Here is a 55266-nt window from a genome sequence, read left to right as displayed (position 1 = left end):
CCATCGCCGTCAAAAAGTTAGAGGAAGAGCTCGGTATTGCCCTCTTTGAGCGCAGTAAAAACGCAGTGCGGGTAACCCCGGTCGGGGAAAAAATCGTGCGCCAGGCGCAGATGGTGCTGGAACAGGCGGAGGCGATCCGTGAAATGGCTAAAGAGGGCAAGGATCAGCTCGCTTCTCCACTGCGCGTGGGTGCGATCTACACCATCGGTCCCTATCTTTTTCCGCAGTTGGTACCTCGCGTGCAGGAACTGGCACCTCAGATGCCGCTGTATATCGAAGAAAATTTCACCGAGGTGCTGCGGGGAAAAATCCGCACCGGTGAGCTGGATGCGATCATTATCGCGCTGCCATTCCATGAGCCGGATGTCCTGACCCGGGCGCTTTATGATGAGCCATTCATGATGGTAATGCCCAAGGAGCATCCGCTGGCTCGTGAGAAGGAGATCGACTCCAACAAGATCAGCGATGAAAGGATGCTACTGTTGGGTGAAGGGCACTGCTTCCGCGATCAGGTGCTGGAGGCCTGCCCGACGCTGAACCAGTCTTTTCACAACCAGCATACCATTACCGAGGGAAGCTCACTGGAAACCATCCGGATGATGGTGGCGTCGGGCCTGGGTACCAGTGTTCTTCCGATTTCCGCTATTGAGGGCCACCCCTCCCGGGGACTGGTGGCGACCCGGCCGTTCAAGGCCCCTCAGCCGACCCGCACCGTGGCGTTGGCCTGGCGGGCCAGTTTCCCCAGACCGCAGGCGATTGAGGCGCTGATGCAGGCGATTTTGCAGTGTCACCAGCAGCCACCGGTGGCTGAAACCGCTTGATGGATATAGAGGTTGCCGCTCCGTTGCCGGTTACCCGCCTGAAGGGGGTGGGCACGGCCATGGAGCTCAAGTTACAGCGGCTGGGGATCACATCGATACAGGATCTGTTGCTGCATCTGCCACTACGTTATCAGGATCGTACCCGCGTCTTACCCATCGGCTCGCTGCGTCCCGGTGATGAAGGCGTGGTGGAGGGCAATATTGCCGCCGGGGACATTGTTCAGGGGCGCAGGCGAATGCTGTTGTGCCGTCTACAGGATGGTACGGGTACATTAAGCCTGCGCTTCTTCCATTTCAGTGCGGCGCAGAAAAACGCGCTGCGAAACGGGGCCCGGGTGCGCTGTTTTGGCGAGGTCCGGCCGGGTCAGGCCGGGCTGGAGATGGTTCATCCTGAGTATCGGGTACTGAGCCCCGGCAACGAGCCGCCCGTTGATGATGCGCTGACGCCGGTTTATCCGCTGACCGAGGGACTGACTCAGGGGCGTTTGCGAGGCCTGGTGATGCAGGCGCTTGAGTGGCTGGATAAAGGGGCCATCGAAGAGATACTGCCCGATACATTGCTGAGGCAATGGAGTTTGTCCCCGCTGTGTGAATCGATTCGCTATCTGCACTGTCCACCCGTGGACTGCGATCAGGCCGCCCTGCTGGAGCACCGGCATCCTGCTCAGACGCGACTGGCGTTTGAGGAGCTTCTGGCCCACCACCTTTCACTGTTAAAGATTCGCCATAGCTTGCGTGAACAGGGGGCTCCCGTACTTAAACCCACAGGTGAATTCAGCCGTCCGTTTCTTGCGGGACTCCCTTTTGAACTGACCGGGGCGCAACTGCGAGTGGCCCGGGAAGTGGCTCGGGATATGAACATGGCAGTGCCCATGTTACGGCTGGTACAGGGCGATGTGGGTTCAGGCAAAACCGTGGTTGCTGCGTTGGCGGCAATACAGGCGGTGGAGAACGGAAGCCAGGCTGCGGTCATGGCGCCCACTGAAATTCTGGCTGAGCAGCACTTCAACAACTTTAAGGCGTGGCTGGAACCCCTGGGTATTACCGTAGACTGGCTGGTCGGCAAGGTTAAAGGTAAGGCGCGCAGTGAAACACTTGCGCGAACGGCATCGGGTCAGGCACAGGTCGTTGTGGGCACCCACGCGCTGTTTCAGGAGGATGTTCACTTTGCCGATCTTGCGCTGGTGGTGGTGGATGAACAGCACCGTTTCGGTGTTCATCAGCGTCTGACGCTGCGGGAGAAGGGGCGCGATGGTAACCGAACACCGCATCAGTTGATCATGACGGCGACGCCCATTCCACGGACGCTGACCATGAGCGCCTATGCGGACCTTGATTGTTCAATTATTGACGAGCTACCGCCCGGGCGGACGCCGGTCAACACGGTGGTGATCGCCGATGGACGACGTCAGGAAGTGATTGAGCGCGTGCGGCAGGCTTGTGCGGAAGGACGTCAGGCGTATTGGGTCTGCACCCTGATTGAAGAGTCGGAAGCGTTACAGTGTCAGGCGGCGGAGGTGACCGCCGAACAGCTGCGGGAGGCCCTGCCTGAACTGCGCATAGGGCTGGTGCATGGGCGTTTGAAAGCGACTGAGAAAGCCTCGGAAATGGCACGTTTCAAAGCTGCCGAGCTGGATTTGCTGGTCGCAACCACGGTCATTGAGGTGGGCGTGGATGTGCCCAACGCCAGCCTGATGATTATCGAAAATCCGGAACGGCTAGGGCTGGCGCAACTCCACCAGCTGCGTGGACGCGTAGGCCGTGGTTCGGTCGAGAGTTTCTGCGTGCTTATGTATCATGCGCCCCTCTCTCAACAGGGCCGAGAGCGTTTGGCCGTGATGCGCGAGAGCAGCGATGGTTTTCGTATCGCTGAGAAAGATCTCGAACTGCGTGGCCCCGGTGAAGTGCTGGGAACACGTCAGACAGGGATGATGGCCTTCAAAATAGCGGACCTGCAACGTGATAGCGCCTTGCTGCCCAAGATCAAGCAGGCCGCTGCGGTATTGGACGCGGACTCCGGATTATGCCAATCCCTGATCAAGCGCTGGTTAGGCGCGGGTGATGACTATGCGCATGTCTGAACAATGATTGAAGTGAACTCGATGCAGCCAACCGAACAACAATTGACACTTATTGAGACCCAGCTTGGGCGTAAGCCCCGCGGGATAGTCGGTATCGCCCGCAGTTCCGAGCAGGGCGTGCCACTGGTACTGCAGATGCGTTCGCTGGTGGATGATCAACCGTTTCCCACGCTGTATTGGCTCTGTTCGCGAGATCTGCATCACTGGATTGCAGAAATCGAAACCGCTGGCGCAGTCAAACGAATCGAGCAGCGGCTGGTTGAGGATGTGGAACTGCGTCAGAGATATCTGGAGCAGCAGCAGGCCTATGCCGATGAGCGCTGGCGGCGGATGGATCCGGCTGATCGTGCCCGAATAGAGGTGCTGGGTTTTACCGACCTGTTTAACCGCTATGGTATTGGCGGAATCGCCCAGTGGGACAAGGTGCGCTGCCTGCATATGCAGTATGCCCACCATCTGGTGGGAGAGAATCTGGTCGGGCAGTGGATGGACCGGGAGTTTGGCCTGGCGCAACGCCTGGCCGAAATACGGCTCTAGACCGGCCGTAAAAAGAAAAACGGCAGGTCTTTGCCTGCCGTTCTACATCGCCGGGCGGGTTAGCCCTGGATCAGCTTCTGGTACTTATTCATCAGCTGATCTTCGGTTTCCACGTGATCGGGATCCTTGGGAATGCAATCCACCGGGCAAACCTCAACGCACTGCGGTGTGTCGTAGTGGCCGACGCACTCAGTACATTTGTTCGGATCGATCTCGTAGATCTCTTCCCCGGGAGAGATCGCCTCGTTAGGGCATTCCGGTTCGCATACATCACAGTTGATGCATTCATCGGTAATCATCAATGCCATGCTGGCTACCTCAATGACAGACTGGGTTTAATTTAGGCCTTGTAGTGCTGCTTCAGTGCATCGGATACGGCGGGATGCACAAACTTGTCGATATCCCCGCCCAGCGAGGCAATCTCCCGAATCAGCGTAGAGGAGATAAACGACAGGCTTTCCGCCGGTGTCAGAAACAGGCTTTCCACATCGGGTGCCAGTTTCCGGTTCATGTTGGCGAGCTGGAACTCATACTCGAAATCCGATACGGCCCTCAGGCCACGCAGGATCACATTGGCACCGAGCTGGCGTACAAAGTCGGCCAGCAAACAGTCAAACCCGACGACTTCCACCCCGTCGAGATGAGCCAGTGCCTTGCGGGCCAGTTCCACGCGCAACTCCAGCGGCAGAGCGGGCCCTTTTTTCGGGCTATCGGCGACAGCCACGACTATGCGATCAAACAGGCGGGAGGCGCGCTCGACCAGATCTGTGTGACCATTCGTAATCGGATCGAATGTGCCGGGATAGACTACCGTATTCATTACAGGCGCTGTCCTTTACCTTTTCTGAGCTAGACCGCGGTGACGAACCTTGCCGGCCCGTGACGAAGCCTCCTGCAGAAAGTCGGTGAATGCACCGCACACGAGCGCGATACGATCTTTGACTTCCTTCAGGCGCGGATGTTAGCCGAATTGCCAGAAGCGTACAAATAGATTAATGGAATCTGCATTTATACAAAAGTTATAAAAAACAATATCCTTTATTTTATATGGATATATAAGAGGCTATTTTGTAGCCACCGATAGTGATTGCAACGGCTATGTGTGACATTACTGTGACACTATAGGTGCTGTGCTTGATTCGCACAGGGCCTGGGCGTAATTTCAGGCAGCGGTTCAGGCAATATGGATGTTTTCAGGGGAGGGTAGGTTGGTCAGGCGGAGCCGGGAAGAGGCAGAGGAAACACGACAGGCGTTACTGACGACGGCGCTTGAGCTGTTCGCAGAGCGGGGAGCGGATGCGGTCACCATGAAAGAGATTGCGACGCAAGCCGGGGTGACACATGGGGCGATGTATTGGCATTTTCGTAACAAGCAGCACCTGCTGACTCAGGTGCACCAGCAAACCCTGATCCCGTTTGAGCCGCACTATCTGGAGCAGCGTCAGGCGGTTCAGCAGGATGCCCTCGGTGCGCTGGAAGGGTTTATTCGGGGAAGTTTGCGAGCGCTGGCCGAGGACCCTCAGGCGCAGCAGGCCTACCGGCTGTTCCACTATGGGCGTCGCTCATCACCGGCGTTGCAACCGCTGAGTGAGCAGCTGGATGCTGAGGTGGAAAGCTGGCAGGCGTATCTGCACTACTTTCTCAAACAGGCCAAAAAACAGAAGCAGCTGCGCAAAAAGCTTGACCTTGACCAAATCAGTGCCAGCCTGCTGATCAGTCTGGTGGGGGCGCTGGATCTCTGGCTGACCATGCCACAGCGCTATGACCTGCGGCTATTGACCGATTATCTGATTGCGATCGATCTGGAAGGGTTACGCAGCCTCAAGAAATCGATGGTCTGAGCGTTAGGCCTGTGATGTCAGCTCATACAGACGGTAGCTAACCTGTCCGGCGTGCTTTTCGCGATATAGCTCCCACTTGGAGGGCATCGGTGGCAGCTCGAGCTCGCGTTCACACTCCACGTACACCATGGCGCGCTCAGCCAGCAGATTGCGCTGTTCCAACAGTTGGCACAGGGGAACCACCAGGTTTTGACGAAAGGGCGGGTCCATGAAGACCAGGTCGAAACGCTCGGCTTCATCCTCGGGGCGAGATTCCAGCCAGCTCAACGCGTCACTGTTGATCACTTCACTGTTCTGGGCCTTGAGCCGTGAAAGGTTGTCTTTCAGTGCCCGGGCGACCAATGCTGACGCTTCTACGAAGGTGACGCTGGCCGCGCCTCTGGACAGCGCCTCCAGCCCCAATGCGCCGCTGCCGGCGCAGAGGTCCAGGCAGCGTCCGCCCTCGGTGACGCCCTGCAGCCAGTTGAACAGTGTCTCGCGCACGCGGTCTGGAGTCGGACGCAGACCGTTGGTGGCTGGAAATTCGATACGCCGGCTACGCCAGTCACCGCCAATAATTCTGACCTCCGCCAACTCCGGGCGAACATGATTATTTTGCGATGGGTTACGGCGTCGGCTCATGGAGTCGTCCTGTCGGTGTAGTAGAGGTAGAAGCTGTCGTCGGGCGGTAGCAGCTCGGTGATCAGAGTACGGGCCTGCTCCAGATCAATTTGGTTTAGTGTATCGCGAAAGGCGCGGTGGCTGTCCAGCGGCAGGCGGTAGAGTGCAACCAGGTGCAGCCATTGTTCGGGCTGACTTTGCTCGATCCGCGTCAGGCTGGTCAGCAAGCGATCTTGGGCCTTTGCCAGAATACCGGCGTCGAGCTCAGCAGCCAGATACTGCCCCAGCATCGTCCGGTCCAGCTGGCGTCCTTTCCAGATCAGTGCCTGATAGCCCCCGCCCAGCAAAGGTTGCCAGAGCCACCGGTAGTCCTCCTGTTGCCGGAACAGGGTAGGAAGCAGTAGCGAGACCAACTCCGCCACGAGGCGTTGATGGGCAAGCTCGGTGCCGTTGGTCGGGGCATTCAGTGGCTGGCCCAATAGCCGCCATTGATCGCTGCTTCGGCCGCGCAGTTCAGCTGTCGAAAGCGCGAATTCTCCCGGGTTCCAGTCCCGGTTAGGTGGCGGAGCGGCTTGAGGGGGGCGATCGGTTATGCTCGCATCGCCCTGGGCGATCAAAAGGCGGCGCGGCTCGGTCCACCACAGGCGACTATAGAGGCTTTCGATGCTGCGATCGGGGCGTGGGAGTTTTTCACCAAAAGCGGAAAGTAAGTGCGATTGAGCGCTTTGAGACGCCAGGTAACGCTGTGCCTGAAGCCTGTCACGGGCGCTACGCCAATCGAAGTAGGGTTGTTCTCGCAGCAGGTTCAGCAAGCGGGTTGTCGCTTCCTGCTCGGGCGGTTCGGTAAAGGAGAGCTGCAGCAGCGTGAAGGCCGGCTGACTCGACACTGACAGCTGCCACTGCTGTTGGTCGAGCAGTGTCTGGACATCCGGTTCACTGATTCGGGCCTGAAGAGCCTGCTGAGCTACCGAGGTTTCGATCCAGTCGGTGTCATTGAGGGTTGCGGTTCTTGGCAGCAACAGCTCCAGTCGTGACGGGCTGTTTTCTGCTGGCATCAGATAGTGCTGACGGCGGCTATCCCAGGACAGGTTTTCAAGCGCTGAAGGTTGCGCGGCGTACTGGTGAAGCAGCAAAATCACCACCGGCAACACCCAGACCAGGATCAGCAGATAGCGGCGATTAAACAGTGGTTTGTACTTGGGCGACGGCACGGCCTTTTCCCATCCTCTGGTTGGGTAATAACCGCGCTATGGTAAGATAGCGCGCTTCGAATTCTTTGAACGATGTTTCGTACCGGTCTGGCCGGTTGAAGCACTCAGCTACCCGGATACTACAGAATATATGGATGCTCTTTATACCTGGATGCAAGAAAACGGTCTTGATCCGTCGCTTTTGCCCTATGCCGCTGGCGCACTGGTCCTGATCACCCTGCTTGTTCTTGCCCTGCGCTCCAAGCCGGAGCCTGTCGAGGATAAGAATGAGGCCCCCTCGGAACCACCGACCACTGAAAAAGCTGATCAAGACGCGGTCGAGAGTAAGGTAGCGGATGTTGAACCCCAGGCTGATGCTCCAGTTGCCGAAGCCGAAGCCGAAGCCGAAGCCGAAGTTGAGCGAGTCGTGCGAGAAAAAGCCGAGGCGGACGCGGCCGAGAAAGCGCGTGCTGACGAGCAGGCGCGTCAACAGACGGCTGCTGAGGAGCAGGCCCGGGCGGAACGCGCAGCTGAGGCTGAGGAGGCCGCCAGGCTCAAGGCGGAGCAGGACGCGCGGGAACAGCAGGCTCGTCAGGAGCAGGAGGCCGCAGAGAAAGCCGCGCTGGCCGCACGTCAGGCTGAAGAGGGAGCGGCACGGCAGGCTGAGCTGGAAGCCCAGGCGCAAGCAGAGGCTGAAGCCAAGGCCAAGGCTGAGCGAGAAGCCAAAGAGCAGGCGGAAGCGGCGGCAAAAGCCGAAGCTGAAGCTGCAACGCAACAGGCTGTTGCCGAGCAACCGGAAGTTCAGAAAAAGCGACTGTTCGATCGGATCAAGAGTGGATTGAGCCGCACCAAGGCGGGCTTGACCGAGCAGCTTGGCAACCTGTTTATGGGCGCCAAGGAGATCGATGATGATCTGCTTGAAGAGATAGAGACCCTGTTGCTGATGGCGGATGTGGGGGTTGAAGCCACCACAGAGATTGTTACCCGCCTGACCGATCGTGTTGAACGCAAGCAGCTCAAGGATCCGGAGGCGCTGCGCGAAGCGCTGAAAGAGGAGTTGGGTGATCTCCTGGGCGGCGTTGAGCATCCACTGCTACTGCCCGCCGACAAGACCCCAGCCGTGATCCTGATGGTCGGCGTTAATGGGGTCGGCAAAACCACTACCATCGGCAAATTGGCCAAGCGCTATCAGAGCGAGGGTAAGTCGGTCATGCTGGCGGCGGGTGATACCTTCCGTGCCGCCGCGGTGGAGCAGCTCCAGGTTTGGGGTGAGCGTAACAACGTTCCGGTTATTGCTCAGCATACCGGCGCGGATTCCGCATCGGTGCTGTTTGATGCGCTGCAGGCAGCCAAGTCCCGTGAGGTCGATGTATTGATCGCCGATACCGCCGGTCGCTTGCAGAATAAGGATAACCTGATGCAGGAGCTGCAGAAGGTTGTCCGCGTGATGCAGAAGCTGGACCCGAGTGCACCCCATGAGGTGATGCTTGTGCTTGATGCCGGTACCGGCCAAAACGCCATCAGCCAAGCCAAGCAGTTCAAGGAATCTGTAGGTGTTACCGGCATCACCCTGACCAAGCTTGATGGTACGGCCAAGGGCGGGATCATCTTCGCCATCGCCAAGCAGTTTGGTCTGCCGATCCGCTTTATCGGGGTTGGCGAGCAGGTGGATGATCTGCGACCCTTTGAGGCGGATGAGTTCGTTCAGGCCCTGTTTGACTGACCCTTGGACTGTTTCTAATGACCGCAATCCGCTTCAGTAACGTCGGCAAGCGTTACCCCAATGGCCATGATGCCCTCAAGGGGCTCAATTTTGACCTGGATTCGGGTGAGCTGGCGTTTCTGACCGGTCACTCGGGGGCGGGTAAAAGTACCCTGCTGAAGCTGATTATGCTGATGGAGCGGCCCAGCCGCGGTGAAGTCTGGGTCGGTGAGCAGGATCTGGCCCGCTTGCCACGCAAGCAGATTCCCTATCATCGACGCCATATCGGTGTGGTTTTTCAGAACCACCAATTACTGTTTGATCGCAGTGTTTTCGATAATGTGGCGCTGCCTCTGCAGATCTCGGGTTACGATCCGGTGGATGCCGCGCGACGGGTCAGAGCTGCGCTCGATAAAGTGGGGCTACTTTCCCGGGAGAAGCTCAACCCGGTGACGTTGTCCAGTGGGGAGCAGCAGCGGGTGGGGATTGCCCGTGCGATTGTTCACAAGCCCAAACTACTGCTCGCCGATGAGCCCACCGGTAACCTGGATCCGGCGCTGTCGGAGGATATCATGCACCTGTTCGAGCAATTTAACCGGATCGGAACCACGGTACTGATTGCCAGCCATGATCTATCGCTGATCAATCGTCTGCATCATCGGGTACTGGTTCTCAAGGATGGAAGGCTGGTGTCGGATGGCGGCTAAACGCGAGCAGAAACGGGGTGCGGTCCAGCATCGTGTGGGTCTTGGGGACCGTGTTCGCAGTTGGTCCCGCAACCATTATCGAGTGTCCAATCAAGCGTTGGCCCGGCTATTGGTTACGCCGCTGGCGTCGCTGATGACTTTGGCTGTTTTAGCGATCGCTCTGGCCCTGCCGGCGTTTATCTTCTCCGCGCTGAAAAACCTGGATCAGCTTACGGCCGGTTTGGAGACCGATCCGCATATCTCTCTCTATCTGGAGGTCGGTGTTGCGCCGGAGCGACTGGATCAGCTCAGTCGCACGTTGCTGCTGCGTGATGATCTGCGTTCGGTGGAGCTGATCAGTCCGGAAAAGGGGCTGGAGGATTTTCGCGCTTATACCCGTTTTGACGATCTGCTTGAGTTCTTCGACGAGAACCCGCTGCCGGCGGTGATTATTCTCATGCCCTCCACCCGTGAGCCTGACCAGCTGGAGGCGATCCAGCAGGAGATGGCCGCATTGCCGGAGGTGGAAGAGGCGCGCCTGGATATGGAGTGGGTGCGTCGACTGGCCGCCTTTATGGCACTGGCCGAGCGGGGTGCCTGGGTATTGGGCGGTCTGTTGTCGTTGACGGTGTTGCTGGTAGTGGGTAACACCGTACGCATGACCATCGAGAGCCGACGGGATGAAATTCTGGTCAGCAAACTGGTGGGTGCGACTGACGCCTGGGTGCGGCGGCCGTTTCTTTATAGTGGACTTTGGTATGGCCTGTTTGGTGCCGTGTTGGCGTGGTTACTGGCGCAGTTGGCGCTGGCACTGATCAGTGAACCGGTGCAGGCGCTGGCGGCGCTTTACCTCAATGGCTTTGTGGTACATGGGCTGGAACTGTCCGAGTCGAGCCTGCTGTTGGCTGTCGGGCTGTTGCTGGGGCTTGGCGGGGCCTGGCTTGCGGTGGGACGTCACTTACGCGATATAGAACCGGGCTGAACCCCTTGCGTTTCTTGTCTTCAAACGCTATTTTTTCCTGTCCGATAGCTGACTGAAGTGTTCAGGTACTGGGAACTTCGGTTCGTTAACGCGGTCGTAATACAGGTTTCAATCCTTCTGGATTTATAGTGAGGTCACTCCTTCAATGGGCACGAGCTTACAAGTTGTCGAACAACTCTCACCAGGCCGCAATGTCGAAGCCTATGTGCAGAGCGTGAGCACTATCCCGATCCTCACAGCAGAGGAGGAGCGGGAGCTGGCCGAAAGGCTGCATTATCAAAATGATCTGGAGGCTGCGCGTCAACTGGTTATGTCCCACCTGCGTTTCGTGGTGCATATTGCGCGTAGCTATACGGGGTATGGTCTGCCACTGGGCGACCTGATTCAGGAAGGCAACGTGGGCTTGATGAAGGCGGTCAAACGCTTTGATCCGACCATGGGCGTGCGGTTGGTTTCTTTCGCCGTACACTGGATCAAAGCCGAGATGCACGAATTTATCCTGCGTAACTGGCGGATTGTCAAAATCGCTACCACCAAGGCTCAGCGCAAGCTGTTCTTTAATCTGCGCTCGCAGAAAAAAGGACTGGGCTGGATGAGCAATGATGAAGTTGAGGCAGTGGCGGCAGACCTGGGCGTTGATGTTAAGGCTGTGCGTCAGATGGAAGGTCGGCTGGCCTCCACCGATACCGCCTTTGATGCGCCCACCGACAGCGATGACGACAACGCCTATCAGGCACCGGCTGGGTATCTGGAGGATCACAGTGGTGATCCGGCAGCTCAGCTGGAGGCGGCTGACTGGGAACAAAGCTCCCAGCGTCAGCTGATGGGAGCGCTGGAGTCGCTGGACGAGCGTAGCCGGGATATTCTGATGCAGCGCTGGCTCAGCGAAGAGAAAGCAACTCTGCATGATCTGGCTGACAGGTATGGTGTATCCGCCGAGCGGATCCGTCAGTTGGAGAAGAACGCCATGAAAAAGATCAAAGCCGCAATGACGCTGGCTGCCTGATCGTTTTCTGATCCCAGCAAGGCCGTCGGGCAATCAGCCCGGACGGCCTTGTTTTTTTCCCGCCCCGTCAACGCGTATACTATGCACCCATCCGAAAGCCGTGAACCGGAGTCGTGGATGTCCGCCCGTTTGATACTTGGCTGTGCTGCCCTGCTTGGCGCCCTTTCCGTAGCGCTCGGAGCCTTTGCCGCACATGGTTTACGCGACCAGCTCTCGGCCCGAATGCTGGATGTATTTCAAACCGGGGTGACCTATCAGTTTTACCATGTGCTGGCGTTGCTGGCGGTGGGATTGCTGATGCAACGGCGCAGGCATCCGCTGCTGGCGCTTAGTGGCGCGCTGTTTCTACTGGGGATTCTGCTGTTCAGCGGCAGTCTCTACCTCTTAGCGGGCACCGGTGTCCACTATCTGGGGATCGTGACGCCCATAGGCGGACTTTCTTTGATGGGCGGTTGGCTGGCTCTGGCCACCGCGCTGTTTACTGGGGGTAAAAAGCATGCAGATACAGGTCAACGGTGAAGCGTTCGATGCCAGTCAGTGTACGAGTCTCAGCGATCTGATTGATCAGCTGGGTTTGGCCGGCAAACGGATCGCCATCGAGCTGAACATGGAAATTGTCCCGCGCAGCGAACACCCGACCACCGCGCTCAAGGCGGGTGATCAGGTTGAGGTGGTGCATGCCATCGGAGGCGGTTGAGCGGGCCTCCGTGGGGTTTCCTTGAATTGACTCTCATGAACTGAATAGCAACGCAGGATTATCAAATGTCAGATCAGCCGCAGAAAGATGAACTGGTTATCGCCGGACAATCATATGGATCCCGTTTGCTGGTAGGTACCGGCAAATACAAGGATCTGCAGGAAACCGGAGAGGCGATCACCGCCAGTGGTGCGGAAATCGTCACCGTTGCTGTACGCCGCACCAATATCGGCCAGAACCCGGATGAGCCTAATCTGCTGGATGTGGTGAGCCCCGATAAGTACACTATTCTGCCCAACACGGCGGGCTGCTACAGCGCTGATGATGCGGTGCGTACCTGTCGGCTGGCGCGTGAACTGCTGGATGGTCATGATCTGGTTAAGCTGGAAGTGTTGGGCGATCAAAAAACCCTCTACCCCAATATTGTGGAAACTCTCTCCGCCGCTGAAACCCTGGTTAAGGACGGCTTCAAGGTGATGGTTTACACCAATGATGATCCGATTGTTGCCAAGCGTCTTGAAGAGATCGGATGCGTGGCGGTGATGCCGCTGGGCTCGCTGATCGGCTCAGGACTGGGGATCGTAAATCCCCACAATATTCGTCTGATCATGGAAGAGGCTCAGGTGCCGATCATCGTCGATGCGGGCGTGGGTACAGCGTCCGATGCGGCCGTCGCCATGGAGATGGGGTGCGCTGGTGTGCTGATGAATACCGCCATCGCGGCCGCGCAGAAACCGGTATTGATGGCCAGCGCCATGCGCAAAGCCGTGGAGGCCGGGCGTGAAGCCTACCTGGCAGGTCGCATGCCGCGCCGAGCCTATGCCAGTGCCTCTTCACCGACGAGTGGCCTGATTAATTGATGACCCGGGGCGGCATCAGCCGTCCCGCAGCTGTTTGAGAACCTGGATTGATGAGCGAAACAGAACAGCAGCCGCGTCCGATGCGGAACGTGCGTAGCTTTGTTGTCCGTGCCGGACGTATGACCGAAGGGCAGGAGCGGGCACTGAAAGAGAACTGGCCGCTCTACGGCCTTGAGCTTTCCGGCGGGCGTTTGGATCTGAATACCCTGTTTGGGGAGCCCAAACCGGTGGTTCTGGAGATCGGGTTTGGTATGGGGGATTCGCTGATCGAGATGGCGCGCAGGGCTCCTGAAAAGGGCTTTATCGGTATCGAAGTGCACCCGCCGGGTGTGGGACGTTTGCTGGCCCGCGTTCGGGAGGAGGGGCTCGATAATATACGCGTCTATTGTGATGATGCTGTCGAAGTACTGGCGCAGTGCATCCCTGATAATAGCCTGGCGGGGGTGCAGCTTTTCTTCCCGGACCCCTGGCCCAAGAAGCGTCACCACAAACGACGTATTGTCCAGCCTGAGTTCGCGCAGGCCATCCGTCGCAAGTTGAGTCTGGGCGGAACCTTCCATATGGCGACGGACTGGGAAAACTATGCCGAACATATGATGGAGGTTATGTCTGTCGCGGACGGTTTTCGCAACAGTGCGGGCGAGGGAGAGTACTCACCGCAGCCCGATTGGCGGCCGGTCACTAAATTCCAGAAGCGCGGTGAAAAGCTGGGTCACGGCGTCTGGGACCTGATCTTTGAGCGGATCGAGTAAATAAAATAAAAGTGGTCGTGTGATTCGTGTAAAACGCGCCGCAACAGCAAAACCCCGATCCTGACCGGTCGGGGTTTTTTGGGCGTGTGGTGTTGTTAGAATCGAACCCGATAGGCCGTTTTAACGGCAGTTGCGTCCGTCGCCATCGTGGTGCCTGCCCCACCCCTTGTCACCACCATGATAAGATTCGAAGCTCTTGCCATAATGTTCGCCGCGTTTGGCCATCATGGTCTGCAGCTTGTCGTACTGCGCGTCAGTAAGGATCTCGCTCATCTGCTCGCGCATCTGCGCGTGCTGGCGAATGCGCTCTTCCACCCGGGCCTGGGCCTGCTCAATCAACTTATCCACATCGGCCTGAAAACTGTCGGAACGCGGGTCCAGCGCCATCATCGCGCCGCGTGGTGATTGCGCCTGCTTTGCATCACGGGCTTCCATTTTTTGCTCCCACAGGCTTTGCATCTGTGTCTGCTGTTCCGGGCTCAGCTCCAGCATCCGGGCAAAACGCTCGCCGCGATCGCCCCGCTCGTGGGCGACGGCGATGCCTATGGTTGAGCCTGCCACCAGTGTGGCGGCCAGGCCGGCGATAACCCATTTACGTTTGTTTGTAGTCGACATTGTGAACGCTCCTGTTTGTGTCTCTTTTGATGGGTTCAGTATGCGCATATCGCCTGATAAGTTGGGTTAGCGGCGGGTAAAGTTTGGTAAAGGGAAACGCAATCGACCAGTAAACGCTTAATATAGGTCGTGAGGTGAAAGTTGGAGTAACAAAGATGAATGAACGTCTGCTGTTGGTGGATGACGACCAGGCCCTGTGTGATCTGCTCACGGATTACCTGCAGCATGAAGGGTACCGGGTAACAGCCTGCCACAGCGCTGAGGCGGCGCAGCAGCGGTTTGCCGGGGGTGAAAACTTTGATCTTATGGTGCTGGATATCCAGATGCCGGGGTTAAGCGGTTTGGAGTTGCTACAGCAGTTACGGCCCCGCATTCAGATACCGGTGGTCATGCTGACCGGGCGCGGCGATGAGATCGACCGGATTCTTGGGCTTGAGATGGGAGCCGATGACTACCTGCCTAAACCCTGTAACCCCCGGGAGTTGCTGGCCCGGGTGCGCGCCGTATTGAGAAGGGCCGGCGCAACGGCACCGGAGCGTGGCGAGCTGTTCCCCTCCGGGGTTATTGAGCTTGAAGGTGTGCGCCTGGATCCAGGCTTGCGCACGGTAACAGTGGCCGGAGAACCGGTGGAGCTGACCAGCGCTGAGTTCAATGTACTGGCTTATCTGATGGCCAGCGCGGGGCGTGTCATGAGTAAGGAGCAACTGACCGAGCTGGTGTTGCACCGTAAGCTGACCGCCTATGACCGGGCGCTGGATGTTCATGTCAGTCGGGTGAGGCAGAAGCTCTCGCCGTGGGTCGCTGATCCGGGTGCTCTGATTAAAACCATTCGCGGCCAGGGTTACCAGTTTGTGCGGGAGTCGTCATGACCGTTGGGCGTAGACTGTCCAGCCTGAAACGGAGGGCCCAGAGCGGGATCCGAGGGGGCTGGTATAAACGGCTGTTTTGGAAGATTTTCCTGATTATCTGGTTGGTGAGCGCTGCCGGAACCGGTGCTGTGCTGGTTGGTTTATTGACCGTCACCGACAAACGGCAAAGCCTGGAACTGCTCGAGACCAAAGCGCGGGCGCAGGCTGCGCTCATGCTGGAGCGTTATCAGCAGCCGGAGCGTGACGAGCATCATGAGCACCGGTTTCACCGGCGGCTTCCACTCTGGATTATTACTGAGGACAAGCAGGTTTTGATCGGGCCGGAGGGGCGGATACCCAAGGGTGCACGCGGTATTCGCTATCCGCTTGAGGAAACCTGGCAGGGTCAGGCTCTGACGGCCGTGGTGCCTGCGCCGCCGGAAGGGTTTTATATCAAGCGTTTACTGGGGTTTCTGTTCTCATTACAGGCCGTATTGGTGTTGTTGGTATCGGCGCTGGCTGCGCTGTTACTGAGCTGGATGATTGTGCGGCCGATTAACCAGCTGTGTCGTCATGCCAAGGAGCTGTATTACCACCAGAACCTGGCCAGCCGTGCCAGCGGCCGGTTGAGCGAGCGCAGTGACGAGATTGGCGAGTTGTCCCGGGAGTTCAACCAGATGGCCGCCTACGTAGAGCGTACACTGACTGCCCAGCAGCGCCTGCTGCAGGACGTGTCCCATGAACTGCGTGCCCCGCTGGCCAGGTTGCAGGTGGCTGCGGGGCTGGCCGAACAGCGTCTGGGCGAAGGCGATAGGGCCGTTGCGCGGATTAACCACGAGTGTGAACGTCTGGATGAGTTGATCGGAGAGATCCTGTCGCTGTCGCGGCTGGATCAGGCCTCCCCCCGGGGTGAGCCTTTTCGTGTAGTCGCGCTGTGTAATGAGCTGGCTGAGGATCTGGCCTATTTCCAGCCGGAGCGTGAACTGGTGCTGGATATCGTGCCCGCAGACCTTGAGCTGACTCTGAATCAGAGTCTGCTACAGCGCGCACTCGGCAATCTGTTGAGTAACGCGGCCAAGTATACGCCTGCCGGAGGATGCATCCTGTTGTCTGCCCGAGCGGAAGCCCCGGATCAGGTCCGTATTTTGCTGCGCGATCAAGGGCCTGGGGTGGACGAGTCGATACTGGATCGATTGACCGAGCCTTTCTTTCGTGGCCAAAGTGAGTCAATCGAGGGGTTTGGCCTGGGATTGAGTATCACACGTCGGGCGATCGAGCGCCTGAGCGGGACGCTGATGCTGCGTAACCATCCTGACGGAGGCCTGGAGTGTGAAATTCTCCTGCCGTTGAAGGTGGCCGGGCTCAAGGGTTAAGCGGTACGCAGGCGACCCGGTCACCTTCGGTGATCTCCAGCGCTCTGGCTTCGGTTGGTGACAGGCTCACCTGCTTCGCGCCGAGTTGCACTTGGGCGGAAATACAGCGAAATCCCAGCGTCCGGCCGTTGGCGACCAGATAGAGCGGCCCGGGTTCAGCCTGTCCCGCAGTGCTGATTTTGACTTCATAGGTATGGCAGTCGCGTATGGCTCGTATATCGCTTCGTCGAGCGGCCAGAGTAGGACCTGCATCGAAGATATCGATGTAGTCTTCAAATCGAAACCCCTCGCTCTCCAGCATACGGCAGGCCGGTTCTGTATTGGGGTGCACCCTGCCGATGATCGCCTGTGCCGACTCGGGCAACAGGTGGATATAGATCGAGTGGCGCGGCATCAGTTCAGCCACAAAAACCTTGTTACCTGACCCGGTCAGGTAATCGGCACGGTCGTAATCCATCGAAAAAAAACGGCGTCCGAGTCCTTCCCAGAAGGGGTTGCTGCCACTCTCATCAGTGAATCCTCTCATCTCAGCAATAACCCGGTCGTCGAACCGGCCGGGATGCTGGGCGATAAACAGAAAACGGGACTTGGAGAGCAGTCGGCCAAGGCCGCCCTGGCGCACATCCGGACGAAGGTAGAGCGTACACAGCTCGGAGCTGCCGGTGTAATCGTTGCACAGGTTCAGAACCTTGAACTCGTTATAGATCTCCAGTTCACGGGAGGAGTGCACCAGAGTGCCGACATGGTAGTGATAAAAGGGCATATCCAGGCCAACGGCCGCGGTAATCCCACAGGTACCCACCACTTCGCCGCTGTCTGTGGCCTCCAGCACGAACAGGTAAGTCTCGGGACCAGGCGCGGTATCGGGGCGGGCCAGCGTTTCAATGGAGTTCTCTATTTTACGCCTGAGCAGTGTCGGATCATCCGGCAGTGAGGTAAATCCGGCCCCGGACTCGACGGCGATGGCGTGGAGGGTATCGAAATCACGATGCTCGATGGGACGGACACGAAACATAAACCGGGCACTCCTTTGAGACCGCCTTTGGTTTTAGTTTAGCCGCTGTCCCGCGAGTATGGGTAATTTTTCAAGCTGTGGGTAAATCTGTTATCTAAACGCCGGTCTATACAGCTGATTCTAATTTTTTCTATTTAAAATCAAAAGGATAATTGGCATTTTTGATTGGGTGCTATATGTGTGTAAGTTGTGACTATTGGCTGCTGGCAGGAGGCGATGCGAGGTAGCGCTCAATCAGGGTTTCTACAGGGAGGGGTTTATCAAACAGGTAACCCTGGCCGATGGGGCAGCCCGAAGCAAGCAGGAACTGTCGTTGCTCTTCGGTTTCGATACCTTCCGCCAAGACCTGTAAACCGAGCTGCCGAGCCATCAGAATAATGGTCGATGTGATCGCCAGGTCATCCCGGTCCTCCGGAATATCCTGTACGAAGGAGCGATCTATTTTTAGAACATGGACCGGCATTTTTTTCAGGTAGCTCAGTGATGAGTAACCGGTACCAAAGTCATCGATAGCCAGCGTGACGCCGAGTTGTTTGAGCTGGCCGAGTACTTTCACCGAGGAGTCGAAGTTTTCCATCATCAGCCCTTCGGTGATCTCCAGCTCCAGGGCGTCCGCGGGCAACCCGGTTTCTCGCAGCACGGACTCCACGGTAGACAGGAGACCCAGGTCATCAAACTGGCGCACCGAGAGGTTGATCGCTACGCGGAAGTGGCTGTCCATCTGCTCACGTATCGCTTGAGCCTGACGGCAGGCTTGCAGCAAGACCCAGCGTCCGATGGGTATGATCAGGCCGGTTTCTTCGGCCATGGGGATAAACTCTGTGGGCGGAATCGGGCCCTCAATCGGGTGGTTCCAGCGCAGTAATGCTTCCATCCCAACCAAGCGTCCGCTTTGCAGATCGATTTGTGGCTGGTAGAGAAGAGACAGCTCCTGGCGATCCAGTGCCTGGCGCAGATCGTGTTCCAGGGTCAGGGCCCGGCGCGCCTCCGAGTTCATCTCGGGGCTGTAGAACTGGTAGGTGTTGCGGCCCACATGCTTGGCGCGGTACATGGCCAAGTCTGCATTGCGCAGCAGGCTGCTCACGTCCATGGCATCGATTCCGATCAGCGTGATACCGATGCTGACGGTAACCTGCATCTGGTGAGTGCCGATATCCAAGGGTTGGGCAAGCAGCTCGATAATATCGTCGGCATAATCACGAATACGATCAATTGAGTGCAGGTCGTCCAGCAGTACCGTGAACTCATCGCCACCCAGGCGATAGACGGTATGCGGAGCGTTGACACAGAAGCGAAGACGGTTAGCGACGGTACGCAGCAGCGTATCGCCCGCCTCGTGGCCCATGGTGTCGTTAATCTTCTTGAAGTGGTCAAGATCCAGCAGCAGTAAAGCGCTGACATTATCGCTACGGCTGCGCAGCCGCTCTTCCAGTTTGTCCCGAAAATGGCGGCGGTTACCCAGATCGGTCAGCGGGTCGAAGAACGCGAGGCGCTCCATCTGCTGTTGATGTTCCTTGAGCTGGGTAATGTCGTCACTGACCGAAACAATGTTGGTGAGCACACCGTTCTCATCGAGGATCGGCGAGATTGACTGCAGACTCCAGTAAAAGCTTCCATCCTTGCGGCGGTTATGCAGTGTGCCGCGCCATTTCTGATGCTTTCTGATCGTCGCCCAAAGCTCCGCATACACCTCTCTGGGTGTATTGCCTGATTTCAGAAACGAGGGCTGGCGGCCGATGACCTCGTTGAGGTGATAGCCGCTGATATCGGAAAACCGGGTGTTGACGTACTGGATGTTGCCCTCGGCATCGGTGATAACCACGGCGCTGCCGCTGTTCTCCACCGCATTGGAGAGCTGTTTCAGCTCCAGATCCCGCTGGCGCTGCTCACTGTGATCATGGATCAACGCCAGTGCCGACTCGGGTTGACCCTGCTCGTTACGAATCAGCGATATGTGCAGCTGTAAGTCCAGGGCCCCCGCCGCAGTGTTGATCCGGTAATGGTGCAGCGTGAAACTGCTGATTTCGCCCGCGAACAGGCTGCCCAGTTTATCCAGTAACTGGCGCCGCCCTTCACCGTGCAGTAGCGCTTCTGTATCGGCCTCGGTTTGGGCCGTCAGCGTGAGCAGGCTGCTATTGGGGTGGTGGCAGTAGCCGTCACGATCAAGTAGACAGACACCGACGGGCGATGTTTTAAGTCCTTCAATGATATGGAGTGCACACGACTGCTTCATGCGTGACTCTTAACCCTGTTGGCGCTGCCCGTCCGGCTCTGCCATCCCAAGGCTCGGCTCCGCGCGGGAACAGAGCGGATGGGGCGGGTGGTGAAGTCGAACGACATGATCTGCGACTGACTGGCTGAGGTGAACCGATGAATATCGATGCTCAGAGCGCGTCTGAGCCGCTCTCGCCGGTGCGGATGCGAATAACCTGCTCCAGCGGCGAAACAAAGATTTTTCCGTCACCGATCTTGCCTGTATTGGCGGTTTTGCTGATCGCTTCAATGACCTGATCGACCATGTTGTCATCAATAGCCACTTCAAGTTTCACTTTGGGTAGAAAATCCACCACATACTCGGCACCACGATACAGCTCGGTGTGCCCCTTCTGTCGACCGAAACCTTTAACTTCGGTGACGGTGACACCCTGTATCCCGATATCGGAGAGCGCTTCACGAACGTCATCCAGCTTGAACGGTTTGATCACCGCAGATACCAGTTTCATCTTCTACTCCTCGTTTATCGTTAGACGCAGGCACTGTGCCGTACTGCAATTCAAGTTGCTGCCGGATGCATCAGTATACCTACAATAGCGGCATCACGCATTGACGTCATTAACGAAAAGAGGGAGCCACCGGGGCTCCCTCTTTACAGGCCTCTTTAGAGTCCGAAATTACTTCTTGTTGGAAGCGAACTCCGGATAGGCTTCCATACCGCACTCGGAGAGGTCGACACCTTCGTACTCTTCCTCTTCGCTGACGCGGACGCCCATGATGGCCTTGATTACGAACCATACGATCAGGCTGACAACGAAGACCCAGATGAAGATGGTCAGGGCGCCAATGATCTGGCCGGAGAAGCTGGAACCATCGTTGGTCACCGGTACCAGCAGCAGACCCAGCAGACCGACAACACCGTGGACAGAGATTGCACCGACCGGATCGTCGATCTTCATTTTGTCGAGAGTGATGATGGAGAATACCACCAGCACGCCACCCAGGGCACCGAAGATGGTGGCCTGCAGAGCGGACGGTGTAGACGGCTCAGCGGTGATGGCAACCAGACCAGCCAGGGCACCGTTGAGGGCCATGGTCAGATCCGCTTTACCGAACAGGATGCGAGCAACGATCATGGCAGCGACAACACCACCGGCCGCAGCGGCGTTGGTGTTCATGAAGACAACGGCAACCGCGTTGGAGTTTTCAACATCGGAGGTTGCCAGTACGGAACCGCCGTTAAAGCCGAACCAGCCCAGCCACAGGATGAATGTACCCAGTGTCGCCATCGGCAGGTTGGCGCCCGGAATCGCATTGATCTCACCGTTCTTGCCGTATTTGCCTTTACGAGCGCCCAGTACCAGGACACCCGCCAGAGCAGCAGCAGCACCGGCCATGTGTACGATGCCGGAACCGGCGAAGTCAGAGAAGCCCAGGTCGCCCAGTGTGTACATGCCGAATACGGCGTTGCCACCCCAGGTCCAGGAGCCTTCCATCGGATAGATGAAACCGGTCATTACGACTGCGAACAGCAGGAAGGACCACAGTTTCATGCGCTCGGCGACAGCACCGGATACGATGGACATGGCGGTTGCAACGAACACAACCTGGAAGAAGAAGTCAGCGGACGGTGCATAGGTCCAATCATCAGCAACACCATCGCCGGTGATGCCGGTCAGGAAGTACTCGCCGCCGTACATGATGGCGTAGCCGGAAACGAAGTACATGATGCAAGCGATCGCGAACAGCGCGATGTTCTTGGTCAGAATCTCGGTGGTGTTCTTGGCACGGACCAGGCCCGCCTCAAGCATGGCAAAGCCGGCAGCCATCCACATGACCAATGCACCGCATACCAGGAAGTAGAAGGTATCCAATGCATATTTCAGCTGGGTCACATCCCCAGCCGTTGTATTCAGAAGTTCTTCCATCGGGTTAGCCCTCCATCAGGCTTACTACATCAAGTTGGTTTGACGAGGATTAGAGCGCGTCGTTACCGGTTTCACCGGTGCGGATACGAACCACCTCTTCCAGCGGCATGACGAAGACTTTACCGTCGCCAATTTTGCCGGTTTGAGCGGCTTTACTAATCGCTTCCAGAACCTGGTCGACGATGTCATCAGAAACCGCAGCATCGATGCGAACCTTGGGCAGGAAGTCGACGACGTATTCTGCGCCCCGGTAGAGTTCGGTATGACCTTTCTGACGACCGAAGCCTTTCACTTCAGTAACGGTGATGCCCTGAACGCCGATGTCAGACAGCGATTCCCGTACGTCATCCAGCTTGAACGGTTTGATTATGGCTGAAATCAGTTTCATCTCTATGTGTCCCCCTTGGATAAAGTCGAACGAGGTGTGCGCTGCTTAGGGGCGCGTCACGCCTCGGTTGTGTCTCGTTTAAGCCAAAACTGTGCCACTAAAAAAAAGTGCTTAAAAAACAATATGCTGTTTGCTTTGATTAAAAAGTGAACCGCGCCTTTACGGCCCAGGCAGTGAGAATTGATCACTTTTTGTGCACTATGTTGGTGCGTGCATTCTAATGGTGCGGGCATGGTTTGCCCTCTGATCGTGCCTGACAATGATGGGCCTAGACGGTATAGTTACAGTCATTGAAAAGGCCCGGATGGAGAGCGTTTATGCATCAGAAATTGATCGACAGTCTAACCACTCAGTTTGGCCAACTGTTTGAAAATGCGCGTGAACTGCCGGGTCAACATGAGCTGCAACAACAGGTCCGCACGCTGGTGCAGAGCACGTTTTCCCGCATGGATCTGGTCACCCGCGACGAGTTTGATGCCCAGATGGCTGTGCTTGCCAGAACCCGGGAGCTGGTAGAAAAACTCGAAAAACGTGTCGCGGAGCTCGAGCAGACTCGCTCCGGTACACAACCCCAAACTAACGACGGCTGATTGGTCATCTGAGATCAGCCCATGACCCAGGGACGGTGTCATGTCGCTATCTGTTATACAGACCCGGGCGCAGCTGGGCGTAGAGTCGCCTGCGGTCCAGGTTGAAGTTCACCTATCGGGCGGTTTGCCGTCTCTTTCCATCGTAGGGCTGCCGGAAACGGCGGTGAAAGAGAGCCGTGAGCGCGTACGCAGCGCACTGATCACCGCCGGTTTCGATTTTCCCCAACGTCGCATCACCATCAATCTGGCGCCGGCGGATCTGCCCAAAGAGGGTGGTCGCTATGACCTTGCGATTGCGCTGGGCATCCTGGCCGCATCCGGACAAATCAAGCGCGAAGGCTTCTCTGATCTGGAAGTAATTGGCGAACTGGCACTCTCGGGGGAGGTACGTTCGGTCCGGGGTGTGCTTCCGGCGGCGATTGCCTGTGGACAACGGCAGCGCACACTGATTGTCCCCGCAGCCAATGCTGACGAGGCTGCCATGAGCGAAGGGACGGTCGTGATTCCGGTGTCGCACCTGCTGGGCCTCTGTGCTCATCTGCAGGGCGAAACACGGATATCACCCCATCAGCGCCCGCCGCTGGATGACGGCGGTAAGCCGTTGGCCGATCTCGGGGATGTACGTGGGCAACTACAGGCCCGGCGTGCGCTTGAGGTTGCCGCGGCCGGGATGCATAACCTGCTTTTTCTGGGGCCTCCGGGCAGTGGAAAGAGCATGCTCGCGTCCAGGCTGCCCGGCCTGTTACCGCCCATGGCTGCGGATGAAAGCCTGGAGGTGGCGTCGATTCACTCGGTGGCAGGCCTGCCTGTTGCATCCGCCTGCCTGGGACGGCGACCTTTCCGTTCGCCGCACCATACCGCATCTGCCGTGGCACTGGTCGGTGGCGGAGGGCGCCCGCGCCCGGGTGAGATCTCGTTGTCCCATCAAGGTGTGCTGTTTCTGGATGAGTTGCCGGAGTTTCCGCGCCGGGTACTGGAAGTATTACGTGAGCCGATGGAAACCGGTGAGATTCTGATCTCCAGAGCGGCGCACTCGACGCGCTATCCGGCCCGTTTCCTGCTGGCGGCGGCGATGAACCCCTGTCCGTGCGGCTATTTCGGCGATGGTACCGAGCGCTGTCATTGCTCCCCAGATCAGGTGCGACGCTATCAGCAACGGATATCGGGCCCGCTGCTGGATCGGATCGATCTGCAACTGGCCGTACCTGCATTGCCACCGGATGAGTTACTGGAGCCGGGTGTTCCGGGGGAAAGCAGCGATCAAGTCCGCCAACGCGTCTTGGTGGCACGGGAGCGTCAGTTGCAAAGGCAGGGTTGTGTGAACCGTGATCTGGATAATCGCCAGCTTATGATCCACTGTGCGCTGTCTGAAGCGGGACGGCGGCTTTTGAGCCGGGTGATGGAAAAGCACAGCCTTTCCGCCAGAGCCTGTCATCGTCTGTTGAGGGTCGCGCGAACTCTGGCTGATCTGCAGGGTATTGAGTCAATCGACGAAGCCTGTTTGCTGGAAGCGGTGATCTTTCGCGGACAGTCGAATCAGAGTTAGGGCGTCGCCTGTAGCTGGTTGTTATCCAGCATGCGCAGAAAGGTTTCCAGGTTAACCGGTGGGCTGAAAAAGTAGCCCTGTACCTGGTCGCAATCCTGGCCAATCAGAAACTCCAGTTGCGCCTTGGTTTCTACGCCTTCGGCAATCACATTCTTGTTCATGTTGTGCGCAAGGCTGATGATGCCGCGTACGATCTCTTCGTCATCGCTGTTTCCGGGGATCCCGGCCACGAACGATTTATCGATTTTCAGTGTGGTAACGGGCAGCTTCTGAAGCAGTGAGAACGAGGAGTAGCCGGTACCGAAATCATCCAGCGAGAAGGCGATCCCCAGGCTGCTCAAGGCCTTGATACACTCCCTTACGTGACGTTCGTCGCTGAACAGGGCGGTTTCCGTTAACTCAAATTCCAGCATCTCGGTGTTGATGTTGAACTGGTCGATCAGTCGCTCGATGGTGCGTGCCAGGTAGCTGTCCTGGAACTGGCGGAAGGATAGGTTGACGCCAATATGACCGTGTAAACCGGCCTCTCGGATCCGGTTCATATCACGACCGGCCCGTTGAATCACCCAATAGCCGATCGGCACAATTAGCCCGGACTTTTCGCACGCGGGAATAAATTCATCCGGTCGCACGATCCCCCGCTCAGGATGCTCCCACCGAATCAGCGCTTCTGCACCGATAATGGAGCCCGTGCGCAGGTCGATTCTGGGTTGATAATAGAGGACAAACTCCTCTTTTTGCAGCGCGCGCCAGAGTTCAGGCTCCAGCGTAATCTCGGACTGTACGGCCTGATCCTGATGTGGGTCGAAAATCGCATAGCTGGTGCCCGGCATCTCTTTGGCACGCAGACGGGCGAGACTTGCTTGCTTGATCAGTGTGTCGAACTCGTCACTGTGGTCGGGTGCCAGCGCTATCCCGATGCTGCAGGAGAGGGATTTGTCGATGTCGCCCAGGGTGTAACAGGGCAACAGCAAGCCGACCAGCTCGGCGACCACCTGTTTGGTGCGGTGTTCAAGCACGTCCGGCTCTTCGACAGCCAGAATCAGCGCGAACTCATCGGCGCCAATGCGGGACAGGTGCTGTATCTGAGGGCATTCCGCCAAGCGATGGCTGAGCTCCAGAACCAGTTCGTCGCCGCCATCGTGGCCCAGCTCGTTGTTGAGCCGGCTGAAACCGTCGATATCGATGTTAATCAGAGCCAGCTGGCGGTGCTCTTTCAAACTGTTGACCAGCGCTTTATAGAAAAACTGCCGGTTACCGGTGCCGGTGAGAGGATCAGTCATCTGTAGCCGGGCCAGGGCGTCGTGGTTACGCCAGGTGCATTGGGCGTAGCGCAGGGCGCGGATCAACATTTCCCGGTCGAGACGGTCCAGGCTGAGCCAGTCGATTAAAGGCTGGCTGAGCAGGTTACCTGGATCCAATTGAGTGGTTTGCTGACTAAACAGAATGATAGGCACACCCGGGAAGTGCAGGTGGACACGCTCTATCAGCGCCTGTGTATCTTCAAACGCATCAGCATTGCACAGCAGCAACGTTCCAGGTTCTATCTGCTCAAGCAGCATCTGAGAGTCGGTGCAGTGTGATAGCGTGAAACAGTCTTCCGGGCGCAGACAGGCAGAGATGGCCGGCTCCAGGCACCTCAGAGGGTCGAGCAGCAACAGCGGCTGGCTCCTGTTATCGACTGCCTGTTCTACTGCCAGCATCTGCCGGTCCTTCTGAGACTACGAGTGGGGCGGCCTGTATTGCTGTGGTGCGGGACGCTCTTAAAATTGATTCACTCATGCGATAATAGCATCCCCATACGTGAGCTGAACCAGAATATCACCAAAGCTTTCGGCTTAAAACAAGCGTTTAACTCGGTTATTTAAGGCGGCTTGGTCAATTTATGAGCTAAGGCCCTTAAAAGTCTCATCGGCCGCATCGGTCCAATGTTTAGGTTTCTGTGATGAATAAGTTGAACCCCCGCCAGCGTGAGGCGGTTCACTACATAGGCGGCCCCCTTTTGGTGCTGGCCGGTGCCGGCTCCGGCAAAACCAGCGTGATTACGCGCAAGATCGCCTATCTGGTGCAGGAGTGCGGTATCGAGGCACGCCATATAGCCGCAGTAACCTTTACCAACAAAGCGGCCCGCGAGATGAAGGAGCGCGTCGGAAATCTGATTGCAGGAAGCGCCAGCCGGGGGCTGACGGTCTCCACCTTTCATAACCTGGGCTTGAATATAATCCGCCGCGAGCATCGAGCCCTGGGATTCAAACCCGGTTTCTCCATCTTCGATGATCAGGATAGCAAAGCGCTTTTGCGGGACCTGTTGCTCCACCATGACGAGGACGTGGATCATGTACAGAGGGTCCAGCATCAGATATCGGCCTGGAAGAACGATATGGTGGAACCCAGACAGGCTTTGGAACTGGCTGTCGGCCCTCAGGAGATTCTGGCAGCGCGGGCTTATGAGGCCTATAACCGCAACCTGCGCGCCTATAATGCCGTGGATTTTGATGATCTGATTCTGGTTCCGGTGCGGTTATTCACAGAAAAGCCGGATGTTCTGGAGCGCTGGCAGGGCCGGATACGTTATCTGCTGGTGGATGAGTATCAGGATACCAACCTGTCCCAGTATCGCCTGGTTCGACAGCTGGTGGGACACCGCTCGGCGTTGACCGTGGTGGGCGATGACGATCAGTCGATCTATGCCTGGCGCGGTGCACGTCCCGAGAACCTGGCTCAGTTGCAGGAGGATTTTCCCGGCCTGAAAGTGGTCAAGCTGGAGCAGAACTACCGTTCCACCAGCCGTATTCTGAAAGCCGCCAATACACTGATTGCGAATAACCCCCATGTCTTTGACAAGACACTGTGGAGCGAGATGGGCTATGGTGATCCGATTCGTGTCCTTCATACACGCAATGAAGATGCCGAGTGCGACCGGATTGCCACCGAGATTCTCGACCGGCATCTGCGGGAAAGAATACCGTTCCGCGATTTTGCGATCCTCTACCGGGGCAATTTTCAGTCCCGCCTGCTGGAAGTGAAGCTCCAGAGCTACCAGGTGCCCTATAAGATCAGTGGCGGCACCTCCTTCTTCGCCCGCGCCGAGATCAAGGACTTGATGTGTTATCTGAAGGTGCTGGTGAATCGTGACGATGACAACGCCTTCCTGCGAATCATCAATCTGCCACGCCGTGAGATCGGGCCCAGCACACTGGAAAAGTTAGGGCAGTACGCGTCCGAACGGCACATCGGTCTGTTCGATGCCTGCGATGAAATCGGCCTGGAACAGGTGCTGCCCGAACGCGCAATTGAGCGCTTACGCCGCTTCTGCAGCATGATGCAAAGTCTTTATCAGCGCTGTGTGCAGTCCGACCCCATCGATGCGATACGCCAGCTGATTGTCGAGATTGAGTACGAGGACTGGATCCGGCAGAACTGCTCCAGTGATGCGGTGGCGGAGAAGCGGATACAGAATGTCTGGTTCCTGGTGGAGTCGCTGAAAAACACGCTGGAGCGCCTGCAGGAAGATGACCCCGATGCCGGCATTGAAGAGGCGATTGCCCGGCTGGTGTTGCTGGATCTGCTTAATCGCCAGGAGGAGGAAGACGACTCTGACCGTGTGCAACTGATGACGCTGCATGCCAGTAAGGGGCTGGAGTTCCCTCATGTTTATTTAATGGGCATGGAGGAGGAGCTTCTGCCGCACCGCAACAGCATCGAGATGGATACCATCGAAGAGGAGCGGCGCCTGGCCTATGTGGGTATCACCCGAGCTCAGCGCACACTGACCATGACACTGGCCAAAAAACGGCGCCAGTTCGGTGAAGAGGTGGAGTGCGCACCCAGTCGTTTTCTGGAGGAGTTGCCCGCCGATGACCTGGAAACGGAAGGGCTCGGACAAATCAGTATTGAGCAGAATCGCGCCAAGGGCAATGCTACGCTTAACGGCCTGAAAGGGATGTTCGATGATCTTTAGGCATTCCACAGGCACAAAAAAAGGCCGCATATGCAGCCTTTTTTGTGCGCTAAAAGATCAGGAGCCTTCGAGCATGTACTCGATAGTCGCTTTGATCTCATCGTCAGAGCAATCAGCACAGGTGCCTTTAGGCGGCATGGCATTGAAGCCGTTGATCGCATGGGTCAGCAGTGTTTCCATGCCTTTCTCTTCCAGGCGTGCCGTCATTTCATTGGTGCCGAACTTGGGTGCGCCCAGTACGCCGGAACCATGACAGGCAGCACATTTGCCGTTGTAGATGCTCTCGCCGGTGCGAGCACCGCCGGAAGCCGCGGCCGGAGCAGCTGACGCGCCACCACAGCTGTCGTCACCCTCTACGCAGACATTACCCACCGGCTTGATGCGCTCGATGATCGCCTCATCCGAAGTGGCCGCCTGAACGGAGCTGGCCAGCGCCACTCCAAGACCCAGCGCGGCAAGTGCTTTAACAGCTTTAGCAGCGAATTTGTTCACAGTCACAACCTCTTTTCAGAAAATGGTCTTGGCAGCTTGTCAAAGCGCCCTCCCGAGCGAGGCAGACAAGATGCACCAAAAAACTGGTCAGGGATTATACCGGCAAAAAAGCCCGCACGAAAAGGCGGACCTTAGTCGGCCGTTGTTTAAGCTCAGAGTTCCGTACGTGGCAGGCGGTTGAACAGATCCTTGATCCCTTCACCCCAGGCCTTGCGCAGCGCCAGAAACTGCTCATCTTCAGCGCAGATCTGGCGGGTCTTGTTAAGTTGGTAACTGTCTTTTTCGTAAATCAGCACATCCAGCGGCAGATCCACCGTCAAATTACTTTTGATGGTGGAATCCATGGAGATCAATCCACAGGTCAGTGCTGTTTCCAGCGGTGTATCAAACTCGATAATCCGGTCCAGTATCGGTTTGCCATATTTAAACTCACCGATCTGGAAAAAGGGGGTCTCGATGCTGGCTTCGATAAAGTTACCCTGTGGGTAGATCAGAAACAGGCGCGGTTCCTCATCGCGGATCTGCCCGCCCAGCAACAGGCTGCAGCCTAGATCCACACCCTGGCCCTGCTGCTTGTGGGTATCGCGCTCGATAATCTCACGCATCAGTTTGCCGACGTACGCAGCCTCGTCATACATCGACGGCAGCGTCATCAGGTTCTCTTCCGCCTCGTTAATACGCCGTCGCAGCAACTCAACGATACTCTGTGTGGTGGCCAGGTTCCCGGCGCTGAGCAGCACCAGCGCATGGTCCTTGCCGTTACCGAAGGTAAAGAGTTTGCGGAAGGTGGAGATGTTATCCACACCCGCATTGGTCCGCGAGTCTGCGGCAAAGACCAGCCCTTCGGCCAGCCGCATGGCAACACAGTAGGTCATGGCTGTTTCGCACCGTTTAACAATTGCGCCTATAGTAGGTTGGAGTACCTGCGGCGTCCATACTCCGTCATGCAGAATTCACGCTTGCAAAGCGCGCATGAATCGGTAACATTGCGCTCCGCAAACACTTCTCGACGCGCCTGTAGCTCAGCTGGATAGAGTAGCAGGTTCCGATCCTGTTGGTCGGGGGTTCGAATCCCTCCAGGCGCGCCACTTTTTCTTGTTGCAACACCTTCCAGTTTCTCCTCTAGCTTGGAACAGAGCACTATCGCCTGGAGGGTGAGATTGGTGCCTAGTTGACCCCCGTCACCAATTGTAGCCGCGCGACTTTTTTGGCCATGATTAGCGCAGTATTTGGCACATCACGAACCCAGGGATTAATGCGGCTCGTAGCGGATCTCGAAGACCTTCTCCTCGCTCATGAGATCCCGCCCGGAACTTGACCTTATCGCGTAGTAGCCAGGTCTCAACGACTGCCACGATGAGCACTTACGGTAGCCGTCTTTTATCAGCTCCTGTTCTAGCTCAAATGCGTCTTCTATTGATAACCCGCTTTCTGTATGTGACATAGAGCCTCCTATTCAAATAGCCCCTGCTGCCCCTTTGGCACAGGTTGCTCCTTCCAATTACCGTATACCAACTCTACACAGTCTGAGGGCTTACCGTTACCGCCAACGGTGTACTCGTAGTCGATCTCGATTACTGGAAAGTCCGAGAATACCTCACGAATGTCAGGATGATCATTGATACTGATGATCATGCTTCCTTTTATGGACTTCGCCAGCTCAGCCATTCGCTCGTAATGCTCGAAACCAAAGCCCACTCCGTACCCCTCGGTTTGCCAGTACGGAGGGTCGCAGTAGAACAGAGTGTGAGGGCGGTCATATTTAGCCACGATTTTTTCCCAGCTCTGGTGCTCGATCGTAGCGTTAGAAAGTCGGTAATGAGCGTCGGCTAAGTCCTGTTCTAACGTGAAGATATTGAACCGTGGACGGCTAGTGGTTGTGGTACCGAAGCACTGGCCTTCAACCTTGCCGCCGAATGCCTGCTTTTGGAGGTACATAAACCTAGCCGCTCGCTGGATGTCGGTCAGGGTTTCCGGTGGTGTGTTTTGCATCCACTCCCAATGCTGTCGGCTCGATAAGAGCCATTTGAACTGTTTATACAGCTCCTCCAGGTGGTGCTTCACCACTCGGTAAAGGTTCACCAAATCCCCATTCACATCATTGAGTATCTCGACCTCTGAGGGCTCTTTAAGAAAGTAGAGAGCTGCTGCTCCGCAGAATGGCTCTACATAGCAGCTATGCTCGGGGAACAAAGGCAGGATATGTTGGGCCAGTTTACGCTTGCCGCCGATCCACGGGATGATGGGCTTTGCCATGCTTCATCTCCTTTATCGGCGCTCTTTGGCGCTCTGGTGCGGGGTTCAAGACCCTCAGAGAGTTCATCGTGTTGCAGCGCGGGCACTTTATCTCTAGTGCCAAAAATTGCGCTTTTGCCAAGAGTTTCTGGCACTTACTGCATCTGATTTCCTGCATGTGAACCTACCTTATTTCTGATAGGCTGCTCCGGCCGTGTGCACGGCGGGGAAGCCTTGGCTGGCTCACAGTGGCTGGTTCACTGTGTTCTGGCGACTGCACCGGGTGTTGCCGCACCTGGTGTGGTCGCTTCCTCTCTCCTAGTAAAGAATCAAATTGAACTGCTGCAGCGTCCCTGTTGTTTCCACGATTTCGCCGCGCTGCATGTATGCGATTTGGCCGACTGAGCCGGTACCGCGTACTTTGACGCTGTCGCCGCTCAGCAGCTCGACAGTGCTGGTCTGGCCGTCCGTGCTTGTGATGGTACCTGCCGTTACCGCGTCGTTGTCGGTCAGGGCTTTGAACTGGGTCCAGAGGTTAGGCATGGGTCACGCTCCTGTCTGCGCTCAGTATCTGGTCCACGCGCAGGCGGTCTTTGGTGTTTTCCACGTTGATGGTGGTGCCGGTGATCTGGACGGGGTAGGTTTCTCCGGTGTCCTGGATCTCGACCATGTGGCCGGGCAGCATCAACCCCGGTGCATCGCCGCTTTCTGTGAGTTTGGTGGCGAAGCGCATCTGCTCCCACTCGCCACCGGCAGCGATGGCGTTGCGACCGCGTTCCTGTCCTGCCTCCATTGCCGTGATGTATTTATCGACTACCTGGGGTGCGAGCACGTCGCCTGCGGTGCCTTCTCGTACAACCGTGACCAGTACCCCGCCTGTTTTACCCCCGGCCACAATGGCTTTGTTGTAGAGCGGTCGGCTGACGTATTGGGCGCTGATCTGTTGGATCATGGCGGCGGGCAGGATGGCGGCGAGCGCTGTGCTGCCCTCAGCCCAGCGGTGCGGGTTGAACGGGTAGCGTGGTTTGATGATCAGGGTCTTATCTGATGGGTGGCTCTGGACGATGGCGTCTACCGAGGAGGCCAGCTGCTTGATCGCGCTGATGGGGGCCAACTGATCGTAGGTGTGGACGTTGCCCGGGACGAGCCAATCAGCGGTCTGCCAGTCCAGCGTCCAGCCTGTGTATTGCAGCTCTTGCTCGGCCAGATCCATGGCGTTGTAGGCGCTGGTGATGAGCTTGGAGCGCTTCGGCGCGTATGGGTCAGATAGCCACCGGCTGAGGCTGGCACCACTGATCTGGATCCGGGTCTGGCCGAAGCTGCGCGTGGGTGCGTAGCTGGTGACCATGCCAGTGAATAGGTGGCCGTTGATCTCGCAGCCTATCTCACGGGGGCCATTTGTGTCGGGCTTGAGTAGAGCCAGGTCTGATTCGCGCTTCAGTGTCGCGTTAAACCGCCAAGCCCAGCTGTCGGCGTCGGTGCTCCAGCTAACGCCCAGCGCCTCAATTTCTGTGCCGTCCGGCATCCGGTATAGCGTTACGTGTGGCATGAAGATGTAGACCTCTCTGATGTCTGGCTGCTCTGGCCGGTCGGCTTCCTCGGGTGGCTCGGCCGTCCAGCCTGGCTCCGCGATGTAGTCGGGTAGCGGGCGCTCCCAATAGCCATCCCCCCATACGATTTCGTTTGTGTGCTCGCGTGGCGGCGGTGCGTTGTGGCTGATCGACAGGCCTGGATCCACTGGTCGTACCGGCTGATCTTCGTAGGGGTTTGCGGCACCCCAGCTGAACTGCACGTTTTCGCCTGCAGGTGGGGTGTAGTACCCACCACCGAAGTCGAAATTGACGGCGTACCGACGCGGTGGCGTGTAGTCGCGGGTGTCCCAGATCAGGCGTTGGCCGTAATCATCAACGCGGTGGAACGGCTGCAGCTTTGTCTTGTCGGTCGGGATCGGGTAATTCCAGGGGTCGCTGTGATCCCGGTCCATGGTTCGGTCGAAGTCGGCCCACAACTGGTACCGGAGCAGGTCTGTCGGCAGTGGGTAGTTGCTCGGCAGTTCGGGATTGCGGTCAGCCCAACGGGATAGGTCACCATGGGGCGCTGTGCGCTCGGTGTCGAATTGCGGCAGGGTGCCGTGGGGGATCGTCGGTTCAGCCTCGTGACGGGGTGCGTCGATCCAGCGGGCACTGATGGTTGGTTCTTTCTTTGGCGCATCGTTGTAGCCCATGCGCGGGCCGTTCTCGGCTTTTGCGCCATCACCCCACCGAATACCGGCTTTGTCGTCGGCGGTGCTGGCTGCGATGAGTGTGGTACCGGGGATTCGAACGCCCCAGGCCAGTTTTACATCGGCTGTGATCGGCGGCAGCGTAGCGACCGCGCTGGTGATAACGTGGCCACGCGCCAGCTGCACATCGGCGGTGATGGGCGGCAGTGTTGTCCGTGGGTCGATACGCCGAGTAGGGTCAAAGTCCAGCGTTACACTGGCAGAGGGTACGCCGGGCAGTGTCGCAACCGGTGTCAGCAGGTGCTCAGGGAACCATGTAAGCTCCACATTGGCCGTGATGCCGCCTGGCAGTATTGCCCGCGCATCAACGCGCCGATCCGGGAACCATGCCAGCTCAATGGCAGGCTGAACGGCTGGAAGCGTAGCGCTTGCCGTGATCTCTCGCGGCAGTGTGCCGGGGGGTGCGTGGTTTAGTTCGATCTGCCAGGCCGGGGCTGGCAATGTTGCCGCCGCGGTTATGTCGCGTGGCTGAACGTGCTCAAGGGAAAGGCCGCTGGTAAATGCTGGAAGGGTCGCGCTGGCGGTGATCTCGACCGGGGCGCCGAAGACAAAATCAACGGCATCCCCGGCAGGCGGCGTGTAACCAGCCCCGGTGAAGTCGAAATTGACCGCGTTACCCGCCGGGGCCGTGTAGCTCATTTAGCCGGCGTGCTCGAATACATGAAACACCAGCGCCCCGCCGCCCATCTGAAATGTGGCAATGTATTTGCCGGGCGTATCAGGCATCGGGTTGCCGGTTCCGTAAATCGCAAAGTACCGCTGTTCTTTTGGCTCCCGCTCGTCGCAAAGCGCCCACAGGCAGCAATTATCACCTTGCATCTGCACATCGAGCACCTTAGCGCCAGCAGGCATCATCAGCGACTGGTTATCGGTAACTCGGAGCCGCCATTTCAAGATTCTCATATTCGTCTCCATGCGGGCGGTGTAGCTCATGCGTTACGCGCCCGGTTCGGTCAGCGCTGGCGTGGTGTTCTCTTTGATGCGGATCGGGCCGCCGCTGATGATCTCGGTGGTGTTGATCGTGAAGGCCGCGCCGCTGCCCTCAAGGCCCACCGATACGTCCAGCACGTTGTTGCCGTCGCCGTCGCGGAAGCGGCCCCATGTCGCTGTTCCGTTGGCGTCGGCGCTGCTGTCCTCGGTCCAGGCGCTGAACTCGAGCGCGACACTGGTGACGCCCGCTGATACCGGCGTGGTGACGACGGTGCCGCAGGGCTGGCTCAGCGTGAGCGTGCCGAGCAGGACCGGGATCTCGCCCATGTCCTGCCAGGTGATGTCGTTGTCAGTGACGGTGCCGCCGTTGGTCGGCCACGTCGGGGCGGTACCGGCGCTGGTGCCGTCGTTCTCGGCGCGGTAGTAGTGCAGGCCGGCGGTGACGTACTGCCCTGTCGTGTAGGCGGTGCTGACGGCGTGGGCCGGGATCGAGTCTACAGACACGTCCGGGTCAGGCTGACCGCCGCTGTACTGCTCGAAAACGCCAGGTGTGACCGCGGCGTCCAGGGCGTCGATGATGGTTTGAGCGCGAGCGGTACGCAGCGGTGTTGTCATGCGGATGGTCATTTCGCTACCTCAGTAGATTTCAATCGAATCAATAAAACCGCCGGTATTGCCAGCGTCACCATGGATACCGATAAATGGGCCGCTCCGGCTTATCAGCTCGTCTGATAAAACGATTTGTTGGTCCATTATCAGGTCGATCAGCGATCCGGATTTAAAGATAATTTCGTACTCGTGAAACGCTGCGTCTGGGATATGCGGAAAAGTTGCATGTGGAGCGTTCCACGACAACCACGACGCCGTGTTCGCTATACCTGACGACTCAGCAGAACGACCTTCAAGGCGCAGCATTTGACCAGCACCAGCGGAATCACATGCAAAAAACACGTTCATCAAATTAGTGGCACCCGAGGCCACTTTTGCGATAATTCGGATGATGGTCCCATCAGGGAAATCGAACTCGGAACCCCCGGGTGCTATATATGCACGGTTATTCGAGGGCCAGACTTGAAACGACGGCGGATCCAGCCCTTCTGTTGCGCTAACCGTGATTCCGTAATTTGTCCAGCCTGCAAGGCTGCTACCATCTGTTGCCCAGACCGGCGGGGTAACATCAGGAGATACAGGTCCATGCACAAGAGGTCGTCGACTTTGAGTGCTCGGCATCGCCAAAACCAACACATCAGACTCTGCGCCGTACCACTCTCGTTCGTAGTAGCCATTCGCATCACTCTGAGTTGTTGATTTTTTTTCTGCAGTGCTCGCGTCGAGTATGTGTACAGAGGTCGATAGTGGAGCTCCATCCTCGGTAACGAAACCAGAAACCAGGTTCCTCGCCATCAGTCCGCATCCCCCCGAATCTGCAATTTAAACGAGTCATCCTGCTTGGTCGGCGTACCGCTCACCGTGGTTCGCGCTATCCACACCGGAGCGTGGGCGGCATCGGTGTTGAACCGCAGCACGTTGTTGCTGCTCCACCCTGAGCCCCAGCCTTGCCAGAGGATCGTGAAGTACGGCTCCCCGGTAATCGGGTTGATTGGGGCGCAGTCCGTTGTGGTGTTGCCCGATGCGATTTGGCCGCTCGTCTCACCTACCACGTTGAATGTGGTTGAGCTGGTAAAGATGATCGCCCAGCGCTCGCGGATTGCGTTTTTGTTGTTGACCTGAATCGGGTAGAGCAGATCGTTATATTCGGCCAGCGGCTCGCCGCCAATGCGCTCATCCGACCAGGTGCCGGTCCAGCTGGATTGGTCGAATACATGGTGAACACGGGCGCCTAGGTCGCCAAAGATGAGCGCTGAGCTGACCCAGGTATCTGCCGGGTCGTAGTTGCGGCCGATGGCCCCGACTAATGACAGTTGCCCGTTAATTTGGGCTTCGTTGACCAGCGCCATATCTTCTATGCGGTACCGGGCATGTAGCGGCTCAACGTATGCGCTCAGGTCCAGCGGATCCGCCATTGTCACGACGCCGGTTTCGCGGTTGACGCTGTAGAGGGCACTGTCGACAGCGGTGCCTTCGGCGTCGATCAGCGTGCAGCTGGCGAGCTGGTCGTAAGCGAGGGTTTCAACCTCGCCGGGGGACAGCGGGCTGCTCAGCGTCTCGGTTTTCGTGCTGTGAATCACCACCACGTCGCCGTTGCGGATGATCGGCACGCGGCCGTCGATGGGCAGGCGCACCGGGTCCAGGCCGAGGATGTCGGCGTTCAGCGGCATCATGCTGTAAACCACGGCGTTGAATTTCATGGTGCCGGGGTCGACAGGGTCGGGCCGCCAGATGGTCCCGTCGCCTTGAACATCAGCCGCGTCGTACCAGGGCTCCGCTTTATCGTCAGCCGTCAGGTCTGCATCGTTGACCCAGGCACCGAACTGCACATCAACAACGCCCGTGTCGTAGTCGATACTGCCCTGTATGTCGTTGGTATCGAGCAAGCCCTGGGCGTTGGCGGTGGCGCCGACCAGGCTGCCGTCCGGTTTGGTGGCACGGAGGTAAAAACTGCTCGGGCGCAGGGGTGAACCGGGTGTGCGGAAGTAAAGCTCTGAACAGCTCCAAGCGCCGATCTTAACCAGCAGGGTTTTGATGGTGATGCTGTTGGTTCCGCCGCCCTGGTAGTCGTCAAACACAACGTCTCCCGTGGCATAGTTGATAGTTCCGCAGGCGATGGCCGCACCGGTCTGTCTGTCCCAATCTGTGTACAGCGTCCCTTCCCGATCGATGACCGTTTTGCCGTTCCAGGTGAACTCGACGCTGCCGGGCACCACTTGCCGGTTTGTGCTGGGTACCAGATTGGCTGTCGCGTTGGGTATTGCGAGCGTCTCGGTCTGGTTGGTCGCGGTTACGCTGTCCTCCTGGTAGTTGATCGTTACCGCGCCGGTTACCCAGTATTGATCGGTTACTGTCACTGGCGCCCAGGCACCGCTCACATAGGCATACTCGGTATTCGACTTGCTCCAGTTGGTGCGAATGACTACCGCGCCGGTTGTGTAGTTGATGGTTCCGGCTTCGCCGGTGCCTTCCACCGATAGAGTGCCATCACCGTTATCGAGCACTCGCAAATCGCGGGTGCCGGTTTTGGTATCGAACCGGACGCCTTTGACTTCCTGCTTGCTGTAGCCCTGGGTGAAGGTGGCCGCGAAGGTGCCGGGGCGGATCGGCGCGTTAGCAACGCTCAACTGAATATCGTCACCGTTGACGGTGTAGCTCGGGGTTTCCTGCTGATTGAAACCGATATCGTAATGAACCGTCAGGTTTGCATCGGAATCCGGCAGGCTCGCAGGCTTCCAGCCCACTTCACCCATGCCATAAACAACACGGCCGGTGGCATCGCCGGTTAGGTTGCCATTGCCATCATCGGTGGCGGTTTTGGTTGTGCCGTTAACATCCCACTCAAGCGTCAAGCTGTTGGGGATGATTTCCCCCTGGTTAACGGTAAATGTGAGATAGGCTGTCTCGCTGTCCGGATCCGTCAGGCGTTGCTCGTAATGGACCGGCGTTGCCCAGGTATAAATAACCTGGCTGCCGACATCGGGCAGTGCCCCCAGGGTTGCGATCACCGAGCCTGTGGCGTAGTCGATAATGCCGGTGCCGCCGTACTCGTCCTCAAGCTCGCCCAGGCCATTATCCTGCATCCGGTACCACTCACCCTGGGACATATAGTCCACAAAAAGCGTGGTTGGCTGAGGTGTTGGCCGGAGGGTTTTGACGTAGTTGTAGCCCCGGTTTTCGAAGTCGATCTCTTCACTGGCGGTGTGAGCAGTGTCTTGTATGGCGGCGGCGGGAGTCGCCGTTATTACCCAACTTTTTATGCCGTATACATAGGTTGTAACTCCAGCGAACACGCCCGTTTCATAGTCAATAGTTCCTCGTGTCACTCCTCCTGAATCGACCACGTTTCCATTGCTGTCGTCCGTCGCTGACCAATTAGATGTCCCTGTGTAGGTATCAGCATAAGCAACTGCAACACTCCCAGGCACTACCGCTCTGCCAAAGCTGACGCCAGACCCCGGCACACTATGTTCGATGTTGTTGGCAACGCTATACTCCTCCCCAGCCGCCACCAAGTTAGCCCGCTCAACCCCAGCCTGAACATCCACCACTGGCGATTCCACAGTGGCAGATGGCACCAGCTGCCCGAAGATGGTTTCGGCTTTTAGCGTCATATCCCCCGGCGTGATCGCCTCTTCCAGCTTGACGATGCCGTAATACTTGGAGGCGTCCGCAACCTGGGTTGAGCGGAATAGCGTCGGGCTTTCGTGCTCGGAGTAGCGGATCGCGGTTTCCGGGCCGGGGAATGTGCGGCGCAGCGGGTTGCCGATCTCCAGCGTGTAGACGCGGCGGATAAAGACGCCCCGGCTGTCCTCGAACTCCTGTTCTTCATGCTCTACGGAGTCGATGCGTACGTACTGCTGTTCGCCCTGGACATTGCCGTTGCTGTCCTCCTCGCTGAGCAGGTATACCTGGCCCACTTCCGGCAGTTTCACATCAAGCCGACTGTAAACGCGGACCATGCGCTGGCCCTCTAACTGATCCCCCAGCAGCACGTAGAGCGATTCCGGGCCGGTGACCACGTAGCTTTCGATCCGATCCCGGGCGTTGGTGCGCTCATCAATGTAGCTGCCGGTGGTGAACATCAGCACGGATACGCGAGGATCGTCCGGGGCGTCGGTGATGATGACGTGGGAGCCGTAGTACATCGCTTTGTTCGCGGTTTGCACGGCGGCGTAGAGCTTACGCAGGTTCACGCGGCCGTAGGTGCGATCAAGCCGGGAGATATCGGGGAATGCGTTGTTAACCACCCCGTCGACGATCTCCACGGCACTCATCATGCCGCCGCCGTCCTCGGTGTCAGCCAGGCGCTCGGAGGCCATGAGTTTGATATCTGTATCTAGGATTGTTTCGCTCATTTACACCACCAGGAATCGCAGGGTGAGTCGGTACCAGTCGCCATCATCAAAGTCGGCGGCGTATACCGGTTTAACGGGAGTCGCGGATAGAGGGCCCTCGCTCTGTCGGAACATGACGTCATAGGAGGTGCCATTGATTGTGAGGGTGTGGGTCTGACCGGCCTGTTGGGTCAGCGTGTAGAGCTGCAGCACCAGTGCGCGACTGGCCCAGCCGTCGGTGAGGGTAATCGGACGGCCCGCCAGCCTGGTTGCTTCATCGATCATGAGCGCGCCGGTCAGGGAGTAATCAGCCCCCTGGCGCACAGCCGTCCAGCTGAACTCATCGGACCAGATCAGGTCTTCGGGGAGCGTAATACCGTTGAGCGTGATCATCGGGTCACCTCAGCGATTCCGGCCAGCTCATCGAGAAGCTCACTGGCGTTAGAGGAGCTGAACCTGCCGGGGAACTGACGGCCGTTAAAATCGAATTTAACGACTACTTCATCCGCTCTGGGTGCCTGAACCTGCTGCCCCGGCTGCTGCTGGGGCGCTTGTTGGCTGTTCACCAGATTGGATGCTTGGGTGACGATGCCGACAAGATCAGCTTCCAGATCTGCGAAGGTATTGCGCATCGCCAGCAGGCGCTTGGCTGCGTCTACATCCCCGGCAGCGATATCACGCTGGTATTGGGCGAGCTGGTCGTATTTGGCCTGCACCTTGTCGGCTTCTTCGATCGCCGACTTCTGCATCATTTCCCACCAGCGGTCGTAACCGGCGAGGCCCTGGAACCCGCCCTGCGGGACGTCACCCTGGGCGATCTTTTCCAGGAGGATCTCGGCAGCATCGTCGCGGCCCTGGGCGCGGAGGCGGTTGGCTACTGTTGAGGAGGTTGAGCGACGGGAACGCTTGCCCGACTCTTCATCATCGGCGCTATCGTCGTCTTCGTCGTCGCCATTTCCGCCGTCTGTGTTGTTTTCATCATTCGCCGCATCTTTAGCACGCTTTATCTCGTCAGCCGCTTTACCCGCTTCTTTCTTAAGGTCACCTAACGCCTTTTTCTGGCCATCGACCGATGTTTTCGCCGCATCCTCAATCTCCTGGTACTTCTCCTTTATTTTCTGCAGCTCCTTCCGGTACTCGCCCCAACTGATAACGCCATCCTCTGCGGCTTCACGGAGCTGCGTCTTCAGCTCATCCAAACCCGCCGTGGTGCTGACTTGATCGAATGCTTTCTCGAAGGCGGCTTTGATGATCGCGCTGGCTTCCTTACCCTCAACGCCTGTCCGTTCCAGCTCTTCGCGGACGGTCTGGAACGACTGGAGCGCAGAACTCCCGACCGATGTAATGCCGGTGCGCAGTTCTTCTACGTCCACACCCAGCTTGCGCAGGCTGGCATCAAGGGCGCCGTTGAGCACTCGGTCGAGCTTGCCTGCACCATCTTCAGCATCGGCGAAGGCTTCGATCGCTTTCTGCCGGAAGGCTTCCAGCTCCTCCGCAGTCATCTTCTCCAACGTTTTAGCCAGGTGCTCGCGGAGCTGGGTATCCAGCGCCTCGGACTCACCGGCGATCTCGGTCATGGCGGTACCGAGGGCAGTGATACCCTCGATGGAGGTTAGATCCACCTCTTCGAACGCGGCTTTTATGGATTCAGCGGTGGTGCTGCCCTCATCCCGGGCTGTATTGAACGCGGCGATGATCTTCTGGGCAGCAAGGTCCAGGGTGTTGGCTGCGTTATCACCAGCCTCGGCAACCTCTTCTGACGCCTGAGCTGCCGTATTGCCTGCGGCTTTGGCTTGTTCGCCTGATTCCGCGACAGCTTCGTCAAGCTTTTGTTTTGCTAGCGTTACTTCACCAGTAAGAAGATCCCAACCATTACCGATGTCTTTGAGGTCTTGATTGGTTTCATTGATGAACTCGTCAACAACAGCGCCCATGGCACCAAGACTGATCTCAAGGCTCTTAACTGTCTCATCTGAAACCAAACCGATGCGGTTCAGAATCTTGGCAACCGCCACCTCAGTTTCGGTCAGTTTGTAAAGTACAGTGGACGCAAATACGCCAATGCCCTTAATGAGCATGGTGATCGTGTTATAAAACATTTGCATCGCACCGGAGACCCGGTTAATGGCAAACGCTGTGATCTCACCCCAAGCACGCAGATTGCCCGCCTCTTTCATCTCCCGGAACTTGGCAGCCACGCGATCCAAAAGTCCCGCCAATGGCTCCAGCGTTGGGTTGCTGAGCGTCTTACGCAGGGAGTCCCAAGCGGACTGGAAACCTCGGGTCGCACCGATCAGATCGTCACTGGCCGTGTCAGCCATCTCTTTAGCGGCACCATTGGCACTGCGCAGCTTGTCTTCAAATTCGCCAATGCCTGCTGCCCCCTCGGCGAGCAGGGCACGGAGGGCGGGGCCCGCTTCGATACCGAAGGCATTGATGGCTTGAGTAGCTTCAGGGCCGCGCTGACGCAGGCCCTCAATCATCTGGATAAAGTTATCAGTGGGGATGCCCAGCTCGGCGATCGCTTTGGATGCTTTACTGGCCGGGTCTGAGAGCTGGGCAAGGATGGCGCGGAGACCAGTACCGGCACGCTCACCGCGCAGACCGTTTTTCGCCAGTACGTCCAGGACGGCAACCAGCTGCTCCAGATCCAGATCTGCTTCACGGGCGAAAGAACCGGTGTAGCTGATCGCATTGCCCAGCTCCGTCATGCGCGTGTTAGCCAGGCCAGAACCACGCGCCAGCACATCTGTCGCCTGGGCCCCCTTGCCGATCTCCATTTGCATGACGGAGAGTGTGTCGGATATCAGACCCGCCGCTTCAGCAAGGCCGACACCTTCAGCGGTGGCCACCGCCAGCACGGAGGGAAGCAGCTCGACTGACTCACGGGCATCAAAGCCAGCACGCGCAAGTATCTCCAAGCCTTCACCGGCCTGAGTGGCGGTAAATTCGGTGGTACTCCCAGCCTCTTCAGCGGCTTCGGTGAGCAGGCGCATCTCTTCAGCAGAGGCTCGGGTGACAGCCTCCACTCGGTTCATCTGGCGCTCGAACTGCGCACTGGAGCGTAGCGCCCCATTGAATAGCCTGCCTAGTCCAGTCGCTATGGCACCACCGAGGAGGAAGCCTTTCAGCTTGCTACCCAGATCCCCAACACGACCGGTGAGGGTTTTGGCATCTTTGGAAGTGTCGCGGAACTCCTTGCCGAGCTTGTCGGTTTCAGTGCGGGCGCGGCGGGCACCAGCTACAAAGCGCCCATTTGCATCGCGCAGGCGCCCGGTGCTGTCGTAGTAACGGCCAGCGGCCTTATCCGCCTCGCTCAGTTCGTCGGCAAAGTGGCCAACCTCATCGCCAGCCTTGCTGGAGCTTTTCTCAACCGCATCAACCTGCTCATCCGCCTGCGCCAATGACTTATCGAGCCGATCGGCTGCATCGCCAGAGTCATCCAGGTCACGCGTAAAACGGCGCACCGTCGAGCTGGCAAGATCTTTAGCCTTAATCAGTAGATTGAGCGCTAGGTTACGATCGGCCATCGTGGCTCCAGGTTAGAGGCGTTAAACGAAGTGCGGAGGGCGGGCGCCCTCCGGGTGGTTCAGTCGACTATCAGGCGGTTTCCTGGTCGAAGTAGTAGGGCGCGGTTTCGCCATCAACCAGCTTCACGTCGCCCGCCAGCGTGGTGCTGACGTACGTGCTGGAGAACAGGTCCACCGCTTCGGTCGGCGCGATCGCCGCTTCAGGAACCTCCAGCTTGCAGGGCAAGCCGTTGGCCAGGTTGGTGCCGTCCATAAAGATCTTCATGCGGATCTGCGAGCGGGTACCGGCCTTGATGCGGGTGCCAGCGATTGCGCTGTAGTCGTAGGTGATCTTGGCCGATACATCAGAGCCGGTGTCCTGAGCGCCACCTGGCGTGGTGCGGATCATGCCCAGCGCGTAGTTGACCTCAAACGCGGGCGCGGCGATCGGCGTGGTCCCGTCGGACTCATACAACGCCAACCCAGAATCAGCCAGGTTGCCATGCGGTAGCTTGGTCCATTTATTACCGGCCTTGAGCGTGACGTCTGCGAGTGAAACGTTGCCGGAGCCCTGGTTGATCTGCTCCACGTCACCAAGCATGGCCATCGCCAGCAGGTCCGCAGGCTGGTCATCGATCACCATGTTGATGGTGGTCGGCTGCGGCAGGGTGACTGTGTCCAGCGTCTGGCCGTAGGTGCTCTTGCGTTTGGAGGGCCGCTGCACCTTCTCAGACGGGGTCTGGAGCGCCAGCTGGGTGACGTTGATAGGCCCTACCAGGCCGGTGGATACGCCGGTGTCAGTGAGGCGGTCGATGTAAACGTCGCCAGCGAGAAGAAGTCCGCTCATTTTCGTGCTCCTTTGGTTCTGAAGGTCAGTTCAAATGCGAGTGGGTAGTAGCCAAAGCCGCCTCTGAAGCTTGGCTTCGCCGGGGCGTTGACGCGTTTGATGGAACCAAGCTCGGTATGGACGCCGGACATGGTTTTGATCAGGTCAGCTAGCAGCCCGCCAGCCTTATCCTTCTTGCGCAGATCGATGGCAAGGACGACTATCCATGTCTGGGTAACGTGGCCGACAACGCCGCCCTGTGACTGCAAGGGAATGCTGTCGCCCCAGTAGATGAGGTGCAGCGCCGGGCAGATCTGGGATCGCTCATCCAGGGTGGCGAGATCCTCCGATCTATAGACTTTGCGGATATCTGCTACCTGCTCCAGCGTGGTGACCAGGATCGGCTCAGCAGCCAGGTAGTCGTCTTTCAGCTCCAGCATCAGATGAACCCCTTGCTGCTATTGCGGGCGAACACGCTACCAGCGGACTGGATTTCAGCGGTGTTATTACTCGGGCCGCTTTCGTTGGCATCGAGCACACCGAGACTCAGTTCACCGCTGCCCAGCTTGGTCAGGAACTTGATCGCTGCGTCGTACCGCACCTTGAGCTGTTCGGGGGCTCGATCATCATGGAGCAGGTAGCGGGCAATATCGCAGCACAGACGCACCAGCACCTCAGGCACAGTGACCAGCGGCAGGCGGTAGCGACCGCCGATGTAGCCGTCGATCTCGGCGCTGGCATCAGCCAGCATCTGATCAAGTACGCTATCGACAATCACACCGGCGCTGCCGTCCCGATCGGTGAGGAGCTGGATCTCCTCCTCACCAAAACGGTCGATCATGTCCTGACGGGTGGCATACATGGGTTAGGCCTTATCTGCCTGAGCCTGGAACATTTCCCAAGCGTTGGCGCGGTCTTCAGCAGTTGTGCCCTGAGGGAAGTTGGCCGCTTTGGGGCTACCGTCCTTGTTCCAGAGCTTTTCGTCATGTGGGTCCAGCTTCCCAATGATGTCCATCAACGGCTGGAGCAGGTTCTCACCGTTGTCCGGCGTCACATCGCCAGATGCACTGTCCGGCTCCACGGCCCCCGTCTGATCAGCAGGCGGATCTGCTTGCTCAAGTTCTTCCACTTCGAAGTCGCCAAACTCCACGGCCAGGCGCGGTTCCGCTTTGAGCTGCCGGATCTGCTCGTCGGAAAAGTAATCGCCCGGGTACACAGTTGGCTTACTCGGATGAGCCACTCCAGCGCGTCGGAAGCCATTAATTGCAGAGCTGATACGAATACTTGGCATTTCATATGTCCTCTCGCTATGTCGGGTTGAGCGGGCAATCGATCGCCCGCCATAAGGTCAGGCGATTAGTCGAGCCAGGGAACGACCATCACTTCGACGGCCTGGTAGTTCGGGTTGCTGGCACCATTGGCTTTGTTCTGGGCTTCGATCAGCGTCTTGGCAGCAGAGCGATTGGAGGGACCAACCACCAGCAGGTTGGGCATGATGCCGAGCGGGCGGCCCTTGTCTGACTTCAGTGCGCCCATGGCCGCCATGGCGGCATCGAAGTTGGTTTCGTCCAGGGTGGCCTTGGAGCCGAATGCCTGCTGCCAGAACCCGAAACCGGCATTCACACGGGCATCCACGCCGTACAGGTATTCATCCGCCATGAACACACGATCGGAGGTGCCTGCGTCGGTCTTCGCCTGCAGACGGTATTCGCGGCGGCGTTGGAAGATGAGCGGCTTGAGCGGACGGTTAGTGTCCAGCAGGAACCAGGCGTTACCTGCGCCAGCCTGCATATTGCTGACGCTTTGCGCCGTGCCGTCGGAACCAATCACGGGATGATCGGTATCGAAGTAGTACTGCCCGTCGTAGCATGGCGTGGTAAAACCTGCAGCCAGCAGCGCAAACACCAGCTCGTCCGGGTGAGTCGCTGAGGCGTAGCCCATGTCCTGGAACTTGGGCATGATCACGCCGTAGGTATCGTCCTCGATCCGCTCAGCGGGGATGCCTTCGGTACCCTCGAACTTTTCGTTCTTGATCGAGTAGTCGTGCACCTTCATGCGGTTGATCTGGCGATCGCCGATCCACTTGCGCAGACGGGTGAACTCACCCAGCCACTCGTAGTTCTCCTGCGCCGTGGTGGAGTTCACCAAGGTGGCAATCTTTTCCCACTTCGGAGTGTAGGTTGCGCGGCCCTGCTGGAACGCCGAGTTCACAGCGGTGTAGAGGGCTCGCAATGCGTTGGCTGTAATGTCCATCAATCTCTCCTGTTAGAGCTGTTCGGTTTTAACGCCCGCTTAAACGCCGAGCGCTACCCAGACACCGTCACCGTCGACCTGGGTGATCGTGCCGGCGGCATTGCGAGAGCTGGTGGCGGAGTCGCTGGATACGGTGGAGTCATCCACGAAGTAGGCAGTCGCGCCCGCATTGGCGACGGTGATATCGCCGTTGTTCGCGAACTTGTGCTCACCGCTGACCACTTCAGCGATCACGTCGCCATTGGCCCCCGCGCTGTTATCCGCTTCGAAGGTGGTTACACCTGCGCTTGTGGCACTGCCGGAGCCGTCCGACACATCGGTGAGGTAGCCGCTATCGAGTACAGCGGGTACGTTGGCGGCCAGGTTGGCACCGGCCTTCATCGGGTAGCCGCGCTTGCGACCGTCGCGTTCTGCAATAGCGCCCATATCAGTTCAGCTCCTGCTTGGATTTGATGAACTCCTCGCGGGACTGGCCGGTGGCCTTCAGCACCGCGAGGTCCTCGGAAGTCAGATCAGCGTCCTTGCCTTTGCCCTGGTCCTTCTGGGTGTCCTGTTCGTCCGTCTGTTTACCCTTGAGCGCAGCAACTGCCGGACGGGCGTCGATCAGCGCCTTCAGCGCGGCCACTCCCTGCTGCTCCGCGAACTGGTTCAGGTAGTCCTCTTCAGCAGCCAGCACTTTGCCGTCCTTGCGGGCATCAGCGATCAGGCGCTCAGCGCTCTCGGTTTCGGCACCCGCTTTCAGCGCGGCATGAGCGGTGACCAGCGCGTTATAGGTATCAACCGGCACGTACTTGGAAAGATCCACGCCCTGAGCAGGCTGTTTTGCCTTAAGTGTGGCGAGTTCGGTTTCCAGCTCACCAGCACGTTCAGACTTGGAGGTCAGTCCATCCAAGGCGCTCAGCGCAGCGGTGGCTTGCTCCTCGGTCAGCTCGGCACCCTCGGCAATTTTGATACCGAGCTTGGCGAGCAGCTTGCGCATGTGTTCGTTCATCACAGTCTCCTGTTCAGTTATAGGGAGTTGAGCGTTCAGTGCGGCAACGGCCTGCATGCCGTCGATACCGGGACGGTTAACGAGGGCGGCGCTGTGCAACGACAGCGGCTCGCCAGTACGTTTGTCGTAGGGAAAAACAGCTGAGAGGTAGCGGTACTCGCCGCTCTGGATGAAGTCGCGGGCACGGTCGGTCCAACTCGGGCGTATCCAGAGCCCGGACTCACGCCACTCAGCATCCTTGAACCAGCCGGCAGCCGGTGCCGGCTGGCCGTTCTGTTCGCTGTAGAGGGTTTGATGTTCGTAATCGATAACCAGGTCGTTGGCTGCAGCCTGGGCCCGCTCGATCAGGCGACGGGCGATACCCTCATCCAAGAACCAGTGACCGCCAGGCACATCGCTGGGACGGCCATCGATCGCCTTGAAGTGCCCAGCGGGGAGCAGCTGCTGCCAGCCGTCAGAGTCGGCGGACAGATCCAGCGCCAGAATAGCGACTGGGTGGTTCCCGATCCGGCTGGCGAGTACTGCGAGTGCGGTGTGGTTTGAAATGCTCATGCCGCCATGATGGCGGCATGTTCAGGGGAGGTGGTTTAACGTGGGTTGGAGGTTATTTCTCCTTTGGGCGCGGCGGTGGCGGCGGTGGTTGCCATTCTCTCTTTCCTGGCGAGTCTATATGTGGCTCAGGCCTCGGGCGTTGAGGTGTTTGGCGAGGGGGGCGCGGCGGATTGTTCGGTCTCTGCTTGTCTGCTGCCATTGCTATCTCCCATATTCACTAAGGTGAATACCGATAATAGCAACAATCCAGAAACTAGGGTTATTATTGCGAGCCTCTGAAGCCAGCAGGACAGCGCCGAAAACAATTTACCTGGACGTCCTTCATAAATAGTTCCGTCATCGAGCTGCCGAAGTGCCAGCTTGTACGCCTCCATTCCGAACAGTATCTCTCCTAATATGCTGGCTAGACTAAAGACGAAGAGGCCCCAAGCCGTCAAAAGCAACCACGGCTGAACGATTTGCTCTATCGAGATAACGTCCTTCAGGAAAGTGATTGATACTGCCAGCGCCCCACCAGAGAGAGTTACCACCAACTTGTCAAAGCTCGAATTGAGATTGTGGACAACCTCAATGAGCATAGTTCGATAACTTGAGTTCTCGCCGTCGCTGCTGTTTTTAGCCGCGTCATTGCCACCAGTCCCTGTAGTCATGTCAAACCTCTATCAATAAAAGCGCTGTTAGCCGTTAGAATACCGTTAGAATCGACAAACTATGAAATCCGCTACCGACATACACCAAGAACCTTAAATACGCCCTGATGGCGCTTGTGTATGCGTCAGTATTTCGTCCTCCAGGATGTCCAATATCTCCCGCTCATCATCCGGGCCGACACCAAAGAATGGCCTGGCGGGTAAGCCACCCTGGAAGCTGTACGCTCCCACCGTTGCCCAGACGGGAAACGGCAATTGGCGACCGAACACCTGGGTGATCAGACGCTGGTGACTGGGCACACTGATGGTCATGCCTTCCGTACCGAACTGGTGAGCGGCCGCGTAGGCATCGGTTTCCATGCCGGTACTGACTCCCGCCTCGGTCTTGCTCCAGAACGGGTGGATCATATCCCGCAGGTTGAGGGTCACCCCGTGGAGAGTCTTGCCGGGGATCGGCAGCGAGGTGCGCTCGCCGCCGACGTAGTAGCCCTGGTTCTTCTCTTCCTGCGTTTCCGGTTTCACCTTCGCCCAGGGCGTACCATCTGGGGCTTTCTCATTGTCGAAGTGCTCACGGGTTTGGCCGTGGAGGTATTCGGCGATCTCCATCATCACCGGCTCGGTGTTTTCGGTCACCCGCAGTACACGGTTCAAAACGTCCTGTACCTGGGTATCGTCAAAGTCGACGGTGATCCGCTCCTGCACGCCGCTCATGAGCCATCCTCCGTGCGGTGGTAAAGCAACACGCCTTCGCGCAGTTGCTCCATGGATTCATCGCTGTCCATAACGGCTCGGCCGGTCCATACGCCTTGCCCCTGATCGAATAGCGTGAATCCGATGCGGCCATCCTGCTGCCAGCGTTTGAGGTATCGCCGCTTAACGCGCAGCCGCTTAGCGTCTTTGATGTCGGGCTCCAGCAGCGTCCATACCTCGTCGGGCTGCTGTAGTGTCCGGGCCAGCAGGCGGATATAAGGGCGTAAGCTCTCATCGATACTGATGGCGCCATCGGCCCCTTCAAACATGATGCGGTCGAGGGCGATCGGCTCGCCGGTGATATCACGAAACAGCGTCGGCCCATCAACACCAAACTCTTCCAGGAAGGTGTTCAGGTAATCGTCCAGGGGGCGCGCATCATCCAGTAACAGATCCGGGGTTGTTGGTGCTGGCTCCGGCAATGTCGGCTTGGTGGAGGTGTTCACCGGTACCGGCTGGACATGCTCCGGCAGTTCGGCACGGTGTCGGTTGGCAAACGGGCGCAGCAGACTGGCACCTGGCCGATGCTCAAAGCCCGGATCGATGCCGAGCGGGATCTGCTTCACTTCGCCGGTGCGTTCATCCAGGAACTCACGGTACTCATCCTCTGGTGTTTCATCCGGTACCTCACGGCCCAGCCGCTTGGCTTGGCGGCGCGAGACTGGGAACTTCTTGCACTTGCAGCCGTAACCGTTGCTAGGGCTATGCACGTCCCACCAGGGATCATCTGCGCGGAGCACCAGCCCATCCCATGCTTTGTGCTGTGGGCGGTAGTTTTCGGCACCAGAATGGCGATACTGCATGAAGGGGAAGCGCTCGCGGTAGGCCGGGTCACTCATCTGCCGCTCGCGTCCAGCGTTGTAGCTCTGTCGGATGTTGGTCTCGTAGATCAGCCGCGATCGCCAGCCCCGGCTACCCTTATAGTCCCAGCCGTGTCGGGTGACGATATCGTCAAAGCGGGCTCTGAACTCTTCCAGAGTTTCGCCATTTTCCATGGCAGCCTGGATAGCGGTAGCGAAGTCTTCAACAATCGCGGTTTTATTGGCACCGGCGACCATAAAAGCCCGGTCATGCTGCGGCCCGTACACATCCTGCCAGCCATTGGTAGGTAGTGGCGCTTTCTGGTTAAAGTAGTCTATCGCCTCGCTAAACGGACGGCTGGCGAACTCCGGCATTACTGCGCCTCCTGGAGCAGCTCGTAACGTCCGGCCAGCGCAGCGGCCTGAAGCGCCTCAGCCATAGCGTCAGCTAGCTCAGAGGCATCCAGCTCCAGTTCCATCAGACCGTCGCGGATCGCTTCCAGGCTGTCTGCTGAGTCTACCAATTCGCGGATCTGGTCGATCAGCGCCGTACTGGAATCGCTGGTTACTTCCTGGAGCTGACCCACGTACTGCTCGACCACATCCTGATTTTGCTGATCACCTGCCTTGAGTGCTGCCAGTTTCGTCTGCTGTGGCAGCGCTGGCATGCGAGGCTGAATCGTCAGCACGGGCTCATCGCCGGCTGGCTGCGGGATGCGGGTCTTTTCATAGACCCAGCTAGTCGGAATCTGTACGCCCAGCTCGACTAGGCCCTTCAACGGCTTACTGAATAGGGTCAGGTCTTCAGGTTCGTTCAGATCGAACTCGAAGCGCGGAATGCGGCGCGGGCTTTTGAAACTGCGGCCGTTGAGCACATACAACGGGTAGACGATATCGCGGGTGAAGGTGTTGGCCAGCGCTTTGAGGTCTGCATCGCGGATCTCTTGACGCACTTCATTGTGGACGTTGCCCAAAGCGTTGGTGCTGGTTTTGCCGTCAGCCTGGCTGGTAAGTGTACCGCCGAGGATCGCCTTGGACTGACTCTTCTCGCACCAGTTCATCATCGCCATAAACGGGTCAGACTGACCTTCTGCCGCTTTCTGAAACTCGATCTCCATTCCACGTGGGATAATCCCGCCTGCATTGTGGCCAATACTCATTACGGCACGCAGCAGTGTCAGCTTCTCACGCTCACTGGCACCTTCAGGATACTTACCCAGCCGCAACGGCAAGCCGTAGATCTCCAGGAACTCGGCCAAGTCTCTAACGCTGTAGTTCTTGAACAGGAAGGGCCAGGCCAGCACGCGCACCAACCCCCGGCGGGATAGGTAGCCGGACTTGGCTTTCGCCTGATGGCTGATCCAGCCGAAGTTGCGCAGCTCGGCGCCCTCGTGGCTGCCATCGCGCAGGCGCAGCTGGTTACGGTTGTCCGGGTGGGTCTGGAACCAGCTCGGGTCGCGCCACTCGGTATCGGTGATGTAATGGGTCTTGTCACCGTACTCCCAACGAAGCTCTTGGTTAGAAAAACACTTTAGGATTGCGTCTCCACTATCGAAAATTGCATCGTCCAACCAGGTGGCGGAACGCAGCAACTCCTCAATCATCTCGGTGTCGCGCTTCTCGGCAGCACTGGCGTTGGGAGGAGGCACAATGTTCCAGTCAGGCCCCTGCATGGCCAGCTTTCGCTTGCCCAGCTCGCTCTGGATATGGGCGTCTTTCTCTTCCATGTCTTCGGCCAGTTCGCACTGGCGCATCAGGTCGCCCTGCTCGGCTTCCTGCATGATGGTGGCCAGCTTCGCTGGCGTCAGGCCACTGGATGGATGGCTGCCAAAATGACGGTGCAGCTGGGCCAGCTTTGAGTCCGCCTCGGTCTGCGGCTCTTCCAGATCCTGCAGGTCGAAGGGCTGCCCATTGATGTCGAGAATGGTGGATTTAGCCATTACCAGGCTCCTGAGTCATAACGTGGAAGGTCGTCGTCATCGTCGTCGGCAGTACCATAGAGGCCGCCTTTGCCGGGGAGTGGAGTAAAGTCGATCGCGCCACCCTCCAACCAGCTGGCTCGCACAGCCATTACCAGGGAGACTGCAAAGTCACCGTGTCGCTGTTGCCCATCGGCCCCTTTACCCGAACCTTTCTCGATTTGAGGCACACCCTGTTTCATCTGGATCTTACTAACGTCGGACTGCACATCTTCGTGGCGCGGGATCTCCAGATTATCGTCTTCAAACTCCGCCTTGAGCTTGGGCATCCACTCGCGATACCAGGGAAGGTTAAGCATGACGCAGTCGATCATGTCAGCCCCCCAACGCAGGCGAGCAGCTTCAGCGAGATACCCACCGTTACCGGTCGCATCGAAGGCAGCGCCGGTGAAGCGTGGCAGACGCTCCAGGATGTAGAAGAGAATCTGCCGCTGGGTGTCGTAGGGGGCATTGACCAGCTCAACCACAAACGGCGTGCGCTTGGTCAGATCAGGCCGGATCGCCATCGGCGTGAATACGGATAAGTCGCCTTTGCGGGCGAAGTCCTCGCCAAATACGTGGCGATACAACGGATTGAGCTTGTCCAGCTCGGGCTGCAAAACGACTTCGCACCACTCCTGCACATCCACGACGCGGGAGTCTTCGCTCTGCAGCTCAAAGTCTTTTGGTGCGGTCCAGCGCAGGATTGGAATAGAGCGATCGGACACCATTGCCCGCTCGACCAGGGAGCGCTTGATGTACACGCCAGAGCCCGACTTGGGCACGCAGTAGTACTCCTCCAGCGCGTCCTCTTCGGTGGCCGTGTCTTTCAGCAGACCGGCTTTCCACTCGTCCTCGGCTTCCTGTGTCCATTCCTTGCGGGTTATTTGGCAGATGCGCTTGTAGAGGCCTTCGGCGCAGGCGTCATCGAGCGTGATGGTATGCACGCTGTAACGTTTGCGCCCGGCCAGGCTGTCCTGGATCAGCTGGTTGAACAGGTTGTCGATGCCGTTGTGGGTGCTAATGATACGGACCTTCGCACCCCACATGGTGAGTGCCAGTGCGGCCTTGAGCACTTCGGCCAGGCGCTCATGAAAGGCGGCTTCGTCGATGGTGACGTTGCCCTGCATACCGCGCAGGTTGCTGGGGTTGCTTGACAGCGCTTGCACTTTGAAGCCGCTGGCGAAGTAGACGACGAAGGTTAGGATGTCTTTATCTTCGTCCTGGAGTACTTCTTCCTGGATCTCGCCAGCAGCACGATCAAATGCACCCGCCCACATGGCTACGGCTTCGATGAACTCGCGGGCCATCTCCTTGTTGCTGCCCACATAGAAGTGGTTGGTTCCACCCTCGCTGCGGGCGGTACCGGCACATAGGCAAGCATCGGCAGCTTCCGCCCAGGTGAGACCGGTTCGGCGGCTCTTCTGGGCGATTTTCAGCGGCGAGTCGTCGGCGATCCAGCGCTTCTGGTAGCCGAGGAGTACTTCATCCTTACTGAACTGCTGGAGATCTTCGAGGCCGGTGGTGACGGCCTGGGCGATGGCGGTTTGTTGGAGGTTCATGCAATCCCCAGTATCTGCGCCTTGATCTGCGAGACGCTGTCAGCGGTGAGGCCCTGTGCTTTGGCTGCTTCGTCCACAGCATCAGCCGCTTCTTCGGCCATCTGGCGGCGGATCTCACGTTCGCGTTTCTCGTTTACGCTGGCGGCTTCCTCCAGGTGCTTGATCGCCAACGACAGCTCTTTCAGTAGCTTCGGCGGAATTGGGTCTTCATCCTCCGACATATGCAGGGCGGTCTCGAACGCCATAGTGCGGGTGAATTCATTCAACAGCTTGCCGACCTGACCTTGGGGCTGGTTTCCTAGTTTGCCGATCCACATCTCGGCGATCTGGCGGGACTGGCGCATCTTCTCGCCGATCGCATCCATCCTCTGGCTATAGCGGTTCACCGCTGACTTGCTGACGCGGGTATCGTGCTGCTCCGCCTCAAGTAGCGCATTGACGCGCTTGGTGGCCTCCAGCTGGTTCACCGTCGGGTCGCGCAGCAGCTCATGGAGTGCGTCGCGGATCTCTGCCGGCAGCATGTCGATGGAGGATTTACGCGCCATTTTCTTTCTCCATCGACTTCAGAAAGTCCTCACGGATTCTGCGTACCGCTTTCTGGAACTCCCGCTCTGCCTGGGCACATTCCGGGTCTTTCTTCCTCATGTGCTTTTGAAAGCCCTTCATCCCTTCGACGTTCGCTTCCACCTCGCCGTAAACAAACCAGCGTGCAAATGAGGCCATCACTTTCTTCTGCGCTGCTGTGAGTGGTTTCACCGCCATAAGCGTTCTCCTTCACCGAGGCCCCGGACGCTTGACGCCCGGCTGGGTGGCGCGACCATTGGCGACATCAAGCCCCCGCTGGGTCAGGGTGACGACCAGCACGGAGTTGATCTCCTCGACGGTGACCAGATCCTGCTCGGCCAGCCAGGTTAGGTCGGTGTGCAGGCGATCGCGGCTGACGCTATGGCCGTAGAGGTCGATGCCCTGTTGCAGGATCGAGGAGTTGACGCGGTAGTCCTGATCCTCGGCCAGCAGGCGCAGGATCACCAGGCGCCGGTCTTCCTGTTCAAATTGGGCGAATGGCATGGCTTACCCCTTGTTGTTCATCAGGTAGTCGTGGATGCGATCGAGCGTGCTGGTCACGCGGTCCAGCTTGCTTTCCAGCCCGGAGTACTGCTCCCGCAGGCGCGCAATATCGTCGTGCGTTGGGCTGTGGCGCAGGTGTTCTTCAGCGGTGGTCAGGCGGCGTTCGACGCCATCTATGTGCTTGGTCAGCTCCTTGTCCGCCGTTATAAGGCGCTGCTCTAACGCTTCGGTGTTCTGGGTAAGCTCACGGATGGCACTCTTGTTGTCCTTCCGGCCCCGGTCTATCCAACCCCATACCGCCAGCACGACAATAAACAGCCACTGGATGGCATCGAGCCAGAAACGCCAGGCGTCATAGTTGGTCGGGTCATCCATGGCGGCGCTGTTCCTTTTCATATTCGCCCTGGCAGTAGATGCAGCGGGCAGCGTTGGGTTTAGCGGCGAGGCGCGCGGCTTGTACCGGTTCGTCGCAGTCGATGCAGAGCACGCACCCGGCGACGATTACCTGTTCCGGCTCGGGCGACAGGCTGGCCCGGTAGTGCGCCTGCGCGTCCTGGGTGTTCTGTTGTTCGCGCTCTTGGGCTCGGTCGTAGAGATCAGGCATTACTCCGGTTCCTGTATCCGGTTGAGGTGGTCGATCAGCGCGTTGAGCTGCGCTTCTATCTGCTGGCAGCGGCTGCCGTATCCGACGATGTGGTTGAGGATGTCGGGCTGGCGGACGCCGCTGATGCCGAGCGGGTCGGCCGCAGCAGATGCGGCGGTGCCGGGCGCTCCATCAGCTCCGGGGGCAGCACCAGCGGCGGACACTCCGGCGGGGCTGATGGCGCTGTTGTACAGCCCGACAAAACCGCGAGTGAACACGCAGTCAGGGCGAGGCTCAGGCGCTGAATCCGGCGCCGGGCGGTAGTGTTCGGTGACATAGGCGATGCGCTCCTCCAGCTGGTTGGCACGGTGGGCGATGGCGGCTTTCTCGGCGCGCAGTTCGCGCACGGTCAGGGCGCCGACGGCGATCTGGTGTTGGTACTGTTCGCGCAGCTGCGTCTCGCGCTGGGCGATCAGCTCCGCCTGCTGGCGGTTGTGCTGCTCCTCGGCTGCGTCATGGCCCTGCTTGTAGCCGAGGGCGAACAGCAGGCCGAGCGCGCCGAGGATGGCGGTAATGGCGATCGGGCTGAGCAGTTTCAAAAGCAGACCCCCTCACCCCAGCCGGCAGCGGCGTATCGGGGCGTCAGC

The 55266-nt window shown here is 58.2% G+C and carries 59 protein-coding genes and 1 tRNA gene (2 of these 60 running past the window's edge); 18 read left to right on the top strand and 42 right to left on the bottom strand.

Translation table 11 applies throughout. The features are described from left to right. The 3 genes in view from G403_RS0107380 to G403_RS0107370 are tightly spaced (at most 21 nt apart) and all read left to right on the top strand, a layout consistent with a single transcriptional unit that may run on beyond the window. Window positions 1-821 carry the 3' portion of a hydrogen peroxide-inducible genes activator gene (locus tag G403_RS0107380; RefSeq protein ID WP_027853424.1) on the top strand. It extends 97 nt beyond the left edge of the window, so 821 of the gene's 918 nt are visible here — the last part of the coding sequence; the start codon falls outside the window, past its left edge; the stop codon is at window positions 819-821. Continuing rightward, window positions 821-2902, top strand: a complete 2082-nt coding sequence (gene recG / locus G403_RS0107375; protein WP_027853423.1) for an ATP-dependent DNA helicase RecG — start codon at window positions 821-823, stop codon at window positions 2900-2902. The genes G403_RS0107380 and recG overlap by 1 nt, the downstream gene beginning before the upstream one ends. A 21-nt stretch (window positions 2903-2923) precedes the next feature. After that, entirely contained in the window at window positions 2924-3439 is a 516-nt protein-coding gene (locus tag G403_RS0107370) for a DUF501 domain-containing protein (RefSeq protein WP_027853422.1), read from the top strand. Window positions 3440-3498: 59 nt separating this feature from the next. Here G403_RS0107370 and G403_RS0107365 read toward each other — a convergent pair whose 3' ends face one another. Together G403_RS0107365 and coaD are read right to left on the bottom strand one after the other, a co-directional pair. Next, a complete protein-coding gene (locus tag G403_RS0107365) occupies window positions 3499-3747 on the bottom strand; it encodes a YfhL family 4Fe-4S dicluster ferredoxin (RefSeq protein WP_027853421.1) in 249 nt (82 codons plus the stop codon). 32 nt (window positions 3748-3779) lie between these two features. Continuing rightward, on the bottom strand, window positions 3780-4259 hold the full coding sequence (gene coaD, locus G403_RS0107360) for a pantetheine-phosphate adenylyltransferase (RefSeq protein WP_027853420.1): 480 nt from the start codon (window positions 4257-4259) through the stop codon (window positions 3780-3782). Window positions 4260-4647: 388 nt separating this feature from the next. Between coaD and G403_RS0107355 the strand changes: the two genes are divergently transcribed. Then, window positions 4648-5280: a TetR family transcriptional regulator gene (locus G403_RS0107355; protein ID WP_027853419.1), complete on the top strand. Its 633-nt coding sequence runs from the start codon at window positions 4648-4650 to the stop codon at window positions 5278-5280. A gap of 3 nt (window positions 5281-5283) precedes the next feature. Here G403_RS0107355 and rsmD read toward each other — a convergent pair whose 3' ends face one another. Both rsmD and G403_RS0107345 read right to left on the bottom strand, forming a co-directional pair. Beyond that, the gene (gene rsmD / locus G403_RS0107350) at window positions 5284-5901 is read right to left on the bottom strand and encodes a 16S rRNA (guanine(966)-N(2))-methyltransferase RsmD (RefSeq protein ID WP_051298694.1); all 618 of its coding nucleotides are present in this window, start codon (window positions 5899-5901) and stop codon (window positions 5284-5286) included. Further along, window positions 5898-7091 carry a hypothetical protein gene (locus G403_RS0107345; RefSeq protein WP_027853417.1) on the bottom strand — a complete coding sequence of 398 codons (1194 nt, stop codon included), beginning with the start codon at window positions 7089-7091 and terminating at the stop codon, window positions 5898-5900. The genes rsmD and G403_RS0107345 overlap by 4 nt, the downstream gene beginning before the upstream one ends. 130 nt (window positions 7092-7221) lie before the next feature. On the opposite strand from G403_RS0107345, the gene ftsY reads away from it, so the two are divergent. The 8 genes from ftsY to trmB all read left to right on the top strand — a co-directional run bounded on the left by ftsY (window position 7222) and on the right by trmB (window position 13755). Continuing rightward, window positions 7222-8793: a signal recognition particle-docking protein FtsY gene (ftsY, locus tag G403_RS0107340; RefSeq protein WP_084403970.1), complete on the top strand. Its 1572-nt coding sequence runs from the start codon at window positions 7222-7224 to the stop codon at window positions 8791-8793. 17 nt (window positions 8794-8810) lie between these two features. Further along, on the top strand, window positions 8811-9479 hold the full coding sequence (gene ftsE, locus G403_RS0107335) for a cell division ATP-binding protein FtsE (RefSeq protein ID WP_027853415.1): 669 nt from the start codon (window positions 8811-8813) through the stop codon (window positions 9477-9479). Further along, on the top strand, window positions 9469-10440 hold the full coding sequence (gene ftsX, locus G403_RS0107330; RefSeq protein ID WP_027853414.1) for a permease-like cell division protein FtsX: 972 nt from the start codon (window positions 9469-9471) through the stop codon (window positions 10438-10440). The genes ftsE and ftsX overlap by 11 nt, the downstream gene beginning before the upstream one ends. Before the next feature lie 145 nt (window positions 10441-10585). Next, the gene (gene rpoH / locus G403_RS0107325) at window positions 10586-11446 is read left to right on the top strand and encodes an RNA polymerase sigma factor RpoH (protein ID WP_027853413.1); all 861 of its coding nucleotides are present in this window, start codon (window positions 10586-10588) and stop codon (window positions 11444-11446) included. Between the two features lie 117 nt (window positions 11447-11563). Beyond that, window positions 11564-11965: a DUF423 domain-containing protein gene (locus tag G403_RS0107320; protein ID WP_027853412.1), complete on the top strand. Its 402-nt coding sequence runs from the start codon at window positions 11564-11566 to the stop codon at window positions 11963-11965. Next, on the top strand, window positions 11943-12143 hold the full coding sequence (gene thiS / locus G403_RS0107315) for a sulfur carrier protein ThiS (RefSeq protein ID WP_027853411.1): 201 nt from the start codon (window positions 11943-11945) through the stop codon (window positions 12141-12143). Before G403_RS0107320 ends, thiS begins: the two co-directional genes overlap by 23 nt. Window positions 12144-12208: 65 nt before the next feature. Then, window positions 12209-13003, top strand: a complete 795-nt coding sequence (locus tag G403_RS0107310; protein WP_027853410.1) for a thiazole synthase — start codon at window positions 12209-12211, stop codon at window positions 13001-13003. Window positions 13004-13053: 50 nt separating this feature from the next. Beyond that, the gene (gene trmB, locus G403_RS0107305; protein ID WP_027853409.1) at window positions 13054-13755 is read left to right on the top strand and encodes a tRNA (guanosine(46)-N7)-methyltransferase TrmB; all 702 of its coding nucleotides are present in this window, start codon (window positions 13054-13056) and stop codon (window positions 13753-13755) included. A gap of 120 nt (window positions 13756-13875) precedes the next feature. Here the strand turns inward: trmB and G403_RS0107300 are convergent, their stop codons facing one another. Further along, window positions 13876-14370 carry a Spy/CpxP family protein refolding chaperone gene (locus tag G403_RS0107300; protein ID WP_027853408.1) on the bottom strand — a complete coding sequence of 165 codons (495 nt, stop codon included), beginning with the start codon at window positions 14368-14370 and terminating at the stop codon, window positions 13876-13878. 155 nt (window positions 14371-14525) lie between these two features. Here G403_RS0107300 and G403_RS0107295 point away from each other — a divergent pair, with 155 nt between their 5' ends. Further along, complete coding sequence (locus G403_RS0107295; RefSeq protein WP_027853407.1) at window positions 14526-15239, top strand: response regulator transcription factor; 714 nt, start codon at window positions 14526-14528, stop codon at window positions 15237-15239. Continuing rightward, a complete protein-coding gene (locus G403_RS22565) occupies window positions 15236-16591 on the top strand; it encodes a HAMP domain-containing sensor histidine kinase (protein ID WP_051298692.1) in 1356 nt (451 codons plus the stop codon). Before G403_RS0107295 ends, G403_RS22565 begins: the two co-directional genes overlap by 4 nt. On the opposite strand, the gene astA is transcribed toward G403_RS22565, so the two are convergent. The 5 genes from astA to glnK (G403_RS0107265) form a co-directional block, all read right to left on the bottom strand. Further along, complete coding sequence (gene astA, locus G403_RS0107285; RefSeq protein WP_027853406.1) at window positions 16581-17606, bottom strand: arginine N-succinyltransferase; 1026 nt, start codon at window positions 17604-17606, stop codon at window positions 16581-16583. The two genes, G403_RS22565 and astA, sit on opposite strands and share 11 nt — an antisense overlap. 193 nt (window positions 17607-17799) lie before the next feature. After that, complete coding sequence (locus tag G403_RS22560; RefSeq protein ID WP_051298689.1) at window positions 17800-19839, bottom strand: putative bifunctional diguanylate cyclase/phosphodiesterase; 2040 nt, start codon at window positions 19837-19839, stop codon at window positions 17800-17802. Between the two features lie 151 nt (window positions 19840-19990). Further along, window positions 19991-20329 (bottom strand): P-II family nitrogen regulator, encoded by a 339-nt coding sequence (gene glnK / locus G403_RS0107275; protein ID WP_027853405.1) that lies wholly within the window; start codon window positions 20327-20329, stop codon window positions 19991-19993. Window positions 20330-20497: 168 nt separating this feature from the next. Further along, window positions 20498-21748 (bottom strand): ammonium transporter, encoded by a 1251-nt coding sequence (locus G403_RS0107270; RefSeq protein ID WP_027853404.1) that lies wholly within the window; start codon window positions 21746-21748, stop codon window positions 20498-20500. Window positions 21749-21797: 49 nt separating this feature from the next. Next, window positions 21798-22136: a P-II family nitrogen regulator gene (gene glnK / locus G403_RS0107265; RefSeq protein ID WP_027853403.1), complete on the bottom strand. Its 339-nt coding sequence runs from the start codon at window positions 22134-22136 to the stop codon at window positions 21798-21800. A 317-nt stretch (window positions 22137-22453) separates the two neighbouring features. Here glnK (G403_RS0107265) and G403_RS0107260 point away from each other — a divergent pair, with 317 nt between their 5' ends. Both G403_RS0107260 and G403_RS0107255 read left to right on the top strand, forming a co-directional pair. Beyond that, window positions 22454-22726, top strand: a complete 273-nt coding sequence (locus G403_RS0107260; RefSeq protein WP_027853402.1) for an accessory factor UbiK family protein — start codon at window positions 22454-22456, stop codon at window positions 22724-22726. 40 nt (window positions 22727-22766) lie between these two features. Beyond that, complete coding sequence (locus tag G403_RS0107255) at window positions 22767-24272, top strand: YifB family Mg chelatase-like AAA ATPase (RefSeq protein ID WP_027853401.1); 1506 nt, start codon at window positions 22767-22769, stop codon at window positions 24270-24272. Here the strand turns inward: G403_RS0107255 and G403_RS22555 are convergent. Further along, the gene (locus G403_RS22555; protein ID WP_051298687.1) at window positions 24269-25975 is read right to left on the bottom strand and encodes a putative bifunctional diguanylate cyclase/phosphodiesterase; all 1707 of its coding nucleotides are present in this window, start codon (window positions 25973-25975) and stop codon (window positions 24269-24271) included. The genes G403_RS0107255 and G403_RS22555 overlap by 4 nt on opposite strands. Before the next feature lie 242 nt (window positions 25976-26217). On the opposite strand from G403_RS22555, the gene rep reads away from it, so the two are divergent. Then, complete coding sequence (rep, locus tag G403_RS0107245) at window positions 26218-28233, top strand: DNA helicase Rep (protein ID WP_027853400.1); 2016 nt, start codon at window positions 26218-26220, stop codon at window positions 28231-28233. 57 nt (window positions 28234-28290) lie between these two features. Here the strand turns inward: rep and G403_RS0107240 are convergent, their stop codons facing one another. Beyond that, window positions 28291-28725, bottom strand: a complete 435-nt coding sequence (locus G403_RS0107240; protein WP_027853399.1) for a c-type cytochrome — start codon at window positions 28723-28725, stop codon at window positions 28291-28293. A gap of 152 nt (window positions 28726-28877) precedes the next feature. After that, window positions 28878-29600, bottom strand: a complete 723-nt coding sequence (locus G403_RS0107235) for a proteasome-type protease (RefSeq protein WP_027853398.1) — start codon at window positions 29598-29600, stop codon at window positions 28878-28880. 136 nt (window positions 29601-29736) lie between these two features. On the opposite strand from G403_RS0107235, the gene G403_RS0107230 reads away from it, so the two are divergent. Next, window positions 29737-29813 (top strand) — tRNA-Arg (locus G403_RS0107230). Between the two features lie 364 nt (window positions 29814-30177). On the opposite strand, the gene G403_RS0107220 is transcribed toward G403_RS0107230, so the two are convergent. The 29 genes from G403_RS0107220 to G403_RS22525 all read right to left on the bottom strand — a co-directional run. Beyond that, complete coding sequence (locus G403_RS0107220; RefSeq protein WP_027853396.1) at window positions 30178-30981, bottom strand: DNA adenine methylase; 804 nt, start codon at window positions 30979-30981, stop codon at window positions 30178-30180. After that, entirely contained in the window at window positions 30941-31138 is a 198-nt protein-coding gene (locus tag G403_RS24890) for a Com family DNA-binding transcriptional regulator (protein WP_084403969.1), read from the bottom strand. The genes G403_RS0107220 and G403_RS24890 overlap by 41 nt, the downstream gene beginning before the upstream one ends. Before the next feature lie 140 nt (window positions 31139-31278). Further along, on the bottom strand, window positions 31279-31503 hold the full coding sequence (locus G403_RS0107215) for a hypothetical protein (protein ID WP_027853395.1): 225 nt from the start codon (window positions 31501-31503) through the stop codon (window positions 31279-31281). Then, window positions 31496-33880 carry a hypothetical protein gene (locus G403_RS24420; RefSeq protein ID WP_051298685.1) on the bottom strand — a complete coding sequence of 795 codons (2385 nt, stop codon included), beginning with the start codon at window positions 33878-33880 and terminating at the stop codon, window positions 31496-31498. Before G403_RS24420 ends, G403_RS0107215 begins: the two co-directional genes overlap by 8 nt. Continuing rightward, a complete protein-coding gene (locus G403_RS0107205; protein WP_156899658.1) occupies window positions 33881-34174 on the bottom strand; it encodes a DUF7352 domain-containing protein in 294 nt (97 codons plus the stop codon). It lies immediately after the preceding gene. 3 nt (window positions 34175-34177) lie between these two features. Further along, window positions 34178-34798, bottom strand: coding sequence for a hypothetical protein (locus G403_RS24415; RefSeq protein WP_051298680.1), 621 nt, complete (start codon window positions 34796-34798; stop codon window positions 34178-34180). A gap of 9 nt (window positions 34799-34807) precedes the next feature. Beyond that, on the bottom strand, window positions 34808-35575 hold the full coding sequence (locus tag G403_RS0107195) for a hypothetical protein (RefSeq protein ID WP_027853393.1): 768 nt from the start codon (window positions 35573-35575) through the stop codon (window positions 34808-34810). Then, entirely contained in the window at window positions 35575-39138 is a 3564-nt protein-coding gene (locus G403_RS0107190) for a hypothetical protein (RefSeq protein WP_027853392.1), read from the bottom strand. Before G403_RS0107190 ends, G403_RS0107195 begins: the two co-directional genes overlap by 1 nt. Next, a complete protein-coding gene (locus G403_RS0107185; protein WP_027853391.1) occupies window positions 39139-39510 on the bottom strand; it encodes a hypothetical protein in 372 nt (123 codons plus the stop codon). After that, complete coding sequence (locus G403_RS0107180; RefSeq protein WP_027853390.1) at window positions 39507-42647, bottom strand: phage tail tape measure protein; 3141 nt, start codon at window positions 42645-42647, stop codon at window positions 39507-39509. The genes G403_RS0107185 and G403_RS0107180 overlap by 4 nt, the downstream gene beginning before the upstream one ends. A gap of 70 nt (window positions 42648-42717) precedes the next feature. Next, entirely contained in the window at window positions 42718-43473 is a 756-nt protein-coding gene (locus tag G403_RS0107175; RefSeq protein ID WP_027853389.1) for a phage tail tube protein, read from the bottom strand. Next, a complete protein-coding gene (locus tag G403_RS0107170) occupies window positions 43470-43892 on the bottom strand; it encodes a phage tail terminator protein (RefSeq protein WP_027853388.1) in 423 nt (140 codons plus the stop codon). The genes G403_RS0107175 and G403_RS0107170 overlap by 4 nt, the downstream gene beginning before the upstream one ends. Then, on the bottom strand, window positions 43892-44314 hold the full coding sequence (locus G403_RS0107165; protein WP_027853387.1) for a gp436 family protein: 423 nt from the start codon (window positions 44312-44314) through the stop codon (window positions 43892-43894). The genes G403_RS0107170 and G403_RS0107165 overlap by 1 nt, the downstream gene beginning before the upstream one ends. Before the next feature lie 3 nt (window positions 44315-44317). Next, window positions 44318-44743, bottom strand: a complete 426-nt coding sequence (locus G403_RS0107160; RefSeq protein ID WP_156899657.1) for an HI1506-related protein — start codon at window positions 44741-44743, stop codon at window positions 44318-44320. A gap of 65 nt (window positions 44744-44808) precedes the next feature. Beyond that, complete coding sequence (locus tag G403_RS0107155; RefSeq protein WP_027853385.1) at window positions 44809-45705, bottom strand: Mu-like prophage major head subunit gpT family protein; 897 nt, start codon at window positions 45703-45705, stop codon at window positions 44809-44811. Window positions 45706-45744: 39 nt separating this feature from the next. Next, window positions 45745-46131, bottom strand: coding sequence for a hypothetical protein (locus G403_RS24410; RefSeq protein ID WP_051298678.1), 387 nt, complete (start codon window positions 46129-46131; stop codon window positions 45745-45747). A 1-nt stretch (window position 46132) separates the two neighbouring features. After that, on the bottom strand, window positions 46133-47248 hold the full coding sequence (locus G403_RS0107145; protein WP_027853384.1) for a phage protease: 1116 nt from the start codon (window positions 47246-47248) through the stop codon (window positions 46133-46135). A gap of 125 nt (window positions 47249-47373) precedes the next feature. Further along, window positions 47374-47898, bottom strand: coding sequence for a hypothetical protein (locus tag G403_RS0107140; RefSeq protein ID WP_027853383.1), 525 nt, complete (start codon window positions 47896-47898; stop codon window positions 47374-47376). 93 nt (window positions 47899-47991) lie between these two features. Further along, on the bottom strand, window positions 47992-48609 hold the full coding sequence (locus G403_RS24405; RefSeq protein ID WP_051298676.1) for a phage virion morphogenesis protein: 618 nt from the start codon (window positions 48607-48609) through the stop codon (window positions 47992-47994). Next, window positions 48606-49823, bottom strand: a complete 1218-nt coding sequence (locus tag G403_RS0107130) for a PBECR2 nuclease fold domain-containing protein (RefSeq protein WP_027853382.1) — start codon at window positions 49821-49823, stop codon at window positions 48606-48608. Before G403_RS0107130 ends, G403_RS24405 begins: the two co-directional genes overlap by 4 nt. Next, window positions 49823-51388, bottom strand: coding sequence for a DUF935 domain-containing protein (locus G403_RS0107125; RefSeq protein ID WP_027853381.1), 1566 nt, complete (start codon window positions 51386-51388; stop codon window positions 49823-49825). The genes G403_RS0107130 and G403_RS0107125 overlap by 1 nt, the downstream gene beginning before the upstream one ends. Continuing rightward, the gene (locus G403_RS0107120; RefSeq protein ID WP_027853380.1) at window positions 51388-52968 is read right to left on the bottom strand and encodes a terminase large subunit domain-containing protein; all 1581 of its coding nucleotides are present in this window, start codon (window positions 52966-52968) and stop codon (window positions 51388-51390) included. Before G403_RS0107120 ends, G403_RS0107125 begins: the two co-directional genes overlap by 1 nt. After that, on the bottom strand, window positions 52965-53513 hold the full coding sequence (locus tag G403_RS0107115) for a DUF3486 family protein (RefSeq protein WP_027853379.1): 549 nt from the start codon (window positions 53511-53513) through the stop codon (window positions 52965-52967). Before G403_RS0107115 ends, G403_RS0107120 begins: the two co-directional genes overlap by 4 nt. Continuing rightward, the gene (locus G403_RS0107110) at window positions 53503-53730 is read right to left on the bottom strand and encodes a hypothetical protein (protein WP_027853378.1); all 228 of its coding nucleotides are present in this window, start codon (window positions 53728-53730) and stop codon (window positions 53503-53505) included. Before G403_RS0107110 ends, G403_RS0107115 begins: the two co-directional genes overlap by 11 nt. 12 nt (window positions 53731-53742) lie before the next feature. Continuing rightward, entirely contained in the window at window positions 53743-54036 is a 294-nt protein-coding gene (locus tag G403_RS0107105) for a VpaChn25_0724 family phage protein (protein ID WP_027853377.1), read from the bottom strand. A gap of 3 nt (window positions 54037-54039) precedes the next feature. After that, window positions 54040-54432, bottom strand: a complete 393-nt coding sequence (locus G403_RS0107100; RefSeq protein WP_156899656.1) for a hypothetical protein — start codon at window positions 54430-54432, stop codon at window positions 54040-54042. After that, the gene (locus tag G403_RS0107095) at window positions 54404-54640 is read right to left on the bottom strand and encodes a TraR/DksA C4-type zinc finger protein (protein WP_027853375.1); all 237 of its coding nucleotides are present in this window, start codon (window positions 54638-54640) and stop codon (window positions 54404-54406) included. Before G403_RS0107095 ends, G403_RS0107100 begins: the two co-directional genes overlap by 29 nt. After that, a complete protein-coding gene (locus tag G403_RS25270) occupies window positions 54640-55218 on the bottom strand; it encodes a hypothetical protein (protein WP_051298673.1) in 579 nt (192 codons plus the stop codon). The genes G403_RS0107095 and G403_RS25270 overlap by 1 nt, the downstream gene beginning before the upstream one ends. After that, window positions 55215-55266: the 3' end of a transglycosylase SLT domain-containing protein gene (locus tag G403_RS22525; RefSeq protein ID WP_211232654.1), read on the bottom strand. It continues 575 nt past the right edge of the window; only the last 52 of its 627 coding nucleotides appear in the window; the start codon falls outside the window, past its right edge; its stop codon occupies window positions 55215-55217. The genes G403_RS25270 and G403_RS22525 overlap by 4 nt, the downstream gene beginning before the upstream one ends.

Origin of the sequence: Marinobacterium litorale DSM 23545 (assembly GCF_000428985.1) — a bacterium.
GTDB classification, from domain to species: Bacteria; Pseudomonadota; Gammaproteobacteria; order Pseudomonadales; family Balneatricaceae; genus Marinobacterium_D; species Marinobacterium_D litorale.
The sequence above is the reverse complement of the archived record's forward strand: the minus strand, read 5'-3'. Positions and strand labels throughout refer to the sequence as shown.

Coding starts and splice junctions, on each gene's coding strand:
- recG (WP_027853423.1), top strand. CDS start 821: ATGGATATAGAGGTTGCCGCTCCGTTGCCGGTTACCCGCCTGAAGGGG.
- G403_RS0107370 (WP_027853422.1), top strand. CDS start 2,924: ATGCAGCCAACCGAACAACAATTGACACTTATTGAGACCCAGCTTGGG.
- G403_RS0107365 (WP_027853421.1), bottom strand. CDS start 3,747: ATGGCATTGATGATTACCGATGAATGCATCAACTGTGATGTATGCGAA.
- coaD (WP_027853420.1), bottom strand. CDS start 4,259: ATGAATACGGTAGTCTATCCCGGCACATTCGATCCGATTACGAATGGT.
- rsmD (WP_051298694.1), bottom strand. CDS start 5,901: ATGAGCCGACGCCGTAACCCATCGCAAAATAATCATGTTCGCCCGGAG.
- ftsY (WP_084403970.1), top strand. CDS start 7,222: ATGGATGCTCTTTATACCTGGATGCAAGAAAACGGTCTTGATCCGTCG.
- ftsE (WP_027853415.1), top strand. CDS start 8,811: ATGACCGCAATCCGCTTCAGTAACGTCGGCAAGCGTTACCCCAATGGC.
- ftsX (WP_027853414.1), top strand. CDS start 9,469: ATGGCGGCTAAACGCGAGCAGAAACGGGGTGCGGTCCAGCATCGTGTG.
- rpoH (WP_027853413.1), top strand. CDS start 10,586: ATGGGCACGAGCTTACAAGTTGTCGAACAACTCTCACCAGGCCGCAAT.
- G403_RS0107320 (WP_027853412.1), top strand. CDS start 11,564: ATGTCCGCCCGTTTGATACTTGGCTGTGCTGCCCTGCTTGGCGCCCTT.
- thiS (WP_027853411.1), top strand. CDS start 11,943: ATGCAGATACAGGTCAACGGTGAAGCGTTCGATGCCAGTCAGTGTACG.
- G403_RS0107310 (WP_027853410.1), top strand. CDS start 12,209: ATGTCAGATCAGCCGCAGAAAGATGAACTGGTTATCGCCGGACAATCA.
- trmB (WP_027853409.1), top strand. CDS start 13,054: ATGAGCGAAACAGAACAGCAGCCGCGTCCGATGCGGAACGTGCGTAGC.
- G403_RS0107300 (WP_027853408.1), bottom strand. CDS start 14,370: ATGTCGACTACAAACAAACGTAAATGGGTTATCGCCGGCCTGGCCGCC.
- G403_RS0107295 (WP_027853407.1), top strand. CDS start 14,526: ATGAATGAACGTCTGCTGTTGGTGGATGACGACCAGGCCCTGTGTGAT.
- G403_RS22565 (WP_051298692.1), top strand. CDS start 15,236: ATGACCGTTGGGCGTAGACTGTCCAGCCTGAAACGGAGGGCCCAGAGC.
- astA (WP_027853406.1), bottom strand. CDS start 17,606: ATGTTTCGTGTCCGTCCCATCGAGCATCGTGATTTCGATACCCTCCAC.
- G403_RS22560 (WP_051298689.1), bottom strand. CDS start 19,839: ATGAAGCAGTCGTGTGCACTCCATATCATTGAAGGACTTAAAACATCG.
- glnK (WP_027853405.1), bottom strand. CDS start 20,329: ATGAAACTGGTATCTGCGGTGATCAAACCGTTCAAGCTGGATGACGTT.
- G403_RS0107270 (WP_027853404.1), bottom strand. CDS start 21,748: ATGGAAGAACTTCTGAATACAACGGCTGGGGATGTGACCCAGCTGAAA.
- glnK (WP_027853403.1), bottom strand. CDS start 22,136: ATGAAACTGATTTCAGCCATAATCAAACCGTTCAAGCTGGATGACGTA.
- G403_RS0107260 (WP_027853402.1), top strand. CDS start 22,454: ATGCATCAGAAATTGATCGACAGTCTAACCACTCAGTTTGGCCAACTG.
- G403_RS0107255 (WP_027853401.1), top strand. CDS start 22,767: ATGTCGCTATCTGTTATACAGACCCGGGCGCAGCTGGGCGTAGAGTCG.
- G403_RS22555 (WP_051298687.1), bottom strand. CDS start 25,975: ATGCTGGCAGTAGAACAGGCAGTCGATAACAGGAGCCAGCCGCTGTTG.
- rep (WP_027853400.1), top strand. CDS start 26,218: ATGAATAAGTTGAACCCCCGCCAGCGTGAGGCGGTTCACTACATAGGC.
- G403_RS0107235 (WP_027853398.1), bottom strand. CDS start 29,600: ATGACCTACTGTGTTGCCATGCGGCTGGCCGAAGGGCTGGTCTTTGCC.
- G403_RS0107220 (WP_027853396.1), bottom strand. CDS start 30,981: ATGGCAAAGCCCATCATCCCGTGGATCGGCGGCAAGCGTAAACTGGCC.
- G403_RS24890 (WP_084403969.1), bottom strand. CDS start 31,138: ATGCAGGAAATCAGATGCAGTAAGTGCCAGAAACTCTTGGCAAAAGCG.
- G403_RS0107215 (WP_027853395.1), bottom strand. CDS start 31,503: ATGCCTAACCTCTGGACCCAGTTCAAAGCCCTGACCGACAACGACGCG.
- G403_RS24420 (WP_051298685.1), bottom strand. CDS start 33,880: ATGAGCTACACGGCCCCGGCGGGTAACGCGGTCAATTTCGACTTCACC.
- G403_RS0107205 (WP_156899658.1), bottom strand. CDS start 34,174: ATGAGCTACACCGCCCGCATGGAGACGAATATGAGAATCTTGAAATGG.
- G403_RS24415 (WP_051298680.1), bottom strand. CDS start 34,798: ATGACCATCCGCATGACAACACCGCTGCGTACCGCTCGCGCTCAAACC.
- G403_RS0107195 (WP_027853393.1), bottom strand. CDS start 35,575: ATGGCGAGGAACCTGGTTTCTGGTTTCGTTACCGAGGATGGAGCTCCA.
- G403_RS0107190 (WP_027853392.1), bottom strand. CDS start 39,138: ATGAGCGAAACAATCCTAGATACAGATATCAAACTCATGGCCTCCGAG.
- G403_RS0107185 (WP_027853391.1), bottom strand. CDS start 39,510: ATGATCACGCTCAACGGTATTACGCTCCCCGAAGACCTGATCTGGTCC.
- G403_RS0107180 (WP_027853390.1), bottom strand. CDS start 42,647: ATGGCCGATCGTAACCTAGCGCTCAATCTACTGATTAAGGCTAAAGAT.
- G403_RS0107175 (WP_027853389.1), bottom strand. CDS start 43,473: ATGAGCGGACTTCTTCTCGCTGGCGACGTTTACATCGACCGCCTCACT.
- G403_RS0107170 (WP_027853388.1), bottom strand. CDS start 43,892: ATGCTGGAGCTGAAAGACGACTACCTGGCTGCTGAGCCGATCCTGGTC.
- G403_RS0107165 (WP_027853387.1), bottom strand. CDS start 44,314: ATGTATGCCACCCGTCAGGACATGATCGACCGTTTTGGTGAGGAGGAG.
- G403_RS0107160 (WP_156899657.1), bottom strand. CDS start 44,743: ATGCCAAGTATTCGTATCAGCTCTGCAATTAATGGCTTCCGACGCGCT.
- G403_RS0107155 (WP_027853385.1), bottom strand. CDS start 45,705: ATGGACATTACAGCCAACGCATTGCGAGCCCTCTACACCGCTGTGAAC.
- G403_RS24410 (WP_051298678.1), bottom strand. CDS start 46,131: ATGGGCGCTATTGCAGAACGCGACGGTCGCAAGCGCGGCTACCCGATG.
- G403_RS0107145 (WP_027853384.1), bottom strand. CDS start 47,248: ATGAGCATTTCAAACCACACCGCACTCGCAGTACTCGCCAGCCGGATC.
- G403_RS0107140 (WP_027853383.1), bottom strand. CDS start 47,898: ATGACTACAGGGACTGGTGGCAATGACGCGGCTAAAAACAGCAGCGAC.
- G403_RS24405 (WP_051298676.1), bottom strand. CDS start 48,609: ATGAGCGGCGTGCAGGAGCGGATCACCGTCGACTTTGACGATACCCAG.
- G403_RS0107130 (WP_027853382.1), bottom strand. CDS start 49,823: ATGCCGGAGTTCGCCAGCCGTCCGTTTAGCGAGGCGATAGACTACTTT.
- G403_RS0107125 (WP_027853381.1), bottom strand. CDS start 51,388: ATGGCTAAATCCACCATTCTCGACATCAATGGGCAGCCCTTCGACCTG.
- G403_RS0107120 (WP_027853380.1), bottom strand. CDS start 52,968: ATGAACCTCCAACAAACCGCCATCGCCCAGGCCGTCACCACCGGCCTC.
- G403_RS0107115 (WP_027853379.1), bottom strand. CDS start 53,513: ATGGCGCGTAAATCCTCCATCGACATGCTGCCGGCAGAGATCCGCGAC.
- G403_RS0107110 (WP_027853378.1), bottom strand. CDS start 53,730: ATGGCGGTGAAACCACTCACAGCAGCGCAGAAGAAAGTGATGGCCTCA.
- G403_RS0107105 (WP_027853377.1), bottom strand. CDS start 54,036: ATGCCATTCGCCCAATTTGAACAGGAAGACCGGCGCCTGGTGATCCTG.
- G403_RS0107100 (WP_156899656.1), bottom strand. CDS start 54,432: ATGAAAAGGAACAGCGCCGCCATGGATGACCCGACCAACTATGACGCC.
- G403_RS0107095 (WP_027853375.1), bottom strand. CDS start 54,640: ATGCCTGATCTCTACGACCGAGCCCAAGAGCGCGAACAACAGAACACC.